This window comes from Niallia sp. Marseille-Q9988 (assembly GCF_976954375.1).
This window is the reverse complement of the sequence record NZ_CDRJSZ010000003.1, coordinates 461,370-519,040: the sequence shown is the minus strand read 5'-3', so window position 1 is coordinate 519,040 and position 57,671 is coordinate 461,370. Positions and strand designations below refer to the sequence as shown.

Genomic DNA, 57,671 nt, shown 5'->3' with positions numbered 1-57,671 from the left:
ATTTCTTTATTGATGAATTACGTGTTAACGATGTTGCTCCAAAAGATCGCGACATTGCGATGGTTTTCCAAAACTATGCACTATATCCACATATGACTGTATATGATAATATGGCATTCGGATTAAAACTTCGTAAATTCCCTAAAGCGGAAATTGAAGAAAGAGTAAATAACGCTGCAAAAATTCTTGGATTAGAAGAATACTTAAAAAGAAAACCAAAAGCATTATCCGGTGGACAACGTCAAAGGGTTGCACTAGGCCGTGCCATTGTTCGTGATGCAAAAGTATTCTTAATGGATGAGCCATTATCAAACTTAGATGCTAAATTACGTGTACAAATGCGTGCTGAAATTTCAAAGCTTCACCAAAGACTACAAACGACTACTATTTATGTAACGCATGACCAAACAGAAGCGATGACAATGGCAACAAGACTTGTTGTTATGAAAGATGGAGTTATCCAACAGGTTGGTGCTCCAAAAGAAGTATACGAAAAACCGGAAAATGTTTTTGTTGGCGGATTTATTGGTTCACCAGCAATGAACTTCTTTGAAGGAAAAGTAGTCGACAATAAAATGGTAATTGGCGATAGTTCTTTCATCATTCCAGAAGGAAAATTAAAAACATTGCGCGAACAAAATTATGTTGGTAAAGAAGTTATCTTCGGTGTTCGTCCAGAAGATATCCATGATGAATTAGTATTTATAAGCAGTTCAGAAAATACAAGCTTTGACGCAAAAGTAGATGTATTTGAATTAACAGGTGCAGAGAGCCTTGTGTACTCTACTCTATCTGGAAAAGAATTTGTTGCTCGCTTAGATTCAAGAGCCGACCTTCAAGCTGGTCAATCGGTTAAATTAGCGTTTGATATGAATAAAGGTCACTTCTTCGATAAAGAAACAGAACTTCGTATTCGTTAATTGCATACTAAAAAAAGGCTTACCTATATATGCTCGGTAAGCTTTTTTACTATTAGATACAATGGTCTCCATATCATTTTTATTCCTTTATTAATAAAATTTCTTCCTGCCCACAATGAGGACACTGTATAAAATGAGGACATAAATGTGCAGATAAATCTTGATAGCCATCTTCTAACTTCATCTGATCAATTGGCATATATGCACTATAGTCATCATAATAGTCCATCACTCTCCCCCTGTCTTCCACTTGATATCCACAGTTAGTACAAGGCTTTTCTAAGCTTTCCATCCCATTACAAATCGGACATATTGAGCCCACTTTATATTCACCTTCCTTTTTTCCACAATCCGGAGACATTAAGTAGTGCCTTAAAGAGAAAATGCACTTTATTCTGCCTTTAGTTTCTGTATTGAAATAGAAACTATCCAACTGTTGTAAAAGGAATTAATTTCCTCCATTTTTTGTTGAATAAGAACAAGAAATCCATCCATAATAATAGTACAAGCAACAACCAAGGCAACAACTAACCAGCAAAATGCCATATCTATTAATGGGTTACACCTAGTGGTAGTAAGAATTCTCTTACAACTGGTGCAATTCCAGTTAACCCAACCAAAAAAACAACTAGAAGGAGCTGGAACACAATGGCAAACAACAATTCTTCAAATCAACTATTAGTACCAGGAGTATCTCAAGCTCTAGACCAAATGAAATACGAAATTGCATCTGAATTCGGTGTAAACCTAGGTGCAGAAACTACTTCTCGCGCTAACGGATCTGTTGGTGGAGAAATTACAAAACGCTTAGTACAAATGGCTGAAAAGCAACTAGGTGGATTTCAAGGCTAATAACAATTTAATATAATGGCTAAAGCCCTCCTACATTTAGGAGGGCTTGCTTATGAAGAGAAATTATCCATTATCCTGCTAAACTCTCCCCTTGCTGCAACTGATACATATGATAATATTTTCCTTTTAATCCCATCAATTCATCATGATTGCCTTTTTCGATGATTTCTCCATGATCAAGTACGATAATTTGATCAGCATTCCGAATCGTTGATAGTCGATGGGCAATGATAAAGGTCGTTCTGCCTTCCTTTAGTACTTCCATCGCATGTTGAATGATTTGTTCTGTTTCCGTATCAATACTGCTTGTTGCTTCATCTAAAATAAGAATCGCTGGATCAAAAGCAAGCGCTCTGGCAAAGGAAATTAGCTGTCTTTGCCCACTAGAAAGCGTACTTCCCTTTTCAATTACTGGCTCATCGTATCCCTTTTCTAAATGCTTTAATACCCTATCTGCACCTACATCCTTTAATGCTTTCTCCACGGTTGCCCTTGATATGGATGGGTCATTTAACGTTACATTTGAGGCGATTGTTCCAGTAAAGAGGAACGGATCTTGAAGAACAATTCCCATATATTTACGAAGATCTTGCTTGGAAATAGACATGATATCTTTTCCATCTATCGTAATCTTCCCTGATTGAATATCATAGAACCGGAATAATAGATTCATAATAGAGCTTTTTCCAGATCCAGTATGACCTACTAATGCGACTGTTTCTCCTTGCTTTGCTTCAAAAGAGATATTTTTCAATACATAATCATTATCTTTATAGGCAAAGTTTACTTGATCAAACGTTACATTCCCTTTATAGCGTCCTAGTGTAACATCCTTCACATCAATTCCATCTTCATCTAATAATTCAAATACTCGTTCCCCTGCAACAAGAGCTTGCTCTAAATTAGCCAATTGATTGACAATCCCTTGTACCGGCTGAAAAAGACGATTAATATAATCAACAAATGCATAGAGCATCCCAAGAGAAAGAGCCGTTGTTGCTGTTAAAGATTGACCTGCAATATACCAAATAAACACGACAAATACTATGTTTCTTAATACATTCACCAAATTATGGGAGGTAAGACTATTTAAATGGAGCATCTTATTTTGAAAGCGAAAATGCTCCTTATTTAAATCCTCAAATTCTTCCCTTGTTTGCTTTTCTTTGCCAAAGGCTTGAATGATATGCATTCCTTGAATAGATTCGTTCACCATTCCATTAATATCACTAATTTTTGCACGAATCACATGATTATATCTAGACGCAAATTTGCGGTAGCCAATCATCCATATATATAAAATGGGAAGAAGAATTAAACATATCGCTGCAAGAGGCGGATTCAAAATAAACAGGGCAATATAAATTCCGATAATGTTAATTCCACTTGAAAAGAAATTCGAGAGTACTGTTACATATAGCTCCCTAATTGCCTCTGTGTCATTTGTTACTCTGGCAACTACTTTACCAGCAGGAAGATTATCAAAATATTTGATCGGCAACCGCTGAATTTGCGCAAATACGTCTTCCCGCATTTTTTGAATAATTCGGTTTGCTGACTTTTGTAATAAATAATGCTGGCCGTATTGGAATATGGCAGAAATAATAACTAATCCAAAATAAAAAGATAAAAGCTTTAAAATAGGCATAATTTCTGGCTTATAAAAATCAAATACTTCCGTTCGAGTTAAAGCAGTAGCGGGATAGGTTGCCATTTCTCCCTCTCTGCTGATTGTCAGTGTGCCATTCGCAAATTGTCGACTTCCATCAAAGGAAATAGTGCCATCTACAAAAAGAAATTGTCTTCCAACCTGAAGAATTCTAGCTTCTGCAAGCATTTCTTCATCTAAATCAAGGTATTCAGCTTTTTTGTAAAAATTCCCGTTATATTCTACTGCATCGCTAGTTGGTTCTGTTTGATACCAAAGGGATTCAATCCCTGTTATATGATCATCAATTACTTTTTTTGCAACAAACGGTCCTGCAAGGTCGGCGATAACAGCAATTGTCAGCATGAGTAGCGCAGTAAGAATTATTCCTTTAAAGCTCCATGCATATCGAAATAAACGTTGTCCAGTAGTCATGCTTGCACCTCCACTTCTTCAGATTCTGCTTTCGTCTGTTGCGTAATATATTGTTCTTTGTACCAGCCATTCAAATCCATTAGCTCATCATGTGTTCCATGCTCTATGATATAACCATCTTCCATTACGATAATATGGTCAGCATGTTGCACAGCTGTCATACGATGTGTTGTAATAATCGTTGTTTTTGCTTGGCGTTCCTGCTTTATATTCGAAATAATCTTTTGCTCCGTTTTTGCATCTACCGCTGATAAAGAATCATCTAATATTAAAATTTCCGGCTTACGGATAAGGGCTCTGGCAATCGAAATACGCTGTTTTTGCCCGCCAGACAATGCGACTCCTTTTTCCCCAACAAGTGTCATTAACCCTTCTGGAAGCATATCAATATCCTGTTTAAAAGAGGCAAGGCTAATTGCTTCCTCCAATTCTTTTTCCGTAGCATTTTCTTTTCCAAATAAGATATTCTCTTTCACTGTTTTTGAAAAAAGAACATGATCTTGGGGAACATAGCCAATCCAACCTCTTAACGTATGTAAATCGATCGAATCAATGCTATTCCCGTTAATCTCAAGCTTCCCTTCCCCTTTTGGATATTCTCTAAGGAGCTGCTTTATAATTGTCGTTTTCCCACTTCCTGTTTTACCAACAATCCCAACGGTTTCTCCTCTTCTGATGGTTAAATAAATATCACGAAGATTTTCTTGTTTAGATGATGGGTATTGAAATTGCACATCCTTTAACTGGATAATTTCTGGAACACCCAATCCATTTCCACTTCCCGAACTGATGACGTCCGCTTTGTAGCTTAATGTTTCCTGCACCCGATCTAAAGAAGCATTTCCGCGCTGCATGATATTCATTAATTCCCCCACTGCAAACATTGGCCAAACAATCATTCCTAAATACACATTAAATGTAACAAGCTGCCCAATTGTTAACTGTTGCTGGAATACTAGATAAGCTCCATAGCCAAGGCCAATTAAATAACTTAATCCAACAAGAATCCGTATAGTAGGGTCGAATAAAGAATCTATTTTAGCAACACGTAAGTTCTTTTTGAACACATCTTCTGTGAAATGATGAAATTGTTTTTCTTCTTCTTTTTCTAAAACATATGCACGAATCACGCGTACTCCTGAAACAGACTGCAAGACACTATCATTCATATCACCAAAAGCATCCTGTGCTTCCATAAACCGCTTATGGATTCTTTCCCCATATATTTTCATGATTACTGCCATAATAGGAAGTGGAAGAATCGCTGCAAGTGTTAATTTCCAGCTTACTGTTATGATCATCGTAATTAAAATTGTCAGCATAAATACTGTGGAATCGACCAATGTTAAAATACCAAACCCCGCAGTAACCGACACTGCTTTTAAATCATTCGTTGCTCTTGCCATTAAATCTCCGGTTTTATTTTTTTCAAAAAAGGTTGGCGTCATTTTTAATAGGTGATTCATAAATTTGCTTCTAAGTTTCAATTCTAAGATATTTGCTCCACCAAATAACTTATACATCCAAAAATAGGTGATGATATACGTACTGATTGTGATTCCTGATACAACAAGTATATACATCATTGTTTTATTGGTCGTTAGTGTTCCAATCGTTAGTTCATCGATAAACAATCCTAAAATTCTTGGTGGCAATACCTCAATAAAGCCAACAATAATTAACAGAATTATAGCTATCGTATAACTTTTCCAATGCTCTTTAAAAAACCATTTTAATTTAAAAAATATCGAAAACATTCACTCATCCCCTGTCTCTCTTCTTTGCTGACTAGCCACTTTCTAAATCCTTTAACTCATTTCTCGCCTCTTTTACTGATACAATCATCGACTTTTCCTCCTTTACTATTCATTAGAAAATAAACGCTTTGCCCTTTTTCGCATTCCATATTTTCCCACAAAAAAAGAGACAGACCGCAACCATGCGACCCATCTCTAGATGATAGAAAAATACACAGGTTACCTATAATGGCAACCAGCTTTTTTTTTGCAAAAAATTATCGATAAGAAAGAAGAAGGTTACCAATGTATGAAGTTTTAATGGAGTAATATCTATTTAATCTTTTCATCAGTAACCATCCTTTCTCTACATTTATTTTCCAATATAAATGAGATTAACACGTAGTTTTTATAAAGTCAATTGCAAATATTTCGAAAATCAAAAGAATTTAATAATTTAGTTGAACCTCTTTTTTCCCAGCTAACTTTTCTTTTGCTTCCTTTTCTCTTGCTAATCTTGGCAATACTAAACTGTAATAGCCACCAACAATAAGAAAACATGTGCCCACAAACCAATAAATTATCTCTATAGAAAACCATTTAGGATAGCCGATTGAAATAATCCCAAGCGTAATGGACTGTGACAGCATCATTAGCGGGGTAATCCAGCCTTGTACCCTTCCCATCATTTTCGGCTCTATAATGGTTGGCATCCATCCACCAATTGCAATATTAATCATCGGTAACCCCAATGCTAATAAGAAACAAATCGTTAAAAAGAATAGGACATTTGTGGCATATGACGCTAGAATTGTCATAACAGCAATATAAAATGCTCCGATTATAATCAGCTTAAATAATTTTACCTTTTGGGTAAGAAGAGAAGAAAGGAAGCTTCCAATCATTACTCCTGCACCAAAGACAATTCCCAAATAAATTGATACTTGTTCATAATTATCAGGAGCTAATTTATATTTCAAAATAAATACTTGCATCACACTAAATCCACCATTTACAACCCCAAATGCAATAAATCCATAAATTAATGCTAATAATAATATATTAGAGAGTATGTACTTTAGACCAATCATAAAGTCACTCCATATAAATTGAATATTTAAGTCTTTTAACGAGTGGGTGCCATTTGGTTGTCGAATTTCTTCACTCAGCTTCATTGACTTAATGAGAAGCCCACTTATCGTTAAAGTAACAACATCAACTACTATCGCTCCATAAATCCCCAATGTCCAATATACGAATATACCAATCGCATTACCGAATAGCATAAAGACACTATTAATGAATTGATTAAGTCCTGCTGCGGTTGTATAGTCCTCTTTTCTTAATACCCCTTGAAGAATGCCTTGTTCTGCAGGAAAAAAGAATTTCTGAACAGCACTTCGAATAAATAAAGTGAGAAAGATAAGTGGCATCCAGCCAGTGGAAACTGCCCCTAATAAGCATAGAGACATGGCTGCTGCTATCATCTCACAATGGTAAGCAATCTTCTGGCGATCTAGTCGATCTGCCACTACTCCAACAAGAAAAAACACGGCTAGCGTTGGCAAGGAAAACATTAATTCCGTTATCGTGGCATAAGATGGCTGCTCTGAGAAACGATCAAGAATATAAAACATGAAAGCTGTTAAACCAATAACACTCCCCATTTGTGATGTGACATTGGCTATAAATAGTCTGGTAAAGCTCGCATTTTTAAAAATTTCTGTAAATTTATTCATTTCTTATCCCTCATCCTTTAGTTGATGAGTTTATTCTATCTTTCTTCCTATAGATAATGAACATTCATGCGATGGTTTCTCTTTCCGTCTATAGACGGAAAGAAATTCCATTATTAAGTCTGATATCAGATTGTTTTCTTTATGAAAGGGAGCCAGGCTCTTTGAATGTAATGAAAATATACTTTGCCAGATGTCTCTTTTTCGTTTAATTGAGGCTTTTATGGTTACTGAGATGCTCTCTCTTTACCTTTTCCTCTTGAAAGATGCTCTTATAGACACGGATGCTAACGCTTAAACCTGTATAGCATTTCAATCTATGTTTTCCTTTGTTGTTTTTCCTCACCGCATGGACCCATTCAATCATTTCATTTTAAGATTTATAAGTGATTTTCTAATAAAGTAGCACAAAAATAGGCTGCCCTTATTAAATTATTAGTCTTTTTCAATAAAAACTAACACTCATAGGACAGCCTAATTTATGCATGATTTATTCGCCGTTAAGTTCCTTAAAACGATCTTTTGATTCTTTTTCTTCAAAGCTAGAGAAGATTCGAAAATGGTCCTCGTCAATAATTCGAAAATGCTGACTTATAATATTTTGTTGTAGAATAAATCCATTCTTTTTTTCTACTTCTCTCCACCATACTTTTCCACCAAGGGTTTTCTCTTTTCGATAATCCATTCCATCTCGAGCAACTGTTTCTAATACCTCTAATGGCTCATTACCAAATAAAAAGCGAACCGTTTCTGTCTCTCTAAAAAGTGCGCAAACTGCTACTACAGTAGACCAACCTGCGTATAGTCTGCCTTTCTCAATTTGCACTAATGTCTTTTTTGATAAACCAATAACCTCAGCCATCTTATCTTGGGTATATCCCGCTTCTGTGCGTATTAATCTCATCTTTTCCGATACACTCTCAATAATTTCTTCTCTAGTCAAAGTTTCTTCATTCCCTTATTAGTTATGTGTAATTTTACACCATCATTAATATTATAAGCTTCCTTTGCATAAATATCAATTTAAAACTATGAGATGCCCTAAATTAATTATTTTTGTTCAATGCTTCACATTTTTGTTCGCAAGCTTTCTGTAAGGAACACGCTGCACATCTTCCCTTTTTCGATTGTTGAATGTGACGGTATAACCCATAACTTGCGTAACTAAAAATCAGAAATCCGAGTAAAATGCTGATCAACATTCTATTCACTCCTTTAATTTAAACCGATCCATTTTCCGAGTTGATAAATTACAAAAGAAATAAGATATGCAAGAATAAGTGCATAACCAACAGAAAATGCAGACCATTTTTTTGATCCTGTTTCTTTATAGATAGTAGCAAGTGTTGCTAGGCAAGGAATGTATAATAGAATAAACACCATAAAACTATAGGAGGCTAGCGGCGTATAGACTTCACCCATTAAATGCTGCAAGCTTCTTGTATCAGGAACGGCATATATGATATTCATAGCAGAAATAATTGCTTCTTTTGCAAGAAATCCAGTTAATAAGGATGCTCCTGCTTCCCATGTTCCAAAACCTAGTGGGGCAAGAACTGGAGCCATCACTGAACCAATTAACGCTAAAAAGCTTTGGTCCATTTTTACATCTAATCCCCCTGGGCCTAAATAAGTTAATAACCAGATGAAAACAGAACCAGCGAAGATAAAAGTACCTGCCTTCTTTAAAAATCCTTTTCCTTTATCCCATGTACTTTTCCATAATACCTTTAGACTAGGTAATCGATATGGTGGCAGTTCGATTAGAAAGATAGATTTTTCTCCTTTTAAAATAGTGGAGGAAAATAGTTTAGCAAGTAATAAGGCCATTACGATACTTAAAATATAGAGAGATAACACTATTATCGCTCCATTTTTTCCAAAGAAAGCTCCTATGAATAATGCATAAACAGGAAATCTTGCCGAGCAACTCATTAATGGTAACAATAAAATCGTTAATAATCTCTCCTTCTTTGTTTCGATCGTTCTTGCCGCCATGACCCCAGGAACATTGCAGCCAAACCCAATAATCATTGGAATAAAAGCTTTCCCATTCAATCCTACATTTTCTAACCATTTATCCATTACGAGTGCTACTCTAGACATATAGCCCGAGTCCTCTAAAAAGGAAATACAAAAAAACAAAATAAAAATTTGCGGAACGAAAACTAAAACCCCACCTACCCCTGCAATAATTCCATCAATAACAAGGGATTCTATAAAGTCTGTAGCTTGCAAACTTGTTAAAAGACTTGTTACTCCATTCGTTAATAAATCAGAAATAAGATAATCTAGCAAATCAGATAACGGTGTTCCAAACCAATCAAAAGTCATCATAAATAATAAATACATAAAGACTATAAAAATAGGAAAACCTAAATATTTATTTGTTACAAGATAATCTAAATTATCCGAGATTTGCATACGTTTTTTATCTGCTATTACTTCGACTCTTTGTACAATTTGATCAACCACTTCTCTCCGTTTAAGATAGATTACTTGTTCTGGCTTTTTTCCTATTTTTTCACATTCTATTGTTACATCATTAATCAATGAATCTATCTCTTGTTTTGTCAAAAGATTAGTTAGAAAGGAACGAATTGCTGCATTTCCATCAAGTAATTGGATTGTAAGCCATCTTATTGAAAGGTCTGTTTTTTCTTGAAGCATGAGAGTCATTTTTTCTATTGCCTCTTCTATTATTTCTCCATAATGAATAGATAGAGTATGTTCTTCATTCTCCATCGTCTGTTTAATAGTGGACGCTCGTGATAGCTCCTCACAACCATTCCCTTTTCTTGCACTTATTGCAATAGTAGTAGCTCCTAAATAGGTTGCTAACAAAGGATAATCAATACTCTTCCCATTTCTTTTTGCAATGTCTATCATATTTAAGGCAAAAATAACTGGTTTACCGTATTCTATTAATTGGATTGATAATAACAAATTTCGCTTTAACTGAGAGGCATCAATGATATTGACAATCCGACTCATCTTTCCTTCTAATAAATACTTTGTGACTACAGCTTCTTCTTCAGAGATTGGTGTTAAAGAATAAACACCTGGCAAATCTACTAAAATTGCCTTTTTATTTTTTAAAGTACCGATCTTTTTCTCTACCGTCACTCCATTCCAGTTTCCAACATATTCATATGTTCCCGTTAGATGGTTAAATAAAGATGTCTTTCCAGTATTCGGATTTCCCAAAAGTGCTAATTCCATCTTATACCCTCTCCATTTGCAAAATTTTCATATCTCTTTTTCTCATCCCAATTACTGTACCTTCATATTCCAAAATACATGGTCCTTCAAATGGCAAAATTTGCTGGATAGTTATTACAGCACCCTCCATTAATCCGAAATCAAGTAATCTTCTTTGTAGCATAGAATTTCCTTCTTCTACTTTATTTATTTTTAATCTTTGTCCAACCCTAACTTCCACCTTACTTCACCTCTTTTCTTCAATTGAGAATGATTATCTTTCTCTTATAAGATAGTTATATCAATCACAACAACAGTATTCAATCTGATTTATACAGATAATTGTGACAATTCAATGAATTTTAGAAACTAATGTATTTGTGCACTACCCTCCCCACTGAGATGAATTGTTTTTGTGGAGGCTTTTAGTTAAAACTCTAGGACTTCTTCTAACCATAGTGAAATGGCATCTTTATCTAGGAAACTAGCTTTTGATAATTGCTTTCTTTATGTTTTCGAAACTATAAAAAAAAGCCTTTGCTCCCAAGCAAAGGCTTTTCCTTTATAATAGATTAAATTTTACCAATGAATCCTTCAATTCCTCATTACTACTCTTCATTACTTCTGCTGTTTTGGCCATATTTCCAATTGCAGATGTTTGCTCATCAGTACTAGAAGCAATTTGTTCAACTGCTGCAGCTACAGACTCTGATACTTCTGAAACCATTGCAATGGAACGGGAAATATGATTATTTTGTTCAACCACACGGTTAAGTTCACCTGTCATTTCTTTAACTGCTGCAATACTATTAATAACAGCTGCTGCAATCGCAGTAAATTCTTTTTCTGTATCCTTTACTGCTGTGTCTAATTCTGCTGTTTGGTTTGTCGTTTCATATATCGACATGACCGTACTTTCCATTTCTTTTTCAATATTTTGGATCATATCTTGAATTTGTTTGGTAGCAGAGTTTGTCTCTTCAGCTAAATTTCGAACCTCATTTGCAACAACAGAGAAGCCTTTTCCATGTTCGCCAGCTCTTGCAGCCTCAATGCTTGCATTTAAAGCGAGAAGATTTGTTTGTTCTGCAATTCTATTAATAGTGGAAGTAATTTTTGAAATATCTAGCACTTTTTGATAGAGACTGCTGATTCCAATACTTACATCGTTTGTAGACTTACTTGCATTCTCATTACATATTTTCAGAGAATTAATCGTCTTTTGTCCATTATGGGATGCTTCTTGCGCATTTTCAGTCGCTTGCTTAATGATTTGATTTTTTCCTTCCATATTATCAATCGAATTAGTAAGACTATCAATCTCTCTTTTCACTTCTTCCAATTCGGACGCTTGGCTTACAGCTCCTTCCGCAATTTCAGCCATTGCTCTACCAATTTCTTCTGAACTTGCCAATGTTTCCTCTGCGATAACCGAAACATCATTTGCTTGATTCAGCCCATTTTCATTCACCGTTTTTAAACTGGATACTAAAAAAGAATATTTCTCCTGTAACTGATCAATAGAACGGCTTAATTGACCTATTTCATCTTTCGCCTTGTAGCTATATTCGAAAGATGGCTGTCCCTGCAACACCATATTTACTTTGTCATTCAGGCGGGAGATTGCCTTAAATTTACCTTTCATTAGAACATATAAAACAAATGAGCTTAATACAGTAATGATAACTACTGCACCTATAAAGATTATTGCTGTTTCTGAATTTTCATTTTTGGCGACATAAAAACCAACAAATGCACTAATTAATGTAGTTATTAGGATAAGCACATTCATTATAATGAGCGTTTTCACTTTAAAACTATTTTTCTTTTTCATCACGAAACATCCTCTCTTCCGCCGTCCATATTAAGGGGCCATTTCTAAGCAAACACCGATATGAAATAAACGCTTTCACTAATAAACAGCGTCTCCATCAGAGAATGCCTTAGTTATGTCTCTATATCTTTAATATCGGTACATTCTACCTATTTTTTAGCCTATTTTACAATATTTTATAAAAATTACTGTCTGGTTTCAAAACGCCTAATTTCCACTTTAAATAGCGTAAGATTTCAAAGTTTACGAGCCAAATATTTTTCTTCGCATAAAATACAACGATATCTCCTTCTTAGAAAATTAGAAAGGATGAACGATGTTGTTTAATATTTTTGTAGATCAGCAGATTAGATTACGACTATTAGAAGTAAAAGATTCCAGTGAACTTTTTCAAATCGTTAATCAAAACAGAAAGTATTTACGGGAGTGGCTCCCATGGGTCGATCAAATAACTTCTCCTTATCAATATCAAACCATTATTCCCTTATGGAATAAACTCTTTACTGAACAAACGGAACTAAATGCAGGCATTTTTTTTAATGGTAAGCTAGTAGGGATGATTACGTTACAACAAATAGATTGGGGAAGCCGCAAAGCAAGCATTGGTTACTTTTTAGCAGAAGATGCACAAGGACATGGTATTATGACAAAGTCTGTAGCTGCCATGCTGAATTATGCTTTTTATTATTTAAAGTTAAACCGAATGGAAATACAATGTGGGGTAAGAAATATAAAAAGCCAAGCAATTCCTGAAAAGCTAGCCTTTACTAAAGAGGGAATTATCAGAGATGGTGAATTTCTTTATGACCATTATCACGATTTATATTCCTACAGCATGCTGGCAAGAGAATGGGCAGCAAAGCAGTAATTTTTCCCGTCCCATTCATTTAAATGAGGATAAAAAACAAAAATTGTTCAAATCCTCTCCTCTCTTTATTTTATTTTATGAAAGAAAAGGTATAAAATAAGAAAATAAAAGAATTATGATAATACTTCTTTGATAATAAATGATTGGTGATGAAAGTAATAATGATTGGAATGCAACTATTGGTAATTGTCATACTAACTGCTTTTTCTGCTTTTTTTGTGGCAACAGAATTTTCTATTGTTCGTGTAAGACCTGCAAGGATTGAACAACTTGTAGAAGAAGGACATAAAAATGCCCTTACAGTAAAAAAGATAATTGAAAATATTGATAGCTATCTATCTGCCTGCCAATTAGGGATAACTATTACCTCTTTAGGACTAGGTTGGTTAGGACAACCTACCATTTTAAAGTTGATTCAGCCTTTAATGGTAAATTGGGACGTTCCAGCTGCTCTATCCCAAGGTTTGGCGTTTGTACTCTCTTTTTCGATTATTACATATATTAATGTAGTTATTGGAGAACTTTTCCCAAAGTCTGTCGCTATTATTCTTACGGAAAAAATCTCCTTATTAGTAAGTAAACCACTTATCTGGTTTTACACCATTATGTATCCCTTTATTTGGCTCCTAAATAAATCGTCAAGACAAGTAGCAAAATTATGGGGAATCTCAGATCCAACTGCCAATAATGAGGCACTATCTGAAGAAGAACTGCAAATTGTATTAAAAGATAGCTATAAAAATGGAGAAATTAGTCTTTCAGAATATAACTATGTTAATCGCATTTTTGCATTTGATAACCGATTGGCAAACGAAATTATGGTTCCACGGACCGAAATGGTGACATTATCTGATAACTTAACAATTAAAGAAGCAGTAAATATCATTCAAACAGAACGGTATACTAGATATCCCCTTACTAAAAATGAGGATAAAGATAGCATCATTGGTTTTATCCATATAAAACAATTTCTCACTGATTGGATAAAAAATGGTAATGAAAATAAATCTTTATCGGACTATGTTCAACCAATTATTCATATAATTGAATCAACACCGATACAAGCTGTTTTTTTAAAGATGCAAAAAGAAAGAACTTCCATTGCCATTCTTTATGATGAATTTGGCGGTACTGCAGGTCTGATTACTGCTGAAGATATATTAGAGGAGATTGTTGGCGAAATTCGGGATGAATTTGACGAAGAGGAAACACCGCTTATTCAAAAAATAAGTGATCATCACTATATCCTTGATTCTAAGCTATCCTTAACAGAAGTAAATGAATTGCTATCCATCACAATCAATAGAGAGGATATTCATACGCTTGGTGGCTGGATTTTGTTTCAAAACCCCAACATTAAAAAGGGGGAGGCCATCGAATATAATGGCTATCTATTTAAAATTGACAAAATGATTCGACAGCATATTTTTACCTTTGATGTTCAAAAAATACCTTCACACCTAACTATAGAAAAATGATTTTACTTTCCATGATCGGAAACTTCCCCTTACTAGTTACGATGAAACAGCTAAACGAAAATGTTTCATCGTAATACTTATTTTTTCTTTCTTCTGTCCCTAACAGGAATCAGTGGATAGAGAACATGAAGCTTCCTTTATCTTCATACACTATACTAAAGACAGAAAATTAAAAAAGTTAACATTATCATTGTTTGACTAGATAGTTTGGCTTACCGTATAATTATTAATACAATTATCCAAATGTGAGGTGGTATAATGGGATTGTTTATGTAAATAAAGAATATAATAGCAAAGATTACTTTAAAACGATTATTATACTAACTCATCCTGCAACCCTCGTTTATTAAGAAAAATAGACAATACGTCAAAAAGTAGCTTACTTAATGTAGATTTAGTTCCTTTCAATCTGAATTAATCAGGAGGTGACTCCTTACTCGGTAAACGAGATAAGGAAATTTATTTGGACATATTTAACTTGGTTATAATAGCCATTTTAATTGCTTTGACTGCTTTTTTTGTAGCTTCAGAGTTTGCTATTATTAGAGTTCGTAGTTCAAGGATTGATCAGCTTATAGAGGAAGGCTATAAAAATGCCCTTTCAGCCAAAAAAGTTACTAGTAATCTTGATGAATATTTATCTGCATGCCAGCTCGGCATAACCGTTACTGCACTTGGAATTGGTTGGATTGGAGAAGAAACTGTACAGCATTTTTTATCACCATTGCTTCAAATCATCCATGTTCCTGAAACAGCCATAACCGTCTTATCCTTCTCTTTGGCGTTCACATTTATTACATTTTTACATGTTGTCGTTGGAGAACTGGCTCCAAAAACATTCGCTATTCATAAGGCAGAAAAAATTACATTATGGACAGCAAAGCCTTTAATCCTATTTTATAAAGTGCTATATCCATTTATATGGACTTTAAATGGTTCATCTAGAGTCATCACAAAAATGTTTGGACTAAAGCCTGCTTCCGAACACGAATTGGCACACACGGAAGAGGAACTTCGTATTATTGTATCAGAGAGTTATAAAAATGGGGAGATTAATCAATCCGAATATAAGTATGTAAATAATATTTTAGACTTTGATGATCGAATTGCTAAAGAAATTATGGTGCCGCGGACAGAAATTATTTCCCTTGAACAATCTAGTACCTTAGATGAATTACTTCATCTTATACAGAAAGAGCAATTTACTAGATATCCCATTACTGATGGGGATAAGGACCATATAATCGGCATGATAAACGTAAAAGAAATTATGACCGAATTATTAAAAAGCAGGAACTTAACAAAAAAAACGTTGGAACCTTATATAAGACCTGTCATTCGAGTCATTGAAACCTATCCCATTCAAGATTTATTAGTAAAAATGCAAAAAGATCGCATTCATATGGCGATCTTAATGGATGAATATGGCGGAACTTCAGGGTTAGTTACAGTGGAAGACATTATTGAAGAAATCGTTGGGGATATATGGGATGAATTTGACAGTGATGAAATCCCTCCAGTTCGGACGATAAAAGAAAATCACTATATATTGGATGCCAAAGTTTTAATAAATGAAGTGAATGCTCTACTCCAAATAAGCATAAATGATGAAGTAATCGATACATTAGGTGGCTGGATTCTTACTTCCAATTATGAAGCATCTGAAGGGGATATCATTAACTATGAATCCTATTCCTTTAAGATTATAGAAATGGAAGATCATCATGTTAAATATGTGGAGGTAAAAAAAATTGCCACAGTGATCGAACAACCAACAAAGCTTATTACCATGAAGCAAACTCTTTCTTCTCCTTCATCCGAAGCAGAAATTGTATCATAAGACATGTAGCCTTTACCAAATACGCGGTAAAGGCTACATTTTTCAGTTCAACTCAAAGATATTTGAATCAATAAGCAAAATTGCTTGTTGCTCTTCTCACTTAGTCACTCACCAATGATTCATCAAATTTATAGCCTACACCCCAGACAGTATGGATAAATGGCTGATCTTTCGTGCCAATTTTATTTCTTAACCGCTTAATATGCACATCTACCGTTCTTTCATCTCCATAGAACTGATAGCCCCAAACTCGATCTAATAATTGCTCTCTTGTAAACACCTGTTTAGGGTTACTGATTAGATAATAGAGAAGGTCAAATTCTTTCGGTGTTAAATTAGTAAGGACTTGATTATTGTATATAACCTCTCTCGTTTCCTTACTGATTTTAAAATGCTCTGTTGCAAGAAATTTTTCATCCACTTGATTCGTCGCATCTTTTTGATATCTTCTAGTCACGGCTTTAATCCGAGCCATCAGCGTTAAAGGACTAAATGGCTTTGTCACATAATCGTCTGCGCCCATCTCTAGCCCAAGAACTTGATCTGACTCACTGTCTTTTGCGGTGAGCATAATAATTGGAACAGAACTAATCTCTCTAATTCTTCTGCAAATCGTAACACCTTCCATGCCTGGTAACATCCAATCAATAATAATTGTATCCCAGTTCTGATTTTCCATGAAAAAGTCTAATGCTTCTTTGCCATTATGAATGAATTTCCCTTCATACCCTTCCTTTAGAAAAAACATCTCTAGCATGGAACATACACTTTCATTATCTTCGATTACGAGTATTTTCATCCTAACACTTCCTATTTACTATCGTCCTTTAATATATCTATTATAGCAGAAGTTGTTAGGAACTTTCATACCCTCTAGCTAAGAGGAAGAAAAAACAAATCCTTTTCAAACCTGCATAAAATTCTTTTCATTTGTTATAAACTAATAAAAAAAGAAACTTGCAACAATTGCCTTTCCTTCATCACTCACTGATGGTTCGTTCAACCATTCTACTTTTACAGACAATTGATCTTTTTTCGAATTCCCATAAACAAAAGATGAGCGTCTTACTTGTCCGTTAAGAGTGGATAAACTATCCTAATTAATAACACCAATTATAAAGGAGTTATTGATATGATTCATACCTTAGCTATAACGAAAAACAATCAGCTAATCTCTGATCTTACAATAGAAGAAATCTTAGACGGAGATTATAGGTGGTTTTGGGTTGATTTTGATCAACCTATCGAAATGGAAATCGAGAAATTACATCATCCTTTTGAATTCCATCCATTATCAATAGAAGATTGTCTCCATAATTTGCAGCGTCCTAAAATAGACTTTTTTGAAACATACACCTTTTTTGTCACTCATTGTTTAAATCCTAAAACAATTAAAAAAGACGAACTTAATATTTTCTTAGGGGAAAATTATATTGTTACCTTTCATCATCATACTTCTATTGAAGTTCGTGCTGTAAATAATTTGTTAGCAAATGACGATATTGGAGCATGGACACAATATACCGTTCTTTATCAGCTATTAGATCATCTAGTGGATAATTATATTCCCATTGTCTATGAGATTGAGGATACTTTAGCAGAAATTGATGAAAATCCTGATAAAAAAACAATGGAAGCATTACTTGATGAATTATTTACGACAAGGCATCAGCTTCTCTCCTTACGTCATACGGTCGTACCAATGAAAGATTTGGTATATAAAATGATTAATACCGAAAAATTATCTGCTCTCTTAATGAAAAGAGAATATTATTCTGATATTTATGATCATTTATTAAAAATCAGTGAATTGATTGAATCAAATCGCGAATTGACAACAGATATAAGAGATAGTTATCTCTCATACAATTCCCATCATTCAAACAGAATTATGCAAATCCTTACAGTCATAACAACTATTTTTATGCCACTTAGCTTTTTAGCGGGCTTATATGGGATGAATTTTGTAAATATTCCTGAACTTCACTGGAAATATGGATACTTTGGGTTATTGTTTCTTATGGCCATAATCGTTATCGGCATGTTTATATTGTTCAAAAGAAAAGGATGGTTTAAGTAAAGTTAGAGTTTTTCCTTTTACGTTACTGATTATATTAGTAACCACGAAGCTTTGATGCATCCATTTCAAAACTAGTATGATAAAATAGAATTATCTATCTATTCGTTTTTCACACGCTTTTTACATAGAATTTCTACTATTGGGGGGGATTGATGATGGAGTCATCAAATTTACACACAGAGGCTTTTCTAGAAAAACCACAGCATAAGATTATGCCAAAAAGAGTTTTAGCGAGCAGGATATTTTTCATTATTATCGGTAGTATTTTAATGGGAATTGGGATTGAGGAATTTCTTGTTCCCAATCAAATCTTGGATGGAGGAATTGTTGGAATCTCTATTATTCTCTCTCACTTATCTGGCGCAAAGCTAGGCTACTTTATCTTTTTACTTAATATACCCTTCTTCTACATTGGCTACAAGCAAATTGGTAAAACCTTTACCTTATCCACTATGCTAGGAATTAGCGTTCTTTCTGTAACTACCATTTTATTGCATGATGTACCGGTTTTCACCTCTGATTTACTTCTAGCAACTGTTTTCGGTGGAATCATTCTCGGAATCGGAGTTGGAATTGTTCTACGTTTTGGCGGCTCCCTTGATGGTACAGAAGTATTAGCTCTCCTTTTCAGTAAAAAAAGTCCCTTTTCCGTTGGTGAAATCATTATGTTTTTTAATGTATTTATCTTTATTTGTGCTGGGTTTGTTTTTTCCTGGAATCGGGCCATGTATTCATTAATTGCCTACTTTATTGCTTTTAAAGTAATTGACATTGTAATAGCTGGCTTGGATGAATCAAAATCAGTTTGGATTATTAGTGATCACTCCGAAATTATAGGAGAAACGATACTAGCAAGACTAGGACGTGGCGTAACGTATTTGAAAGGAGAAGGCGCTTACACAGGAGATACAAAGAAAGTCATTTTTTGTGTCATTAACCGTTTAGAAGAAGCAAAGCTAAAAACGATTATAGAAGAATTAGATTCGACAGCATTTCTAGCAGTAGCAAATATTTCCGAAGTTCGCGGTGGAAGATTTAAGAAAAAGGACATTCATTAAAATCCTTTTTCTGCCTTCTTGCCTAAAAAACAAATTTCCCACTCGTATTTTTTAGGCTACCTCTTTCTTGTCTGACTTGTTTCATTTATCCTTTTCTACATTTACTCTTCCTCGTTTCTATTTCGCTATTTAAAGGCGAGTAGAAAAAGATTTACAATGGATAGGTTTATTTCTCTTTGTTTTTGTGAAAAATTTCATCTGTTAGGAGGTTAAAATTTGCGAAAAAACATAACCGTTTCCATTTTAACATTATCAACCATCGTTTGTTTGCTATGGTTAATTGGCTTAGGATGGGTGCTAGTTGACTATAACAATCATCCAGATAATAATCTTCAAACAACATCCGAAGAACAGCAAAAGATAAGCAAAACAAATGGTGTACAGCTCTTAGCTTTAGGTGATTCGCTTACTCGTGGTACTGGTGATGATACTGGAAAAGGGTATATAGGGTACCTCAAGGAATCGCTAGCAGAAAAAACGGAAGAAGAAATAACGATTACTAATTATGGAATAAAAGGATTAACAACCGAGCAATTAGCCAAGCAATTAACAGAGCAGGAAATACAAAGACAAACGGCAAATGCTGACCTTCTCTTTATTACAATAGGAGGTAATGATCTTTTTCAAGGAGGACAATCCCTCACAAAAATTGATGAAGAATCAATAAGTAAATTAATGGCAACCTATTCCAAGCATTTACATACCATTCTAGCTACCATCCGTTCTGTCAACAAAGATGCACCCATTTATTTAATGGGATTATATAATCCATTTAACGATTTAGACGATAGTGCCTTAACTTCTCAAGTAGTTCGCACATGGAATAATGCTACAGCAGAGATATGCGCCAATTATGCCCAAACGATTTTTGTGCCCACCTATGACATTTTCCAGCAGAATGTACAGCAGTATTTATATTCGGATCATTTCCATCCTAATAAAAAAGGCTATCAGCTGATGGCTGAACGTGTAGCATCTCTTATTTCATGGGAGGTAAATGAAAATGAATGATATAACATTATCTGTTCAACATTTAACAAAAAGAATTGGCAAACGGGACATTATTAAAGACATTAGCTTTGAATTAAAAAGTGGAGAAGTATTTGGATTTCTTGGGCCAAATGGAGCTGGGAAGACGACTACAATACGTATGCTGGTTGGTTTAATTAAACCAACCTCTGGTCAAATATCCATTTGTGGCTACGATGTAAAAAAGGATTTTTCAAAGGCAATGGAACGTTTAGGCTGTATTGTCGAAAATCCAGAATTATATCCTTATTTAACTGGCTGGGAAAACCTCCAATATTTTGCGCGAATGTTAACAAATTCAGATGATAAACGGATTACTGAAGTTGTAAAATTAGTTGGATTAACCGATCGCATTCATGACAAGGTGAAAACATATTCCCTTGGTATGCGGCAGCGACTAGGAATTGGCCAAGCGTTATTAAGCAGACCTAAAGTATTAATTCTTGATGAGCCAACAAATGGATTAGATCCTTCTGGCATCAGAGAAATGCGGCAATTTATTCGCTTCCTTGCAAAGGAAGAAGGACTCAGTGTACTTGTATCCAGTCATTTATTAAGCGAGATTCAACTACTATGTGATCGCGTATCGATTATTTTACAAGGTAAAATCATTCATACCGAATCTGTTCATTCTTTATTAACCCAAAAGGAGAAATTAATCTGGCGTTTTACTCCTTTAGAAAAGGGAATAGAAATCTTGAAAAAGCTTGTTCCTTCTATCCATGTTCAAGAGGAGTATGTGATCACCCCCTATATAGAGGCAGAAGTAGGAAATTGGAGTCGAGTATTGATGGAGTCGAACGTGAATATTACAGAGATGAATCGACAAATCCCATCTCTTGAGCATCTTTTCTTGGAGCTTATAGGAGGTGATTCCTCTTTTGAATAAACTTATATATAACGAGATGCTAAAATTGGTCAAAAGCAAGCGTCTATTAGTTATAACAATTATTATTGGAATATTGATTATGATGTTTACATATGCACAGTATCGTGAAATGGAAAATGTCAAAAAGAGAGTGGGGGATGCTGATTGGCGAGTCACTTTACAGCAATCCATCGTAGATATGCAAAACAGAATTGGTTCTAGTGGGATTTCTGAAGAATTCCGCTCTCAATTAAAGGTTAGGATTGATCAAAGCCAGTATTATCTCGATAATAATATTAATCCGCAAGAACCAGGAGCTCCTACCTTTTTGCGTGTGTTTCTTGACAATTCCATCCAGCTCCTTCTTCCTTTAATGGTAATGATTATTTCAGCTGATCTTGTTTCATCAGAAAAAAGTATTGGTACCATTAAGCTTTTGTTGACTAGACCGGTAAGGCGTTGGAAGATCCTTTTGAGTAAATATATAACCCTAATTCTGTCTGTTTCCTTTATATTATTTATCTTTGGATTATTTTCTTATCTTATTTCTGGTCTATTCTTTGGATATGTTGGTTGGACTGCTCCCATATTAACTGGTTTTACGGTAGAAGCTGGTGAATTAAATACTGCTAATGTCCATTTAGTACCTCAATGGCAATATATTTTAATGGTTTTTGGGCTTGGTTGGTTTGTGTCTGTTGTAGTAGGTACACTTTCCTTTATGTTTTCCGTGCTTATTAAAAGTACAGCTGCAGGAATGGGTGCCATGCTTGCATTCTTGATCTCTGGTTCGATTATTAGTTCGATTGCTTCTTCTTGGGAGTCAGCCAAATACTTTTTCATGGTAAACCTAAGATTAACAGATTATCTCCAAGGAAATATTCCGCCCATTGAAGGAATGTCCCTCCCATTCTCCCTAATTGTTCTTACTATTTGGGGAGTAGCTGGAGTTATTATCTCATTTCTTGTGTTTACGAAGAAAGATATTTATTAATAGAAGTCATAAAAAAAGACCTTTCTGGTCTTTTTTTACGACTTCGCTTCTTCTACAACTAAAGAAATAAATTTATCATCTTGTGTTCTGTGATTAACAGTGACAACCACTGTTTTTTCTTTCCCATCCTCTTTTACAATAAATTGAAAGGAATCTTGCTCTTCTTGTGCGGAGATTTTCTTTCTCCCTAAATATTTATAATCTGTGACAGACTCCTCTGGATAATCCGCTTTTACTACGGCAATCGCAATTGAACCGAATTTTTTATAATCTAACTCCTGTACAGCAACATTATGGGATGGAAACATAAATGCCATTATTAATACTGTGACGCTAACAATAAGAATCGATAAGGATCGCGTTTTCATAAATACCTCCAATAATTTTTATTAGTATTATTTATCCCCCAGCATTTTTTTATGTATCGCATCGATTTTTTTTGCTTCTTCGATTAAAGTTCTTGGAATCGTTTTATTTCTTTCCCATGCTTCTGGAAAGTTAGTTAAGGATGGATTCTTCTCATCCACTAATGGACATATTTCAATTGTAAACGCAGGTAAATGATACGTATTGATAAACCAATCCGTATATCCTCCGCCAACTGCATCTTTTGGTGGAGTGCCAAGTTTATATCCAGTCTCTTGTGCAAGCACTTCTGCAATCATGCGATCTCTTTCTTCATTCACACCATTATTATATTGCCAAAAAATCTCCTGGCCAGAAGAATGATAAGCTACTGCAATGATTGGCTTTATTTTTTCTGTCAATTCAACGATTGCTTTTACTTCCTTTGCTTCAAATGGTGCTTTCCCCTTATAATTTTTATAAGATGGCTCTTTTTTAGAGTCCTGTAAATTTTCCCATCCAGCAGGATATTGTCGATTAAGATCCACACCTAGTCCGTTACTCTTCCACCGTGTAAAGTCATCTAGCCCGTCATTCATTTTCTTTATTTTTCTTTTTGAAAAAAACGGGAATTTATTAATTTTTCCTTGCTGGATCGTCACTCCGTCCGGATTAATCATCGGGACAATCCAGATGGAATAAGAACCGAGATAATTTGCGCCATTTTTCATGTTAACTGCAATGTCTTCTGCCATTTTCATTGTTAATAAAGAAGTTATCCATTCTCTTCCGTGATGTGCTCCAGAAAGGAGGACGCTTTTCTCTCCTGTTCCTATTTGAATCGCATAGATTTTCCTGCCGAACTCTGATTTTCCAATCGTATGCACCTGTAATTGCTTTTTATATTTACTTTTCAAAATCCAAATGTCTTCCTGATAGTCCTCATATGTATATTCATTGCTTGCATCAATAATTGATTCTGCACTATATTGCTTAGGGTAAGCATAAAGAAATAAGCATACTGTCAATAAAATAATGAGTCGCCTTTTCATAATAACTCCTTTTTTCTTTATATTGTGGATGTATGTTATTACTTATTCACTTTAAAGAAAATTTCTCCCTTTTCTACCACGAGAAATTATACAGGTAAAAATAGATAACCCTTATAAATCAAGATAGCCAACTTTTAGTGGGTAACATTCTAACCTTTTTTCATATAATATAATCATCTCCTTCCCACAAAGGAGGCAATAAAATGAACAATACAGATTATGATCGAGCCCTTTACTATACACATCGATCAGAATGGGATAATCTTCTCCTATTAATGGTAAGAACCCAGGATAACTTTCTCTCAAAAAAAATCGAACAATTTTTACATGCCTATAACTTTGAACATGATTATTCTGTCATAGAAAAACATTTATATTCATTATTGCGCTATATTGACCACGCCAACGATTTAGCGGAAGATGACTGGATTCACACAACCACTATGTAAGAAAAAAGAATTCCACCAAAAAACCACGGTTTACGCCGTGGTTTTAATTTGTACAATATCCCTTTTTTCACTTCTTATACTCAATTCGATATACGTCAAATCTTCTATCTTTTAATTGGCGAACTGTTCCTCCTTGACGTTGTCGTCTAAGGATTTCTAAGTCAACATCCCCAATCATGACCATTTCGATGTTCGCATTTGTTTCGCCAACGATTCCGTCTCTTGCAAATTCAAAATCGGACGGGGCAAAAATCGCCGATTGCGCATATTGAATATCCATATTTTCGGTTTGCGGCAAATTCCCAACAGTCCCTGCAATAACGGTATAGATTTGATTTTCTACCGCTCTTGCTTGTGCACAATAGCGTACTCGTAAGTATCCTTGGCGATCTTCCGTACAGAATGGTGTAAAGATAATTTTTGCTCCCATATCTGTCGCAATTCGAGCAAGCTCTGGAAATTCGATATCATAACAGATTTGAATGGCAATTTTCCCGCAATCTGTATCAAAAACCCTTATAGCATCTCCTCGTCTTATTCCCCACCATTTTCGCTCATTCGGTGTTATATGTAGTTTATATTGTTTTTCGATGGTCCCATCTCGTCTAAAAAGATAAGCAATATTATAAATCTCATCATCATCTTCCTTCACAAAATGAGAGCCGCCAATGATGTTGATATTATATCGAATCGCCAAATTTGTAAAAAGCTCAATATACTGCTCTGTATACTCCGTCACTCTTCTAATGGCTGTACTTGGAACACGCTCATCCATAAACGACATTAATTGAGAGGTAAGCAGCTCTGGAAATACAACAAAATCTGATTCAGCATTAGATGCGACGTCTGTATAATACTCTACTTGATTGGCGAAATCCTCAAAGCTATATATTTGTCTCATCATATATTGCACAACACAAATTCGCACCGGATAGCTGCTCGTGAAAAAGCGTTTTGATTTTGGCATATATTCTACATTATTCCATTCCATTATCGTCGCATAGCTCTTTGATTGTGCATCATCTGGCAAATAGTTTGTATTGATGCGCATTAACGTAAAGCCATTAATGAGCTGAAAGGACAACACAGGATCATATATTTTATGATGCAGCACTTCCTGCACATATTCTCTAGCTGTCATTTGATCTTCATATTTATAATAATTCGGGATTCTGCCACCAATAATAATGCTTTGTAAATTTAATTGCCGAACTAGCTCTTTTCTTGCTTCATAAAGACGGTGGCCAATTTTCATTCTCCGAAAAGCTGGGTCGACCATTACCTCAATCCCATACAGATTATAGCCATCTGGATTATGATTTGTTATATAACCACCATCTGTCACTTCATCCCAAGTATGTCTTGCATCATATTCGTCGAAGTTAATAATCAAGCTCGAGCAAGAACCAATGATTTCCCCATCGTATTCCGCTACAAATTGACCTTCTGGAAAGATATCGAGATGACTGTTTAATTGATCTTTCTTCCAAGGATCCATACCGGGAAAACATTCAGCTTGTAACTTCATAATTTTATCAATATCCTGGTATTCCGTATTTCGTATGATTAATTTCTTTTCAAATTTTGACAAGTCCAATTTCGTCATAATCTTTGACTCCCTTATGTATGTTTCTTTTTTTCTCAAATAATGTTACTTTCTATTTACTATTTCTACATTTCCCCATTTTTTTCAGATATAATCTCTGTCTTTCATTAAAACTAGTTTGTTTACATCATTTCCAAATAGCTTTATACTTTTTCTATATTGAAAATGTTTTTAAGTGGTTGAATAAAGACAATAAAGGAGAATCGTATGGAAGAAAAAACAAAGAATGATTCCCGAGAGCATCTTTTATACTTAGCTTGGATTGCATCTGTTCTCAGTATGTTCGGCAGCCTATACTTTTCAGAAATTAGAGAGTTCGTGCCTTGTACATTATGTTGGTATCAACGGATATTAATGTACCCCTTTGTGATTATTTTAGGAATTGCTGTAATCCGAAAAGATTATAAAATCACTTTTTACACAATGTTTCTTTCAGGTTTCGGTGCATGCATTTCCATTTACCATTACTCGAAACAAAAATTAGCTAGCATCTTTGAAAGCTCTGCCGCTTGTGGACCAGTCCCTTGCACAGGCGAATACATAAATTGGCTAGGCTTTATCACAATCCCCTTCATGGCACTTGTTGGATTTATTATTATCTTTACTTGTAGCATCATCATTTGGAAAAAAACAAAGGAGATGAATAAATGAAAAAGGTAATTTTTTTCTTAGTTTTTATTATTATATTATTTGCAGGAGTAGCCTTTTTATCTAATATGCAAAAAGAAAAAGCAGTAGAAGGAAATTTATATGAAAAAGAGGATTTGGAACCTGAAACAATGGAAATATTAGATGATCCAAATTACCAAAATATTATTGTTCCTGATGCACTCGAGGAAAAATTAAAAACAGAAGAAGATGTTACCGTATACTTCTTTAGTTCAAATTGTGTGTATTGTAAACAGACGACACCAGAATTAATGCCACTTGCAGAGGAATTAGATGTATCGATTGATCAATATAACCTATGGGAATTCGAAGAAGGATGGGATAAGTACAATATTGATTCAACCCCAACAATCGTTCAGTACAAAAATGGAGAAGAAGTAGGTAGAATTAACGGCTATAAAGAACCTGAAGTATTTAGACAGTGGCTAGAAGAATATAGTGTTTCGAAATAGAATTCTTTAAAAATAAGCCGTCGCGGTATAAGCGACGGCTTATTTTAATTCCAGATAGGAATAATAAGTGCAAGCAATAAAAGGTTTATACTAAATACTGATTAGTTGCCTCTGCATACATACTAAAATTTGATTGATTAAAGGAACTTCCATCCTCATTGCGTTTAAAATTGTCTAAATCAAATGGGAAGAAGATATCCAAGTCCTCTAAAATTCGAACATTTTTAGCAAATAGATGTTTATATTTATGTTTATCTTCTGGAGCTTCTAAAATATTCACAAGGGTTTGAAGACTTGCAATTACTTGATAAGATGTTTTTAATGTACTTAATTGCTGTGCTTTGTCGGGAGTGATCGTAAGCACCTTTAACCGTTCAAACTTATTTATTTCCTTATCTGAAAAATAGAAAGGAAATATCTTCGAGTAAAAGGTCTGAATCAGTTCATCAATTCTTTCCTCTTGTGTTGGTGTTGATGCAAAAACTACTTTCATGAAATGAGACACCCTCTTTGTTTCTATTATTACCACTAGTCTACCATATCCCACAAAACCATTTCTGTGGTAATTAAAACCATGATATGATGACTATGTCAAATTTAAACCTATTTTTTTATGTATACTTATAGAGAAGTAAAGGAGATTTTATATGATATTTGAAAAAAAGGGAGATTGGCTTCTGCTCAAAATCCCTCTACAATGGGAAGGATTATTAATTGAAGCATTCTTTTCAGAGGTATTGTTGGCATCAAAAAAACAAATTCATCTGTTTAAAATGGAGAAAAAGGTCCAGTTAAATAACCAAAATGTTCCTTGGAATACGATGCTCAAGAAGGAAGATATTTTAAAAATAAAACTATTTCAGCCACAACCAAATGATATCATTCCGACCTATATGGATTTATCAATCCTTTATGAAGATGATTTTCTGCTCGTTGTTAATAAGCCAGCTTCTATTGATACACATCCACATTCTTCAGTAGATGCGTCTTCATTATTGAATGGAGTTGCCTACCATTTACTTATGAATGGGGAAGAAAGACCGTTAAAGCATATACATCGCTTAGATCGAGATACAACTGGCTGTGTTTTGTTTGCTAAACACGATTTAATCGCAAACATGCTCGATTATATGTTACGGGAACGAAAAATTAAAAGAACCTATATCGCTCTTGTTCAAGGATTCTTATCACAAAAAAAAGGAACGATTAATAAACCAATAGGGAAGGATAGGCACCACGGAAGCCGAAGAAGAATATCAGAAACAGGACAAACGGCAATCACCCATTTTAAACGAATAAAACAATTGCCAAATGAAGGACTGACACTTATCTCGTGTTCATTGGATACAGGCAGAACCCATCAGATAAGAGTTCATTTAAGCTCCATTCATCATCCTCTTGCTGGCGATATACTATATGGCGGAAAACCGATTTTTAATCGACAAGCTCTACATGCGGTAAAACTACAATTCATCCATCCTATCTCTAAGGAGGAAATAACTGTCTTTGCACCTCCATTAGACAAACAGCCAATTTTTCCTAATGCAAACTGGGAAGAAATATTAAAGGAAACAAAGTAAAAAGGAAATGGGCCAAAAAAGCTCATTTCCTTTCCTTTTATACCTTTTATGTTGTTTTACGCATGCCGCGCATAATTAGACTTAAAATAAAGACTAAAATAACTGCACCAATAATACTTGGAATTATTGCAAAATCTGCAATTGATGGACCCCAATCTCCAAGAATTAATGATCCTAACCATGCACCAACAAAACCAGCTATAATATTTCCAATTACTCCACCAGGAATATCTTTACCAACGATTAATCCCGCTAACCATCCAATAATACCACCTATAATTAATGACCATAGAAATCCCATATATAACACTCCTTTTATTATAGTGTTTAATTTTTTAACATGAGATAGTGAGGAATCATGCTGCAGCTTATTATTTACCCGTACGGTTTTTTTCACTATCTGCTTGTACTTATATTTACCACCCTTTGATTCTTTTAAACCTACTAAAAACATTCATTTTGTTAGGAAGATTTTGATAATATGTTTCAAAAAAAGATCTACACCATTTTATAATTTGGCATAGATCTTTTGTTCCTATTAAAATAAATAAAAGTGCAAGAAATTAAAAAATCACTTCATCTGGATTACTTCCAAGTCGTTCGTTCATATTTAATCGATCTATTTGATCCATTTCTACCAAGCTAAGTTGAAAATCAAATATCTCCGCATTTTCTTTTATTCTTTCAGGATGAATCGATTTTGGAATAATGATGTTTCCATTTTGGAGATGCCAACGTAAAATAACTTGAACTGGTGTCTTGCCATGTTTTTTTGCAATATAGTTAAGGGTTGGTTCATTTACTAATCGACCTTTAGCTATCGGTGACCAGGCTTCAATTTTTATCTCTTTTTGCTGACAGTACTCCCTTAATTTCTCTTGCGAAAGTCTTGGATGGAGTTCAATCTGATTAACGGTTGGAACCTCATTCGCATTTGCTAGCAAATGCTCTAAATGATGTTCCTGAAAATTACTTACTCCAATTGCCTTAACGACTCCTTCGTCATACAGTCTTTCAAGTGCTTTCCATGTTTCGACGTATTTATCTTTTCCTGGCCAATGAATTAAATATAGATCAAGATAGTCCAAATCCAATTTCTTTAAACTCGCTTCAAATGCACGTAGTGTAGAATCATACCCTTGGTCTTCATTCCAAACTTTTGTGGTGATAAATAGAGAATTCCTCAAGACAGCGCTTTCTTTTATCGCTTTACCTACCCCTTCTTCATTCTTATAAATGGCGGCAGTATCGATAGAACGATAGCCAAGTTCCAAAGCTGCTTTTACCGTTTGGATTACTGTCTCTCCTTCTTCTACTTTAAAGACGCCGATACCTAATTGAGGTATCTCTACTCCGTTATGTAGTTTCACTTTATGTTCGATGCTTTTGACCAAACAAAACACCCCCAAAATCAGAATTATCCATATAATAACACTTATTTGAATACTTCTCTATAATTTTGATTTAACTTTTTCATATAAATACTCGTTCAATAACCTCTTCTTGCTTCTAACAACAAAAAGACTACTTCTTAATATATTTTGAATTTAAGATAAATAGAACGATTTTCTCCCACCATTTCCAAGGAAGCATGTTCTTTAACAGGATTGTACTTCTCGTTCCTTTCCCAATGACATAGCGCAATCTTGGATGCTTTGTTTGAGCGATCGCAACTACTTTTTTCGCTACTTCCATTGGATCTCCATCCTTTATTCTATTTCTTTGTAAATATGTATCCAATTGTTTCATGTATGAAAAATACGGAGAAGAAGACAAGGTGGATTTTACGGTTACCTTCTTTCCTGTAGTCCAAATATTAGTTTGAAAAGATCCAGGTTCTACAAGAATTACCGGAATAGAAAAAGGAGCCAATTCTAATCTTAAGCTCTCACTCCATCCTTCTAATGCAAACTTAGAAGAGACATATGGTGATAAACCCGGAAATCCAATTTTTCCACTTATACTACTCATATTAATAATCATTCCACTCCCTTTCTCTCTCATGAAAGGAAGTACACTTTGCGTTACACGAATTGCCCCCAAAAAATTTGTTTCCATCTGAAGCTGATATTCATCAATCGGAATTTCCTCCGAAAAACCACCTCCAGCATAGCCAGCATTATTTATCAATAAATCGACTTGTCCAATATCCTGCAACATTAACGTTAAGTTCTCTACCGATTGGGCAGAAGTAATATCCAAAGAGGTGATCTTAATATTGGATATTACCCCTAATTTTGTTGCCGTATCGATTAATTGTTTTCCTTTGTTCCTATCTCTCATTGATGCTATAACGATATATTCTGATTTTGCAAATTCTAGTGCCATTAATTGACCAAATCCACTGTTTGCTCCTGTTATTAAGACTACTTGCTTCTCCACTTTTTCACCTTTTTCTTCCTTTATATTACATCCATTATTCGCTTAATAATCATTTATTTTCTTGATATTCCTTCCTTAATATGGACATCATATAAATTGATTGGTAATTATTATTTATTTTTATTGCTTCTCGTTGTAATCCCTCTATCTTAAATCCCTCTGATTCATATAGAGATTTTGCACGGAAGTTGTGATCTACTACCTCGAGCCATAATCGATTTGCATGCATGTCAGTAAAAGCCCATTGTTTTATTAAGTGCAACATTTTTCTTCCATATCCTTTTCCTTTTTCCGAAAAAGCAATTCTTTTTATTTCCATGCTATCATTTTCATCTTCCAATCCATTTATTAGGACATAGCCAACTGGTTTATTCGATAATCTTTCGATAACAAGTAAATGTAATATATTAGGATTATCTGTAAGCGCCCTTTTATGTTCCTGTAAGGACCATTGTAATATATAAGGACTATTAGTAGGATCTTTTTCTGTTTTTCGCACATAAGTTAATTCTGTCTCTTGTGTTTTTCGAATAAGAATCGTGTCATCGATTAACACGGTACCTCCTCCTCCCTAGGAATTATGTTATTACTATATTCTAGAATAACAAATTGGACACGGTTGTTAGGAAAGGAGAAATCGAAGGGAATATCACTAAAAATGTTAAATTAGTGCAAACTTTGTAAATATGTAAGGCTATTTTCTTAAAATTTCGTAAATCAAATATTAAGATTTTGTAAATTTATTAAAAAAACACTAGGCTATTCGACAAGTTTCCTATAAAATATGTAAGGCTTAGTCATAATTTGTTATATATTAATGGAGGTAACCGCAATGGTTTTTAAAAAACAAGATAAGTTTGCTGTTATGTTAAAAAATATCGCTTCAAATTTAAAAGAAGGAGCAGACTTTTTTGCTGACTATAAATTGACAAATGTTAGCGATTTAAAAACTTTTTCTGAAACAATGAAAGAAATCGAAACAAAAGGTGATACATATGTTCATGAAGTAATCACTGAATTAAATAAAGCATTTATTACACCGATTGAAAGAGAAGACATACTAGCTCTTACGATGAGTATGGATGATGTATTAGATGGTTTAGAGCATACTGCAGCACTATTTGAAATGTACAATATTATTAGTGCAGATGAATATATGCTTCGCTTTGTGGAAGAAATAAAGAATTGTGCAGTTGAAATTGACAAAGCAGTAGACCTACTTACAACAAAGAAATTACCTAAAATTAGAGAGTATGCTATTAGAATTAAAGATCATGAATCAAAATGTGATGGCATTTTACGACAATCTATTAAAAATCTGTTCTCTGTAGAAAAAGATCCAATTCGCATTATCCAATATAAAGAAGTTTATGAAAATCTTGAGGATATTGCAGACTACTGTCAAAGTGTCGCAAACACACTTGAAAGTATTATTATGAAGAACGCGTAAGGAGTCTTTTTCCAATGAATACATTATTAATACTTACTATATTAATCGTTGTCTTTGCATTAGCATTTGACTTTATCAATGGCTTCCATGATACAGCCAACTCCATTGCGACTGCAGTGTCAACAAAAGCATTAAAACCAAAGCATGCGATTATTATGGCAGCATGTATGAACTTTGTTGGTGCAATGACATTTACAGGCGTTGCAAAAACAATTACAAAGGGGATTGTAGACCCATTTGCTTTAACAAATGGTTCACTCGTTATCCTTGCTGCATTGATTTCTGCAATTATATGGAATTTGGTTACATGGTATTTCGGAATACCAAGTAGCTCATCCCATGCAATTATTGGGTCAATCGCTGGAGCTGCTATTGCTTCATCTGGATTCTCATCGCTTAATTATACTGGTTTTATTAAAATTATTGAGGCATTGATTCTCTCACCAATCATCGCCTTTGTTGTTGGATTTATCATATACTCCATTTTTAAATTCTTCTTTAGGGATTTAAATTTAACAAAAACAAATAGACGGTTCCGTTATTTTCAAATATTCACAGCAGCATTGCAATCTTATACACATGGAACTAATGACGCTCAAAAAGCAATGGGAATTATCACAATGGCATTATTAGCTAATAATTATGTTTCAACTGGTGATGTGCCATTTTGGGTGCAATTAGCATGTGCTACTGCAATGGGACTCGGAACTTCTGTCGGTGGATGGAGAATTATTAAAACAGTTGGTGGAAATATTATGAAAATCCGACCAGTAAATGGCGTTGCAGCTGATTTATCAGGGGCAATGATTATTTTCGGATCAACTTTAATTCATCTTCCAGTTAGTACAACCCATGTTATTTCTTCTTCTATTCTTGGTGTTGGATCAGCACACCGCTTAAAAGGGGTTAAATGGGGAACAGCACAACGAATGATTATTACATGGGTAATTACATTGCCAATTTCAGCAAGCATCGCTGCAATTTGTTACTACATTCTTCATTTCTTTTTTTAATAAAAAAATTTAGTACTATAACTAAAGCAAAAAAGCATCTTTACCCTTCGCGTAAAGATGCTTTTTTTATTTTAAAGTGTAAGTAATCTCTCTGTAACCTTTCTAATAAGTAAAGGCAAAGTTTGAAAAGTATAGGGTTTATATACTCTTTCCGTCCATTTATGTCCCCCTTTTCCATATACACCAATGTTAAGAGCAGGAATATTTAGACTCTGCATTTTTCCCAAATCTAATGGAAATAATTCATTCATTCCTGGAAAATTTGCGACCACTGTTTCAATCTCTGTTTGATTCCCATTAAATGCTAAGAAGCTACCGTCACATAAATAAGGGAAATACCCTCTTAACGGAAATACTTCCTTGTACTCCTCTTCCGCCTCTTGTAACACTTCTTCCAATACTTCTTTTAAATAAACGGACTGTTCATCCATTTGTAACGTATTAGATGGTAAGAATGGTGTAGCAAAAAACAGAATAACCCGAGGCTTCTTTTCTGGATCTAATTGCTGTAAGCCTTCTACTAGTTCAAAAGCTTTTAATCGATCATCTAAATCTTCCGGCAAGCTTTTTAGTAAGCTATTCAAGTGCTTTTCTGGTTCTTCTCCATGCTCCTTTAAATACTCTATATATTCTTGAATTGTCATCACATCTGTTTTCCAGTTAATCGACCGTTCTGGGAGATTATTCGCTTTACAAAATGCAGTGTAGTTATTCGCTAATTTGTTCTCTATCTTTACACATGCAGTTTGGGCGATCCTTTTTAAGGAGACTAATACATCACTTGGTGTTTTTTTATAAATAAAATAATTAAAATACATTCTGATACTAACAGGTGTTTGAACATTATAGCTTTGCTTACTCTCTTTCATAAACAAACAGCTAGGCGGTAGGACTAATTCATTATCCAGCTTTTCTGCTAGAGAAAAATTTTGATTAATGCTTCTATTAATCTCTGAAGCAATTAATGTCGGGTCAATCCCAAGCAAGCTTTCGCCAACATGTGCCTCTCTTCCTAAAATAGAAAAACAGGGCAATAACTTTCCTGCTCCCCCACAATATACATATTTTGTTTGATCTCCATTGTATAAAGGCGAAATGAAATCATTATTAATAGCAGCTACATAGGATAATCCTCTTTCTTGTTGAAGACGAACGAGTTCACCTAAAGCTCCTCTAATGCCAACATGCTGATTCTCCTCATCGGCATTGAATAAGATTAGAATATTTCCATCAAGCTTTTCTCGATGATTCATGTAATAGAGAATATTTGCTAGATGAATACTTATTCCACTTTGCATATCAAGAGAACCTCTCCCAAACATCCAATCTCCGCTTCGGGCATCGTGTCTAGCCTCTTCATCCCCATCATAGCTTTTAAAAAATGCTGCTAGTTTATCCGGATCATGAGCAATGTCCTTTAGCTTTCCATAATCTTCTATCCCTACAGTATCTACATGTGCATGGTAAATCACCGTTTCTTTTTTATTTGAATTGCCTTGTAAAAAAGCCCATACATTTATCCGTTCATCCCCTTCTATGTCCTGCTTCCATACATAATCTGGATATGCCTGAAAATAAGGAAAGGAGGCAATTATTTCATATAAATAGTTAGCCTTGTCTAATTCTCCTGCTGTTCCACTATAGCTTTCCATTTCAATAAGTCTTTTTGTCAAAAATTCTACTTGTTGTGCTAATGTTAAAGATGCCAATTGATTATACATACCTTCATCCCCTGGTTTTTCTTTAGTTTTAAGTTTATTGCTATTCTATCTATCTGACAACCTATTTTTCTGTCTATTCAAATTATTATATATAATAGTAGACTCTCTTATTAAAATATTTTTCCCTTCCACATACCCCCTTCTATTTTTCTTCTTTTTCACATAGATATGAATAAAATGGACAAGAAAAGTTAGGATGATGTTTAGTGATGGAAAAAATCGCTGCCATTTTTGTCGGGAGCTTACTAATAGGCATTGGGGTTAATGGGTTTTTAGTGCCTCATCATCTTCTAGATGGAGGTATTATTGGAATTGGGCTTATCCTTCATTATCACTATGACATTCCAACAGGTCTTTCGATGATGATTTTAAGTTTACCCTTGTATATACTTGTTTGGTTTTATAATAAGGATTATTTCATTTATGGAATTTTCGGATTTCTTACTTCTTCTTTTTCTATTGACGTACTTTCTTTTTTACGAGAAATCTTCTCGCTAAATCTTGTATTAAGTGCTATTCTCGGTGGAGTAATTATTGGAGTTGGGATTGGGGTTATGCTTCGATTTGAGACAAGCACCGGGGGAACAGACCTTCTTGCCCAAGTGCTTGCAAATATCCTATCCATTCATGTGGGAATCATCATCTTTTTAATAGACGGTATAGTTTTATTAAGTGGCTATAAAATTGTCGGTATTCCTACACTTATAGCCTCTTTTATGACTATTTTCTGTGTCGCTATCTTTACGACATTATTGTCAAAAAAGAAGATTTCCATCTAGTTTTGAATGGATATAAAAAAAATTAGTAGGAGAATCACCGTTCCCTATTCCTACTAATTTTTCAGATAAATTCCATAGCTATTTTTGCATGTTTTTATTTTTCAGGTCACAGCTTTCCATTGCCGCTAAAATTGTCCCTCTAAATTGATGCTGTTCTAACGTAGTGATTGCTTCAATCGTTGCTCCACCAGGTGTGCATACTTCATCTTTTAATACCCCAGGATGCTTGCCTGTTTCTAAAACCATCTTCGCAGCACCTAAAACAGATTGGGCAGCCAATTTATAAGCTTTATCTCTTGGAATCCCACTACGGACACCGCCATCTGCCAATGCTTCAATAAACATATACACATATGCTGGAGAAGAGCCGCTAATGGCTGGAATAGAATCCATTAAACTTTCTTCTACCAGTTCTACTTTTCCAAATGATGCAAACATATCTTTTATAAAAGCAATGTCCTTTTCGTTCATCCGATCATTTGCACAAAATACAGTCATCCCTTCTCCTACAAGGGAAGGAGTATTTGGCATAGAGCGAATAACCTTTATTTGCTTGGACATTTGAGATTCTATGTATGCTATATCAATTCCAGCAGCAACTGTAACAATGATTGTTTCTTCCTTCACATAAGAGGAGATTTCTTGTAACACCTCTCCATATAAATGTGGTTTAACCGCAACAATTAGAACATCCGCATAACTTGCTACTTGTTTATTATCCAAGGTAGTTTCTATTTGAAAAGCTTCCTTAACATTTTGTGCGCTCTCTGCCGACTTTGTGCTTGCCAAAATTTCTTCTCTCTTCGCAAAAGAAGATTGAAGCATTCCATTTACCATCGCCTGGGCCATTTTTCCACACCCAATAAAACCAACATTTCTTTTTTTCACTCTGATCTTCCTCTCTCGTTAGTCTCTTTACTTTTACATAGTACGAGAAGAAAATCAACCAATCCTTCTAATCGATTGAGTAAATAGAATAATTAACACATAATTTTTGGACCATTTTTCCTTTGATACCCCGGCTTGATCTGTTCCATTCTAATTGCTTCTTTCATACATAAATTTCCCTTCTCTGAATGAAATGATAGTAAACTAATCCCAAATTCAATCAATGATACAAGAATAATTTCCATTTCCATTCCATCTAGCTTTAATGTACAATCGTTGCTTGTTGTTACTTTCTCGCTTACCATTTCTAAAATGAATAGAATTCCTTTGGATGCATTTCTTATACTAAAATCCAACGCCTCTTTTATTAATAAAAGATTTTCCTCGGTTACGTATATTTGCTCCTTCACTATAAACCTCCTTCATACCTATTAAATTCTATTCTTATTGCGAAAATCATTTAACTATATAATCTGGAAGAAAAACTTCGTCTGGTGTTTTGGAAAAAATACTAGATATCTGTACTGCTTGTTCATAAGATAATCCTCGTTTGCCATTCTCAATTTGCCAATAATATGACTTTGTAATGCCTAGCTTATCAGCCATCATTTGATAGGTATAGCCGTATTGCTTTCTTATGATACGCAGTGTATTCCAATGCATTTTTTACACCCCATCTACCAATCATCTTTTTTCCTTTTATTAAAATTATACGTAAACCAGTAGTTTACTTCAATATAAAATTCCGTATTTGTTAACAAATATTCATCATTTACTGTTAGCTATTTGTTAACATATAATAGAAGTATCGAAATGAGGAGCTGATTCAGATGAATTTTCCAGAAAGATTGAGGTATTTACGTAAGTCAGCAAACATTTCTCAACAAACGCTTGGGGATGCAATGAATGTGACAAAGGTATCTATCTCAGGGTATGAAACAGGTAATCGAAAACCTGATACAGACACATTACAAAAACTTGCTGATTATTTTGATGTAAGCATTGATTATCTCCTTGGCCGCTCAGAGACAAAGGAAGCAAGAGCATCCTATCAAACGGCAGAAAAGGAAATTACGATAGAAGAAGCTTTACTCCTTTCTCAATTACAGAAATATCCATCTATGTATAATCATTTAATAACCGACCCAGAAAAAACGGTTCTTCAGCTGTATAGACTATGGAGTTTTTTAGAAGAAGAGAAGCAGAATAAAAACTTGTAAGAATATTGACCTTACAAGTTTTTATTTAATTCTTAACAAATTTCTTATAAGAGCGTATAATATACATAATTCTTATAAGAAAGGTTGGTTTTTTGTGACTACTCTAGCGAAAACAATTCCACAGCCATTAGTTCGTACTAACCAATGGATTATTTTTCTTTCTGTTTTACTTAGTTTATTTACGCAGCAATACTGGATTTTGCTTATTCCTCTTTTAGCAGGATTAGGCGGTTTATTGTTTCACTGGAATCCCATTATGAAATTAGCCAGCTTGTTTCTCCAAAAACCAAGGAAGGAATACCGTCAGGAAGACTGGGATCAACAACAGTTTAACCAAATTATTGCTGTAGTTTGTTTGGCTGCTGGCTCTATTTCCTTTTTCCTTAACTGGAATATTGCCGGCTACATCTTTACGATTATGGTTGGGGTCGCTTCTATCGTTGCCATCCTCGGATTTTGCATCGGTTGTTTTATCCGATTTCAATGGAAAAGATATCAATATAACCGTAGCCTGTAAATAGAAAATGCATAGGGATTCCATATAACTTATATAGAATCCCTTCCTATTTTACAGACTTCTTTCTTTTATTTGCTTTTCTATCATATGTTTGAATGTTTCTATAGATAGTCCTTCAGAATCCGCTTCTCCATACTTTCTTACATTTACTTTATTTTGTTCTTTTTCTTTATCCCCGAGTACTAATATATATGGTATCTTTTGCATTTGTGCTGCTCTGATTTTATACCCTAATTTTTCGTTGCTGTCCTCAATCTTCACTCTTATCCCCGCTTCCTTTAAAGCAGATTGAACTTCTAGGCAATAATCTAAGTGAACAGTTGAGACTGGAATAATTTCAACCTGTGTGGGGGCAAGCCAAACAGGAAAGGCACCTGCAAAATGTTCAATGAGTATTCCAAAGAATCGATCAATTGACCCATATATAGCACGGTGAATAACAACGGGACAGACTTTTTCATTGTTCTCATTAATATAAGCTAGGTTAAAAAGCTTTGGCATTTGAAAATCAAGCTGAATTGTTGCACATTGATGACTTCTTTTTAAAGCATCCTTTATATGAAAATCAATTTTCGGACCGTAGAATGCTCCATCTCCTTCATTAAGAATATATTCTATTTCAAGATGTTCTAAAACATTTTTTAATGCACCTTCTGCCAATTCCCAGATGTCATCCCCTTCCAACGAATCTTCTGGTCTAGTAGAGAGTTCCACAGTATAGGCAAATCCAAAAGTACGATAGACTTTATCAATTAATTGAAAGATGTTTTTTATCTCCTCTTCGATTTGATCTTCTCTTACAAACAGATGGGCATCGTCTTGGCAAAATGTACGAACACGAAGCATCCCGTTTAGTGCACCACTGTATTCATGACGGTGTACCTGACCAAATTCAGCTAATCGAATGGGCAAATCACGATAAGAATAGAGACTATTTTTGAATATAAGCATATGCCCCGGACAATTCATCGGCTTTAATGCAAATTTTTGTTCATCTACTTCGGAAAAATACATATTTTCATGGTAATGATCCCAATGACCTGATTGCTTCCACATTCGCTCATTCATCATCAACGGAGTCCTCACTTCTTCATAACTAGCCTCTCCTTGAAGATCTCTTGAAAATTGCTCTAATTCATTGCGAATAATTTGTCCTTTCGGTAAGTAAAACGGCATGCCAGGTGACTCTTCTGAAAACATAAACAGCTCCAATTGTTTTCCTAGCTTGCGATGATCCCTTTTAGCAGCTTCTTCTATCATCTCTAGGTATTCCGCTAATTCCTGCCGACTCGAAAATGCAACTCCATATACTCGCTGCAATACTTCGTTCTCACTATCCCCTCTCCAGTAAGCACCAGATACACGCATTAATTTAAATGCTTTAATAAAACCTGTAGAGGGAAGATGAGTGCCACGGCATAAATCAATAAACTCTCCTTGTTGATAGAGGGAAATCGGTTCATTTTTTGGTATTGCCTCTAAAAGCTCCAGTTTAAACTTCTCCTCCTTTTCTTGAAAAAGCTCGTTTGCTTTCTCATATGATACCTCTTTTCGAATAAAGGGAAGATTTTCCTTGATAATTTTTTTCATCTCTGTTTCAATAGCTTCTAAATCATTGACCGTTAAACGATGGTCAAGCTTCATATCATAATAAAAGCCGTCCTCTACAACTGGTCCGATTGCAAGCTGAACATTCGGATACAATCTTTTCACCGCTTGTGCCATTACATGGGCGCTGGAATGGCGCATAATAGAAACACCCTCTCGGGAATCTATTGTTATAATAGACAAATGTACATCTTCCTCTATGCGATGACTTCTATCTACAATCCATTCGTCATTTATCTTTGCACCAACTGCTTTCTTCTTCAAACTTACACTTATAGACTCAGCAATTTCAGCGACCGTACTCCCCTTCGGAAAATCCTTGCTATTTCCATCTGCTAATACTACCTTAATCATTTTGTTCACTCCTCTTTTTGTTTTTGGGTATAAAAAAAACACTCATCCCTAAAGAAAGGGACGAGTGTCTTTACCCGTGGTTCCACCCAAATTCCCATGAAAAAACACAGTGGTTTTCTTATGGCTTGGTGCAGTAACGTTGCATAAACGATATTGACTACTTCTAGTTCACCAATATAGCTCAAAGGTGGTAAATTATTTCCCTTTGCTAGGAAGCTCTCACCTGTTCTTCCCTCTCTGATAACAGTAAAAATAATTCATGTCCTTTTCATTGCTTTATTATAAAATTGAAAACAAAAAACGCACTCATCCCGAAAGAAGGGACGAGTGCATTTACCCGTGGTTCCACCCAATTTCCCATAAAAAAAACATATAAAGGTTTTCTCATGGCTTGGAGCAATAACGCTTGCATCTACGGCATTGGATACTAATAGGTTCCCCAATGCTGCTCAAAGGTGGTAAGTTACTTATTCTGCGTTAGGAAGTTTTCAGCAATTCTTCCCTCTCTGGAAACCGAAATAGTAGCCCATGTCCTTATCAAAGCTTCTAATAATCAATTTTTTAACATTCTATTATAGAATGGAAATATTTGCAACCATTATTTCATTAAAATTATTCACCTAAGAAAATATTTAGTATGTTTTTCCTTTATTAACAGAACCTTTTCAGCGAAAAAAACTATATGACAAATGTCATATAGTGAACATGACATGTATGTCTGCCAATATGTTTGGCTTATATTTATACTATAGATATCCATTAAGAGAAGGGAAGTTAAAAATGAATATAAAAAATTTAAAACAATTGAGAACTGCTGTTGCACCTTTTGAGAAATCCACTGTAAAGATAAGTGTCTGGCAGCTCGTAAATACTATTCTGCCCTTTGTCATACTATGGTTTGCAGCATACAAAAGCTTAAGTATTTCTTATATTTTAACCTTTGTAATCGCGATAGCAGCAGCAGGATTTTTAGTTAGGATTTTTATTATTTTTCATGATTGCTGTCACTTTTCTTTCTTTAAGAACCGTAAAGCAAATAAGATTTTAGGGACTATTACGGGAATCTTAACATTATTCCCTTATAGTAAATGGCAGCATAGCCACTCTATTCATCATGCAACAAGCAGTAACCTGGATAAACGAGGAGTCGGCGATTTATGGATGATGACAATAGAAGAGTATGAAAATGCCTCTTTGTTGCTAAAAATCAAATATCGCTTGTACCGCAATCCGTTCATTATGTTTATATTAGGACCTATTTATGAATTTCTTTTAGCAAATCGATTCAACCGTAAAGGGGCTAGAACGAAGGAAAGACTAAATACGTATATAACGAATATTTCGATTGTGTTGTTAGCTGTGCTTCTTGGAAGTACGCTTGGCTGGTCTTCTTTCTTGCTTGTACAGCTACCAATCTTTCTAATATCCGGTTCAGTTGGAGTTTGGCTGTTTTATGTGCAGCATACTTTTGAAGACACTTACTTTGAGGAAGATAAAAATTGGGACTATGTAAAGGCAGCCGTAGAAGGAAGCTCTTTCTACCATCTTCCAAAATGGATGCAATGGCTGACTGGCAATATTGGCTACCACCATGTGCATCATTTAAGTCCAAGAGTTCCTAATTACAACTTAGAACAGGTCCATAAACAGACAGAGCCTCTACAGAATGTTCCAACCATAACACTAGCAAGCAGTCTTCGCTCTTTAAAATTCCGTCTGTGGGACGAAAAAGACAAAAAGTTTATCAGCTTTTATGAATGGAAAAAGCAGAAGAAACCCCTTTCCATATCTGCAAGATCTGAAATGCCCTAAAAGAAAGTTCATCAGTCGGGTCTGAAGAATAAAACAGAAATATTTCGTTTGCTTTATGAACTATCTGAGCAGCAATTAGAAGGGATTAATACCATTAATTGCTGCTTTGTTTATGTTAAAATGGATAAATAACAGTTAATAAAACGAGGTCAGAATCTGATGATAAAAAGATTAGAAGTGTTAAAAAAAAGCACCGGCATATCTCCTTATATTTGGACATTGCTTACCATTTTGCCATTTTACTTTATATTCCATGCTTCTTCAGCAGTTGATGTGATTTCTGGCATCATCCTGACCATCTTATTTTTTCTTTTTTATAGAATCGCTTATCTTTCAAAAGGCTGGACAATCTATTTATGGCCTTCCTTATTAATTGGGATATCCACCTTTGCCATTTATACATACAGCTATGTATATTTTTCCTTTTTTCTTTCCTATTTTATTGGCAATATAAAAAAACGGATTCCCTTTTTCATCCTTTACTTTATCCACTTGGCAGTTACTACATTTGCCATTTACTTCAAAATTATACTAGGTGATCCTTTGCTGATAAAACAGCTTCCCTTTGTGCTGATTATCTGGTTTGGCGTAATTTTATTGCCCTTGAATATTCAGAACCGTAAAGAGAAAGATCAGCTGCAGGAACAATTGGAAGATGCGAATAAGCGTATTTCTCATTTAGTTAAACTGGAGGAAAGACAGCGAATTGCCAGAGATCTTCATGATACACTTGGCCAAAAGCTTTCCCTGATCGGTTTAAAAAGTGATTTAGCCAGAAAACTAGTGTATAAGGATCCGGAACAAGCTCGCTTAGAACTGAAAGATATTCAGCATACTTCAAGATCAGCGCTAAACGAAGTCCGAAAAATGGTCTCTGAAATGCGTGGCATAAAATTAAAAGACGAGCTCCTTCTTGTAAAAAAAATAGTAGAAGCAGCTGAAATTAACCTGACTTGCGATATAGCTTCCAATCTAAGAATATCATCCATTGCCGAAAATATTATAAGCATGTGCTTAAAAGAAGCTGTTACAAATGTTGTTCGACATAGCCATGCAACAGCTTGCTCTATAAGCATCCACCAAAATAATAAAGAAACAATTATGGAAATCAAGGATAATGGAACCACTCCTTTTAAGGAAGAAGATGCTCACAATGGTAACGGACTAGCAGGCATGAGAGAAAGATTGGATTTTATCAACGGTACGATAGAGATTACCTCGAAAGCGGGAACGATAGTAACAATAGCCGTTCCGCGGGATGGAAAAATAATAGAAAGGGAGGAGTTATTATGATCCGGATTGTTATTGCCGAAGATCAACGCCTTCTTTTAGGTGCACTGGGATCATTGCTTGATTTAGAAGAGGATATCACGGTTGTTGGCAAAGCAAACAATGGGGAAGAAGCCATTCAGCTAGTCAAAGAAAAAAATCCTGATATTTGTATAATGGATATAGAGATGCCTGCTAAAACTGGATTAGAAGCAGCTGAAGAACTTATGAGCCACCCATGCAAAGTCATTATATTAACTACCTTTGCTAGAACTGGTTATTTTCAGCGTGCATTAAAAGCTGGTGTATCAGCTTATTTGCTCAAGGACAGTCCAAGCGACGATTTAGCAAATAGCATCCGCAGTGTGATGGAGGGAAGAAGAATTTACGCTCCAGAATTAGTCGATGATGTTTACAAAGAAGAAAATCCCCTTACCGAACGGGAAAAAGAGGTTCTTATGCTAGTTGCGAATGGCAAAAATACAAAAGAAATCGCTCAAGAACTATCTATTAAAACAGGAACCGTGCGAAACTATATCAGTATGATATTAGACAAACTTGAAGTAAAAAACCGAATAGAAGCCATCACCAGATTTAAGGAAAAAGGATGGTTTAAATAGAATAGGACTGGGAACTAAGTCGTTTCATTGCGCTACAGACGCACGATGCGCCGGGGAGGAAGCTGAGCCTCCCTCGTCACTACGTTTAGGCCACTGAAAAAGTCTAGTTCCCCAGATTAAATGAGGTTTTATTTATTTGAAAGCAAATAATAAGTTGGTTTGGAGAGGCGTCCGCTCCATTTCACTTCGTTTTCAAACCTTTTTCTAAAAAACACGAATATTTTTGTAAATTAATCGCATAATAGTTCATGTTTATTTCAGTTGAAATGCTGATATCCCAGCCTCTTTTTCGTTCATGTTTTTCGCAATCTTAAATAATGGTAAAGATAGCGAACTCTAAATTTAATTGATTAAAAACTTAGACAGTTCATTTTCACGCTTATCAAGCATAATCTGTTCAGGCGTTATTCCCTGCTCACGTAGTACTTCAATATTCTGTACAATGAAGTCATCACTTCCAACAATATAGAAGTGTCCATCCTTGTCTGCAGCAAGATTTTTCACTTCTTCATAATAGTCCTTACGATTATCGACGAACTGAGCGCTGAAGTTCTTTTCAGGTGCAGATTTAAAAATATCAGTGAATAAGAAAGCTTTTGATGAATCGATGTTCAAGGAATGAATTTGATTGATGTTGTCAGCACGCTTGAGATATTCAAGTACAAGTGATCTGAAAGTAGCCAGACCTACACCTGATGATAACAAGTAGACATTTTTGCTTTCTCTTTTAAGCGGTATATTTGATTGCGTTTTAAATATTGCCACTTCATTGCCAACTTCAAGATTTCTTAAAATCGATTTGAACTCAGAGCACTGCTCTTTAATACGCGTTGTAATACCAATTGCATCTTCATCCGGTAAAGAAGAGATTGACATATGGCGAACAAGGCTGCGGTTTGGTTTGTCTCCGGCATTAAAACCTTTTAGTGCAAAATGAGTATAGGACCCTTCCTCCCATGTAAAGTCTTTTGGACAGTCGAGCAAGTAAGTTTTTACCTCAGGTGTTTCCTCAATAATCTTATTTATTTTCGTCCAGTATATTTGCATTATATATTCTCCTTGCTCCATTATTAGTATTGTATTATCTACTATACAACAAATGATAATTATTCTCAATTAAAAAGATTAATAATTTCAGAAAACTTTATAAAGTAATTTATTTCTCTAGATGCAAAAATCCTTACCTGTATTTAATAAATCTTAACAGGTAAGGATTGGAACAATTAGGAATAATATTAATTCTTCACTGCATGTACATAGTGAACGGTTTCGAATGCTTGTAGATTATCATTTCGATTAGAAAAATACTGATTTTGAATATCTTGTGGTGATAAATGCTCATAAATTAATAATTGTTCATTAGCAAGTAATTTTTCTAATTCTGAAAGGGAGGATGCAAATTTCATTGGTTCTCCAGCAGCTCGAGCCATCTGCACCATATTTTGTACACGATTGAAAATGCCAGGTTCCGTAAATAAACTTTTATCGGCAAAATCAAAAATAATAGAGCTCCCTCTTGGAAGGTCTTTAAAGAAGGCATGCATCAATTCCTGAAGCATCTCTTTTGTTAAATAGTAAGACACCCCAAGCAAACTAAAAACTGTTTTCTTAGAAAAGTCAAATCCTGCAGCGACTAGTTTTTCTAACGAAAGCTCCTTCGTGAAGTCCATCGCTACAAATTTTAAACGGGAAGGTATTTCATAGCCTGCTTGATCTAAGCGCTCTTTTTTAAAATTTTGAGTTGATTGGTGGTCAATTTCATATACAGTAACATTTGGTAATGAATCGTAACGCCAAGCAAAAGTATCTAAACCTGCACCCAGAATGACGTATTGCTCAACCCCAAGTTGGCATTCGTTCAATACAACATTTTCTGCGTATGCAGCTCTCGCAAGTGGTGTTGGTGCTAGTTGAATTTGTGTTACCCACTTTAATATTGCTTCATGATTCCCTTTTAATTTTTCAGCCATTTCTGCACTAAAATAAGGAATGCCGTTGGACATATTTTCTGAAATGGATTGATATTCTGCTGATGATAAGAAATCTTGTGCTATATAATCATGGAATATAATCGGATTATCCTCTTTCACATGATATGCTCGACTAAATGCAGAAACTAAAGAAGTTAAACTGAATTCATCATTCTTCATTGTTACCACTCCAATAAAAAAAAGATTCCCCTGGCCAGGAGAATCTTATTATATCAGCAATATTTATTATTGTGAATTATAGCACAAATTGATTTTTTTGTCAAATATTTCAACTCTTTTTTTCTGCTAATTTTCTACTAAACTACCTTTAAAGCTACCCAAGCAAAGAACTAGTAAAATAAGCGTTAGCTCTTAAATCGAACCCCAGCTCTCCTCAGATGACTTTCTCTTTAAACAAACGACTGAAAGCCTTATCAGTAGTATTGATTTTTTCCACCATTGTTTCCATCCAATAATTTTATTAAAGTGCAATCAGTGAGGCAATGGTCATTATGATGAATACAAAAGAAGCGGTAAACCATATTGTATTTTTGGTTATATTATCTTCCTCCTGTATTTTCTTTAGTAGTGAAACAAGATTTAAACAGAAAATAATGCAATAAACTGGTAATAAATAAAATCCAAAAATAGCAAAAAACTCTATCATTCATTCACATCCTTAACCTTCTATTCAATAATACTATTCATTATTAAACCACATGATAAGTTTAAATTTGGTAAAACAAATGTTTTTCATATTATCTAATCACTTTTCACTCTACTTAATATTACCAAATATTTACTTTTCCAAAAATGAACAATAATATTTGCTCTTCCAATTAGGTAAATCTTAACAGACAGAATCCATATCCCTCGCTTAATTAATAACCACTCTTTATAATAAAACCAAAAGGAGGAGTAGTAAATGGATTATATTAAATTAGGTTCTACTGGTTTAGAAGTCTCCCGTCTTTGTCTTGGTTGTATGAGTTATGGAGAACCCAATCGTGGTGGTCATGCTTGGACATTAACAGAAAACGAAAGTCGTCCATTTATCAAAAAAGCATTGGAGCTTGGCATTAATTTTTTTGATACTGCAAACGTCTACTCTGATGGGTCAAGTGAAGAAATTGTTGGACGTGCATTGCGTGATTTTACGAATCGTGATGATGTCGTTCTTGCTACAAAGGTACATGGCAGAATGCGTCAAGGCGCTAATGGTGCTGGCCTTTCCCGAAAAGCAATTATGAGTGAGATCGACAATAGTTTAAAAAGGCTTGGTACCGATTATGTCGATCTCTATCAAATACATAGATGGGATTATGAAACTCCAATTGAAGAAACAATGGAAGCATTGCATGATGTAGTCAAAGCTGGGAAGGCCCGCTATATTGGTGCTTCCTCTATGTATGCATGGCAATTTTTAAAAGCAAATCATATAGCGGAAAAGAATGGATGGACTCGTTTCGTATCGATGCAAAATTATTTAAACCTGCTCTATCGCGAGGAAGAACGAGAAATGCTGCCCCTTTGTAAAGAAGAAGGGATTGGGGTCATTCCTTGGAGTCCAATGGCACGCGGCCGTTTAACTAGAGATTGGGAAGAAACAAGTACTCGTAAAGAAACCGATGAATTCGGAAAAACGTTATACTCCCACACTGAAGAAGCGGACCGTCAAGTAGTAGAACGAGTAAAAGCAATAGCAGAAAAACGCGGCGTACCTCGCGCGCAAGTTGCACTAGCTTGGGTATTACAAAAGGAGACTGTTACTGCACCTATTATTGGCGCAACTAAGCTCCACCATCTTGAAGATGCAGTTGCTGCTCTTTCATTAGAATTGACACAAGAAGAGATTGCTAACTTAGAAGAGCCATATATTCCCCATCCAGTGCTGGGATTTAAGTAATTAATAATAATAACCGGGCGTAAACAATTATGGACCGTCCGGTTATTTTATATTCAGCTACTCATGTTTTCATCCAATAAATCCATAACGATTCATTCTCATGACAAAGCCAGAGCTAAACTGATTTTCCCTTCTTGATAAAGACTCTTATCCTTCTTGTCTATACTGTAAGCAAGCAAGGAAATTATCGTAAATATTGCTTTAAATTGAGCGAGTTTTAACATATCCTCATCAACTTCCCCATAAATAGAGAAAAATTGCTTTCTACCTTCAATAGGAAACAGACTGTAAGCAATCGATAGATCAACAGCAGGATGACCAATATGTGTATCTCCCCAATCAATAATTCCCACAAGTTCTTTATCTTCATTAACAAGCATATTACGAATATGCAGATCACCGTGTGTAAGGACATGAACAGTCGGAACGGCTATATGTGTTATATTTTTTGCATAGTCCTCAGCTAATTGGAATAAAGGTATATTTTCATGTATCAGCAACTTCTTCATTGAATCGATTAAGTGGGATTTTCTTTTATCGATATGAAGTCGATCGAACTCATCATATGGGACATTCTTGAATTGCTCTGTTGAAAAAGAATGTAATTTATTTAAGAAAAGTGCTAATGGTTTTACCATTTGCATTCTTTCTTCATTCGTTACATCTTGTGGAGTATTTCCTGGTAAATGCTCATACCCTATGAAAACTAGTGAAAAATCCTGAGTTTCTGTACCTAAATAAATCGGCTTTGGAATTGGAAGTGGTAGTTTACCAGCAATTATTCGTAACAATGCCCATTCGCTTCGTAATAGCTTAACCGCAATTTCTCTTCTTGGAAATCGAAACGTATAACGATTATTGACGAGAAATATAGTATTATCAAATCCCTCTCCTATTTCTATAATAGAATGAACACTAATTGAAAACTGAGTCTCAATTAAATGAGAAGCTAGTTCCCTTGTTATCGTATATTCTGGATCCCATATATTTGGCATTAGACCACCTCCTCTCTAATCATTTTTTTACTACTAAAAAGCACATTTTAAAAAGATAAAAAAAGGATCTACCAAAAAGGTCTATCCACTGGGTTATGCTTATTTTTTTATGGTGATTTCTGGATTCTCTCTTTTTGTCTTTATAATAAACATCGATATTGCTTGGGCAACCGCAATACATCCCAAGATAATCCTAGTAAATGGATGATCAACAAGGACAGCACTAATGGCTAAGCAAATATAACAAGTAATGATGATTTTTATCTTTTGCTTTTTCGTTAACTCTCCTTTGCGAAATCCTTTGACATACTCATGATAGAAAGTTGTCGAACGAAACCATTTATTGATACGCTCAGAACCTCTTGTGTAAAAAAAGGAGGTTAATAATAAAAAAGGGGTAGTTGGCAACAAAGGTAAAAACACGCCAATAATCCCTAAAACTAAAAAGAGTGTCCCTAAAAATATATAGATCCATCGATAAATAGGCTTCATCTTTCGCTCCCCTTTCTACCGTTTTTAAGAAGAGTTACATATCCACTATCGTCTTTTTCTTTTCGCACCTCTAACAACAACATCTCTTAGACCAAAAAGAAGCATAATAACACCAGAGGATAAAAACTCCACCCTGAAAATATCCGTATTAAGGATTCCAGCTGCATATAGAACTATTCCGATAACATTAAGTAAAAGAATGATATTTACGATTTTCGTCATTTGCTTTCCTTTCTTGGATCAACATTCTATCCTATTCACGTCAATAAGTATTTACTATTTATGAATGAAACAATCTGTGTTACACTATTCTACTTCGCTATTTTACAATAAAAAAAAGGAAATAACTATGTATTCTTTTAAATTAGGGCAGAAAGAATGAATATACATCACCATTTTCCCCCTGTGATTAGGTTCATAAACATATTAAGAAGGAAACTGAATTATTTAGTTAAAAAATTCAGTTTCCTTAGAGTCTCTATAACTAATCTAGTTAATAAAGATTTCAGGATAATACTTAAAAAGCTATAGTACCATCTCCACCCTTTTTTCCATTCAATTAGCTTTGTTTTTCTTTCAGCCCATAATTCAATAAAATAAAAGGGAATGGTAAATAAAATCAATTTATAGAAAACAGCAAAAGGTTTATCTCTCTTCGTTAATTGGTTGTAGAAAACGGTAAATGTAGGATAAATTAAGAAGTCAAATAATATATGTATTCTAAATTTCTTGGGCAGAAAACGAACTGGATATCTAATTACTTTATGAGATGTTAAGATCATATCAACTATCCCATTTGTAATACCATTATACACAAAAACAATAATCCAATCCCTAATAGGGGGTTTTCTATATAAAATTGGCAGCAGGATCAGTAAATTTAGGATTAATAATCCCTTTAAAAATCGCTTCTCCATTTTATTTTTCTCCATTAAATAACCGCCTCTGCATTAATATGTGCTTCCTTAAGCAGTTTATTCCTTGCTATTGATTATCTGTATTAGTTACATAAGAATATGGCACACTAAGTTTTAAAAGGTGGTAAATTTAGATTTTGTTTATTTACCCTTATTTAACAGGGACAGAGAATACTACTTGTCCCTTCCCACAAAAAACACAACCCATATAATGAGTTGTGCTACATTTTCTTTATGCATACATCTGTCCTTCTTCCTCTTTTCGGAAGAAACTTGTCATCGCATTAAATACATCTGCTTTTTGTCTTAATAAGTAGTAACGGAACTTTTCATCTTGAATGTTTTTGTAAGCGGACATAAGCGTACTGTGCCGGTTGTATTGATTGACTTCCCCATATCCAAACATATTGGAAACTTCCATCAGCTCTTCTACTAATTTTACACATCTAGCATTATCTGACGTTAAATTGTCTCCATCTGAGAAATGAAATGGATAAATATTGAATCGACCTGGATCGTATTTATCATCAATCAACTCTAATGCCTTTCTATATACAGAGGAACAAATGGTGCCTCCACTTTCTCCTTTTGAAAAGAAATCCTCTTCCGAAACGACTTTTGCTTCTGTATGATGGGCAATGAATTCAATTTCTACTGTTTCATATTTGGTACGAAGAAATCTTGTCATCCAGAAGAAAAAGCTTCTAGCCATATACTTTTCCCATAAGCCCATCGAACCGCTTGTATCCATCATCGCAAGAACGACTGCCTTTGATTCTGGCTTTTGCACATCATTCCAGGTTTTAAATTTTAAATCCTCTGGATAAATGGGGTGAAAGGCTGGTGCTCCAGACATCGCGTTACGCTTAAATGCAGATATCATTGTTTTTTTCTTATCAATATTACCCATTAATCCTACTTTTCTAATATCATTAAATTCAATATTCTCCACGACAATTTGATCTTGCTCTTTTCGTTTTAAATTCGGCAATTCTAATTGCTTGAATAAGGCTTCCTCTAATTCCATTAAAGATACTTCTGCCTCAAAGTAATCTTCTCCTGCCTGATCTCCTGCTCCTTGCCCTTTTCCTGGGCCCTTTTGATTTCCAGATCCATCGCGTGCGACCACATCGCCAACCTGACTATCTCCATTTCCTTGCCCTACATGTTTGTTTTTGTCATAATTATATCGAATTTTGTATTCGTCCAACGAACGAATCGGAATTTTCACAACTTCTCTACCATTTGACATGACGATGTTTTCTTCTGTAATTAAATCAGGTAGGTTATTTTTAATGGCCTCCTGCACTTTTTCCTGATGACGTTGCTGATCATCATGGCCTTTGCGATGGAGGGACCAATTTTCTTGGGATATTACAAACTGATGTTTATTTGGTTTTTCCGTCATCTTACCCCTCCTAAAAATTTTTTATACTTTTTTTGCACGAATCAAGTGATTTTCGCATACACTAATTTGGGTATCACTATATCTTAATAAAGTGGTTACTCTATCATATGCAGATGGACGAAATAATTTACTAATAATTTCGATAATTTTACTTTTTTTAGAAATAGCGTCGTTTCATGTGTTCCTATTTCATGGCACATTATTCTCCCCAAACTTTCCTATTAGGCAAAAGAGGAACAGACGCCATTTAGCCTGTTCCTCCCTTTGACCAATTTATTTAACGATTCAATAAGCTGCCTACATAACGTAATAACTCGTTGGCAGATGTGGAATTATAGCCATGTTCATCAATTAAACGTGCAACCACCTCATTGACTTTCTTCAATTGCTGCTCATCTGGAGTTTTCGTTGAAGTAGTGATTTTAACAACATCTTTTAAATCTGCAAATAACTTCTTCTGGATTGCTTCACGTAAGCGATCGTGAGAGTTATAATCAAATCGTTTTCCTTTTCTTGCATATGCAGAAATACGAATTAAAATTTCTTCACGGAATGACTTCTTCGCATTTTCTGAAATACCAATTTGTTCTTCAATAGAACGCATTAGTTTTTCATCTGGATTAATCGCATCACCAGTTAATGGATCACGCAGCTTGTTTTTATTGCAGTACGCTTCTACATTGTCTAAATAATTATCCATTAACGTTTTAGCAGACTCTTCATAAGAATAAACAAATGCCTTTTGTACTTCTTTTTTGGCAATTTCATCGTATTCTTTACGCGCTAAGGAAATGCAATTTAAGTATTTTTCTTTTAATTCATTCGTAATAGAAGAATGCTGATCCAATCCTTCTTTTATAGATAAAAGCACATCAAGTGCGTTGATACTTGTTACATCCTTGCGAATAATCGTAGAGGATATCCGGTTGATTACATAACGCGGATCAATACCACTCATTCCTTCATCGCCATATTCGTTTTGTAATTCTTTTAGGTCAGCTGAACCGAAGCCTTCCACATTCTCACCATCGTATAAGCGCATTTTCTTTACTAAATCAATATCCCCTTTTTTCGGTTCTTTCAATCTAGTTAGAATGGTAAAAATAGCGGCAATTTTCAACGTGTGTGGCGCAATATGCACATTCGCTACATCGCTTTCTCGTATCATTTTTTCATAGATTCTTTCCTCTTCTGACGCTTTTAAATTATATGGAACAGGCATAACAATAATACGGGAATGCAATGCTTCGTTCTTTTTATTGGAAATAAAGGAGCGATACTCTGTTTCATTCGTATGAGCGACAATTAACTCATCTGCAGAGATAAGAGCAAATCGACCTGCCTTAAAGTTTCCTTCTTGTGTTAATGATAATAAATGCCATAAGAACTTCTCATCACATTTTAGCATTTCTTGAAACTCCATCATGCCTCGGTTCGCTTTATTTAGCTCTCCATCAAAACGATAGGCACGTGGATCAGACTCTGATCCATATTCCGCAATGGTAGAGAAATCAATGCTTCCTGTTAAATCTGCAATATCCTGTGATTTCGGATCAGATGGACTAAAGGTTCCAATCCCAGTTCGTTTATCTTCTGAGAAAAATACTCTTTCCACCATCACATCTTCAATTCTTCCATTATATTCTTCTTGCAGTCTCATCATATTAAGTGGAGATAAATTGCCTTCAATACGAATCCCATATTCATCAAAGAAATCGTTTCTTAGACTATGTGGAATCATATGAAGCGGATCCTCATGCATTGGGCAACCTTTGATCGCATATACAGCTCCACGGTCTGTGTAGGTATATGCTTCTAATCCTCTTTTCAGCATCGTTACCAAAGTGGATTTACCACCGCTGACTGGACCCATTAATAATAAAATACGTTTTCTTACATCTAAACGTTTGGCAGCTGGATGGAAATATTCCTCTACTAGCTTTTCTAATGGCTCTTCTAATCCAAAGAGCTGATCAGAGAAAAATTTGTATTGCTTTTTCCCATTTACTTCATCAATGCCAGCATCTTTAATCATGTTATATACTCTAGAATGCGCGGACTGACCTACCCATGGCTTTTCCTTCAAGATTTCTAAGTACTCTCCAAAAGTCCCTTCCCACTTCAACAACTCTTCTTCTTGTCTATACATCTCGATTTTCTTTAATATATTCATATGGACCTCCCCTGTCACATTATCAGAGACGATTAATATAATCTATGCACCAGCGAATGCGAACATGCTTAAAAGAAAGAATAGTTTTTTAAAAGACCCTAAACCATAAAGGGAAAACTGTATCTTTAACACGGAGTACCGCTATAGAATAACAATTATTATTTAATAGGAAATATTTTCTTTTTTATTTGCATAAAAAAACAGCATCTATTTCACTTAGATACTGTTTTTTTAAATATATTACTTAATCTGTCTTTCATTATTTCAAATCAAGTTTCTTTTCGTGAACAAACTCTTTCATATACATACGTGATTTTTGCTCAAAATTAGCAGCCATCTGAGCTGTCCATGTATCTGTTCTCTTCCCATTTGTTCTTTCCTGATAATAAGCAGTGATTTCGTTATTATATTCCTGTAGCTCTTGTTTATATTTTTCTACATCTTGCTCATATTCATTTTCGTGATATATATGCTGAAAAGGAGCTCGTGGTTTTTTCTCTGTTTGTTGGTCTGGATAACCTACGACTAAAGCAAACACTGGTAAAACATGATCTGGAGTTTTTAATAATTGACTCACACCAACTAAATTATTGCGAATTCCGCCTATGTAACAAATACCCAGTCCTAATGACTCAGCAGCAATTGCCATGTTTTGCGATGCTAAAGCTACATCAATCAGACTAACCATAAATTTTTCCGTGCTCTCAATAGAATCCTGTGCTGATTCCTTTTTCCCTTCCATTTCTGAAGCAACAGTGTGCCGATATAAATCTGCACAGAAAACAAACAGATGTCCATTGTTTTCCACATATTGCTGATTCCCTGCTAATTCTGCTAATTTTTTCTTTTTTTCCTTATCTTTTACGCCAATAATACTATATGCTTGTACAAAGCTAGAAGTAGAAGCACTTTGGGCCGCTTCCACAAGAAGACGAATTTGTTCTTGCGTTAACTCCTTATCTGTAAATTTTCTTACAGATCGATGATTTAGGATTGTTTCGATTGTTTGATTCATGGAATTCTCTCCTTAATTTTCTTATTGTCTCCAACCATTACTGATAATGACTATAGCCTAATAATATACCAATATTAGTCATGATAAAAAGAATTAGCCCATTTGCTAAATAGATAATAGCTTCTTTTGACTTTTTATTACCCCTCCACTCCATAAAGGATTGAAGAAAGCTATGACAAATTAATATATACCTACTTACTATTGGACCATCAAATACAAACAATAATAGGATAGCACTGGGTATCACCGTAAAATCTAACCATTTTTGTAGCCGATGAACCTTTTTTCCATTTTATTTAATAGTTTTAGCTTTTTTCTCAAATATCCTTCTGTTCCAAAAAGCAGGAGAAAAAAACTTAATAAATAGATGAGATCTTTTGATACGGTGAATGCCATGTTATGTTCATTCTCCTTTATTCCAATTATAGTAAAAAGAGTATAAATCTATTACGATTTACACTCCGATATTGTTTCTGTACTATTTTTTTAAATGCCCAAAATTTTGTTGCCTTAATGCCTCATAAATGAGAATTGCCGCAGTATTCGAAAGGTTAAAAGCACGAATATTATCTGTCATTGGAATTCGAACCGTTCTATCTACATTATTCTGGATAAGTTCTGGCGGAAGACCTGTTGTCTCACTTCCAAATATAAAGTAATGATCTTTGTTTATATCACTGTAATTAAAAGAGGCATAAGGGGTTTCCCCAGACTTCGTAATATAGTAAAATGCTCCGCCTTCATTTTTTTCATAAAATTCATCTAAAGAGTCATAATAATGGATCTCTACAAATTCCCAATAATCTAGCCCAGCTCGCTTTAACGCTTTATCATCAGTGGAGAATCCAAACGGACGGATTAGATGCAAAATAGTGTCTGTTCCTGCACAGGTTCTAGCTATATTGCCAGTATTGGAAGGTATTTGTGGTTGGTATAAGACGATATGTATTGCCAAGTTTGTCACCTCTAACTATTACTTTCCGTTCCATTATACACTTACTCTAAATGAAATGCGAAAGGGATATTTCCTGTTTTTTAGCCATCTATAATCGTAAAAAATTTATATTTAATATTTGGAGTATAAGCAGTTGAATCTTCGTATTTCCAGTAGCGCATTCGACTATTATACGTATGAGCATTTACTAACGGTTCTCCATTCGCATCCTTCCCTGTAACAATCGTCGTATGATTATATTTCCCATCACCTTCGAAATCATAGCAAATGACATCCCCAAGTTTTAGCTCGATAGCATTATTTACTTGTTTGGCACGTAAACCCGTTGTAGAGGTTTCTAAATACCTTGGAAAGGCATTGGCCACTGACCAACTATAGCTCCAATTATTGTTTTGCATCCACCAGCCCTTATTGCGATTAGGATAACCTCGCATCGGAGCACCCCCTTCATGGACACATTGAGAAATATAATTGGTGCAATCTACTTCGAATTGATGATATTTCGGATTATAGCTATTCCACCATTTTTCCGCATATTGAACCGCTTTTAACCGATCATATGAATATCGGCTCCACCCTTCTGTATTGTTCCCAAATTCTTCAGACAAAGGATTTTCTCGATAATCCGGATAGACAGGAGCAATCTCTTTATCTTCAATTAATACCCCTTTATAGAAAATCCCCTTTCTATTTTCCACTTCTTCTTCTACGAAAAATAGTTCTCCTTGCTTAATGAAATATTGAAGATGAACGGTATAAACCAATTCCTCAGTCTCATCCGCCTTTTTCTGAATATCTTCCACTTTCCCCTTTGCCTTCACATGTACAATTTCAGCATTCCTTCTATGGAAACAATCTCTTTTCCGCGCAAATTTTTCGTCTTCTATACTTGTTCTTTCTTTCGCCACGCACTGCTGCATTCTTTTTTCGATAAGCTCCATTAGTTGTTGTTTCATTGTATCTACTCCCTTCCTTAATAAATATGTTTAAAGGAAGGAGAACTGTACAAAAAAAAGAAGGAGATGGATTCCTTCTTTTTGTCTCGTTTTTATTATATCTGTATAATTTAGAAGACAACCGTTTTTATATACTGATCGAAAGACGTTCATCCACCTGATGAAAACCACTTTCCCTCTTCCCACACATAAAAGTGGCGTTCATCCACCACAATCTTATAACGAATGCGATAATCGTTGTAACGCATCTTCAATTTCTTGTAATACTTCTTGATCTTCTTCTTGTTGATTTGCTGTTTGTAGGGCAGTCATTGACTCACCGCCACCAATTTTTCCTAATGCCCAAGCAGCCGTTCCTCTAATGACTGGTCTTGGGTCTTTTTTCATCACCGTAATTAAATCACCAATTGCTCCTTCTTCTTTAAAATGAGCTAGTGCAATGATGGCATTACGCTGAATTGGTTTCTTTCCACGCCAGGAACCAGAAACATGACCATATTTTTCTTTAAATTCCTTATTAC

Annotated in this window: 59 protein-coding genes and 2 other annotated features (2 of these 61 cut by a window edge); of the genes, 23 read left to right on the top strand and 36 right to left on the bottom strand. The window is 34.8% G+C overall.

Annotated features, from left to right (window positions below; translation table 11 throughout):
* On the top strand, positions 1-920 hold the 3' portion of the coding sequence (locus tag ACWNMZ_RS06670; RefSeq protein ID WP_031535670.1) for an ABC transporter ATP-binding protein. It extends 178 nt beyond the left edge of the window; the window shows 920 of its 1,098 coding nt (coding positions 179-1,098); its start codon lies off the left edge, out of view; its stop codon occupies positions 918-920.
* Positions 921-999: 79 nt separating this feature from the next.
* Here the strand turns inward: ACWNMZ_RS06670 and ACWNMZ_RS06665 are convergent, their stop codons facing one another.
* On the bottom strand, positions 1,000-1,242 hold the full coding sequence (locus ACWNMZ_RS06665) for a hypothetical protein (protein WP_231512503.1): 243 nt from the start codon (positions 1,240-1,242) through the stop codon (positions 1,000-1,002).
* A 68-nt stretch (positions 1,243-1,310) separates the two neighbouring features.
* Positions 1,311-1,466: a hypothetical protein gene (locus ACWNMZ_RS06660; RefSeq protein ID WP_449598426.1), complete on the bottom strand. Its 156-nt coding sequence runs from the start codon at positions 1,464-1,466 to the stop codon at positions 1,311-1,313.
* Between the two features lie 102 nt (positions 1,467-1,568).
* On the opposite strand from ACWNMZ_RS06660, the gene ACWNMZ_RS06655 reads away from it, so the two are divergent.
* A complete protein-coding gene (locus ACWNMZ_RS06655) occupies positions 1,569-1,772 on the top strand; it encodes an alpha/beta-type small acid-soluble spore protein (RefSeq protein ID WP_031535675.1) in 204 nt (67 codons plus the stop codon).
* A gap of 70 nt (positions 1,773-1,842) precedes the next feature.
* Here ACWNMZ_RS06655 and ACWNMZ_RS06650 read toward each other — a convergent pair whose 3' ends face one another.
* The 8 genes from ACWNMZ_RS06650 to ACWNMZ_RS06615 all read right to left on the bottom strand — a co-directional run bounded on the left by ACWNMZ_RS06650 (position 1,843) and on the right by ACWNMZ_RS06615 (position 12,362).
* Positions 1,843-3,855, bottom strand: coding sequence for an ABC transporter ATP-binding protein (locus ACWNMZ_RS06650; protein ID WP_031535677.1), 2,013 nt, complete (start codon positions 3,853-3,855; stop codon positions 1,843-1,845).
* A complete protein-coding gene (locus ACWNMZ_RS06645) occupies positions 3,852-5,612 on the bottom strand; it encodes an ABC transporter ATP-binding protein (protein ID WP_235251752.1) in 1,761 nt (586 codons plus the stop codon). The genes ACWNMZ_RS06650 and ACWNMZ_RS06645 overlap by 4 nt, the downstream gene beginning before the upstream one ends.
* 428 nt (positions 5,613-6,040) lie before the next feature.
* On the bottom strand, positions 6,041-7,330 hold the full coding sequence (locus tag ACWNMZ_RS06640; protein WP_031535681.1) for an MFS transporter: 1,290 nt from the start codon (positions 7,328-7,330) through the stop codon (positions 6,041-6,043).
* Positions 7,331-7,817: 487 nt separating this feature from the next.
* Complete coding sequence (locus ACWNMZ_RS06635; RefSeq protein WP_031535683.1) at positions 7,818-8,270, bottom strand: helix-turn-helix transcriptional regulator; 453 nt, start codon at positions 8,268-8,270, stop codon at positions 7,818-7,820.
* Between the two features lie 103 nt (positions 8,271-8,373).
* Positions 8,374-8,529: a FeoB-associated Cys-rich membrane protein gene (locus ACWNMZ_RS06630; RefSeq protein WP_081836553.1), complete on the bottom strand. Its 156-nt coding sequence runs from the start codon at positions 8,527-8,529 to the stop codon at positions 8,374-8,376.
* A gap of 13 nt (positions 8,530-8,542) precedes the next feature.
* Entirely contained in the window at positions 8,543-10,549 is a 2,007-nt protein-coding gene (gene feoB, locus ACWNMZ_RS06625) for a ferrous iron transport protein B (protein WP_449598421.1), read from the bottom strand.
* A gap of 1 nt (position 10,550) precedes the next feature.
* A complete protein-coding gene (locus ACWNMZ_RS06620; protein ID WP_031535687.1) occupies positions 10,551-10,769 on the bottom strand; it encodes a FeoA family protein in 219 nt (72 codons plus the stop codon).
* 321 nt (positions 10,770-11,090) lie between these two features.
* Positions 11,091-12,362, bottom strand: a complete 1,272-nt coding sequence (locus tag ACWNMZ_RS06615; RefSeq protein WP_048718710.1) for a methyl-accepting chemotaxis protein — start codon at positions 12,360-12,362, stop codon at positions 11,091-11,093.
* Positions 12,363-12,681: 319 nt separating this feature from the next.
* Here ACWNMZ_RS06615 and ACWNMZ_RS06610 point away from each other — a divergent pair, with 319 nt between their 5' ends.
* From ACWNMZ_RS06610 to ACWNMZ_RS06600, 3 genes are all read left to right on the top strand, one after another.
* The gene (locus ACWNMZ_RS06610; RefSeq protein WP_048718708.1) at positions 12,682-13,230 is read left to right on the top strand and encodes a GNAT family N-acetyltransferase; all 549 of its coding nucleotides are present in this window, start codon (positions 12,682-12,684) and stop codon (positions 13,228-13,230) included.
* 161 nt (positions 13,231-13,391) lie between these two features.
* The gene (locus ACWNMZ_RS06605; protein WP_031535693.1) at positions 13,392-14,708 is read left to right on the top strand and encodes a hemolysin family protein; all 1,317 of its coding nucleotides are present in this window, start codon (positions 13,392-13,394) and stop codon (positions 14,706-14,708) included.
* A 463-nt stretch (positions 14,709-15,171) separates the two neighbouring features.
* Positions 15,172-16,548 (top strand): hemolysin family protein, encoded by a 1,377-nt coding sequence (locus ACWNMZ_RS06600; protein WP_035416048.1) that lies wholly within the window; start codon positions 15,172-15,174, stop codon positions 16,546-16,548.
* Between the two features lie 100 nt (positions 16,549-16,648).
* Here the strand turns inward: ACWNMZ_RS06600 and ACWNMZ_RS06595 are convergent, their stop codons facing one another.
* Positions 16,649-17,347 carry a response regulator transcription factor gene (locus tag ACWNMZ_RS06595; protein ID WP_031535696.1) on the bottom strand — a complete coding sequence of 233 codons (699 nt, stop codon included), beginning with the start codon at positions 17,345-17,347 and terminating at the stop codon, positions 16,649-16,651.
* Positions 17,348-17,680: 333 nt separating this feature from the next.
* On the opposite strand from ACWNMZ_RS06595, the gene corA reads away from it, so the two are divergent.
* The 5 genes from corA to ACWNMZ_RS06570 all read left to right on the top strand — a co-directional run bounded on the left by corA (position 17,681) and on the right by ACWNMZ_RS06570 (position 22,577).
* Positions 17,681-18,628 (top strand): magnesium/cobalt transporter CorA, encoded by a 948-nt coding sequence (gene corA, locus ACWNMZ_RS06590; protein WP_031535698.1) that lies wholly within the window; start codon positions 17,681-17,683, stop codon positions 18,626-18,628.
* 212 nt (positions 18,629-18,840) lie between these two features.
* Positions 18,841-19,686: a YitT family protein gene (locus ACWNMZ_RS06585; protein ID WP_414630348.1), complete on the top strand. Its 846-nt coding sequence runs from the start codon at positions 18,841-18,843 to the stop codon at positions 19,684-19,686.
* 216 nt (positions 19,687-19,902) lie between these two features.
* Entirely contained in the window at positions 19,903-20,697 is a 795-nt protein-coding gene (locus ACWNMZ_RS06580; protein ID WP_031535703.1) for an SGNH/GDSL hydrolase family protein, read from the top strand.
* The gene (locus ACWNMZ_RS06575; protein WP_031535705.1) at positions 20,690-21,604 is read left to right on the top strand and encodes an ABC transporter ATP-binding protein; all 915 of its coding nucleotides are present in this window, start codon (positions 20,690-20,692) and stop codon (positions 21,602-21,604) included. The genes ACWNMZ_RS06580 and ACWNMZ_RS06575 overlap by 8 nt, the downstream gene beginning before the upstream one ends.
* A complete protein-coding gene (locus ACWNMZ_RS06570) occupies positions 21,597-22,577 on the top strand; it encodes an ABC transporter permease (RefSeq protein ID WP_031535707.1) in 981 nt (326 codons plus the stop codon). The genes ACWNMZ_RS06575 and ACWNMZ_RS06570 overlap by 8 nt, the downstream gene beginning before the upstream one ends.
* Before the next feature lie 35 nt (positions 22,578-22,612).
* Here ACWNMZ_RS06570 and ACWNMZ_RS06565 read toward each other — a convergent pair whose 3' ends face one another.
* Positions 22,613-22,945 carry a DUF3889 domain-containing protein gene (locus ACWNMZ_RS06565; protein ID WP_031535709.1) on the bottom strand — a complete coding sequence of 111 codons (333 nt, stop codon included), beginning with the start codon at positions 22,943-22,945 and terminating at the stop codon, positions 22,613-22,615.
* A 27-nt stretch (positions 22,946-22,972) separates the two neighbouring features.
* Positions 22,973-23,974 carry a M14 family zinc carboxypeptidase gene (locus tag ACWNMZ_RS06560; RefSeq protein ID WP_035416050.1) on the bottom strand — a complete coding sequence of 334 codons (1,002 nt, stop codon included), beginning with the start codon at positions 23,972-23,974 and terminating at the stop codon, positions 22,973-22,975.
* A gap of 203 nt (positions 23,975-24,177) precedes the next feature.
* Between ACWNMZ_RS06560 and ACWNMZ_RS06555 the strand changes: the two genes are divergently transcribed.
* Positions 24,178-24,423 (top strand): YhdB family protein, encoded by a 246-nt coding sequence (locus ACWNMZ_RS06555; protein WP_031535713.1) that lies wholly within the window; start codon positions 24,178-24,180, stop codon positions 24,421-24,423.
* 67 nt (positions 24,424-24,490) lie between these two features.
* On the opposite strand, the gene ACWNMZ_RS06550 is transcribed toward ACWNMZ_RS06555, so the two are convergent.
* Positions 24,491-26,032, bottom strand: coding sequence for a bifunctional GNAT family N-acetyltransferase/carbon-nitrogen hydrolase family protein (locus tag ACWNMZ_RS06550; RefSeq protein WP_109768306.1), 1,542 nt, complete (start codon positions 26,030-26,032; stop codon positions 24,491-24,493).
* 204 nt (positions 26,033-26,236) lie between these two features.
* Here ACWNMZ_RS06550 and ACWNMZ_RS06545 point away from each other — a divergent pair, with 204 nt between their 5' ends.
* Positions 26,237-26,680, top strand: a complete 444-nt coding sequence (locus ACWNMZ_RS06545) for a disulfide oxidoreductase (protein ID WP_031535717.1) — start codon at positions 26,237-26,239, stop codon at positions 26,678-26,680.
* The gene (locus ACWNMZ_RS06540; protein WP_031535719.1) at positions 26,677-27,150 is read left to right on the top strand and encodes a thioredoxin family protein; all 474 of its coding nucleotides are present in this window, start codon (positions 26,677-26,679) and stop codon (positions 27,148-27,150) included. Before ACWNMZ_RS06545 ends, ACWNMZ_RS06540 begins: the two co-directional genes overlap by 4 nt.
* A gap of 85 nt (positions 27,151-27,235) precedes the next feature.
* Here the strand turns inward: ACWNMZ_RS06540 and ACWNMZ_RS06535 are convergent, their stop codons facing one another.
* Positions 27,236-27,643, bottom strand: a complete 408-nt coding sequence (locus ACWNMZ_RS06535; RefSeq protein ID WP_031535721.1) for a DUF5365 family protein — start codon at positions 27,641-27,643, stop codon at positions 27,236-27,238.
* Between the two features lie 154 nt (positions 27,644-27,797).
* On the opposite strand from ACWNMZ_RS06535, the gene ACWNMZ_RS06530 reads away from it, so the two are divergent.
* Positions 27,798-28,730 (top strand): RluA family pseudouridine synthase, encoded by a 933-nt coding sequence (locus tag ACWNMZ_RS06530; protein ID WP_031535723.1) that lies wholly within the window; start codon positions 27,798-27,800, stop codon positions 28,728-28,730.
* A 46-nt stretch (positions 28,731-28,776) separates the two neighbouring features.
* Here ACWNMZ_RS06530 and ACWNMZ_RS06525 read toward each other — a convergent pair whose 3' ends face one another.
* From ACWNMZ_RS06525 to ACWNMZ_RS06510, 4 genes are all read right to left on the bottom strand, one after another.
* A complete protein-coding gene (locus tag ACWNMZ_RS06525; RefSeq protein ID WP_031535725.1) occupies positions 28,777-29,031 on the bottom strand; it encodes a GlsB/YeaQ/YmgE family stress response membrane protein in 255 nt (84 codons plus the stop codon).
* Between the two features lie 262 nt (positions 29,032-29,293).
* The gene (locus tag ACWNMZ_RS06520; protein ID WP_031535727.1) at positions 29,294-30,124 is read right to left on the bottom strand and encodes an aldo/keto reductase; all 831 of its coding nucleotides are present in this window, start codon (positions 30,122-30,124) and stop codon (positions 29,294-29,296) included.
* A gap of 130 nt (positions 30,125-30,254) precedes the next feature.
* Entirely contained in the window at positions 30,255-31,112 is an 858-nt protein-coding gene (locus ACWNMZ_RS06515) for an SDR family oxidoreductase (RefSeq protein WP_031535729.1), read from the bottom strand.
* 49 nt (positions 31,113-31,161) lie between these two features.
* Positions 31,162-31,668, bottom strand: coding sequence for a GNAT family N-acetyltransferase (locus ACWNMZ_RS06510; protein WP_031535731.1), 507 nt, complete (start codon positions 31,666-31,668; stop codon positions 31,162-31,164).
* 276 nt (positions 31,669-31,944) lie between these two features.
* Between ACWNMZ_RS06510 and ACWNMZ_RS06505 the strand changes: the two genes are divergently transcribed.
* Complete coding sequence (locus ACWNMZ_RS06505; RefSeq protein WP_016201885.1) at positions 31,945-32,562, top strand: DUF47 domain-containing protein; 618 nt, start codon at positions 31,945-31,947, stop codon at positions 32,560-32,562.
* 14 nt (positions 32,563-32,576) lie between these two features.
* Positions 32,577-33,575, top strand: a complete 999-nt coding sequence (locus tag ACWNMZ_RS06500) for an inorganic phosphate transporter (RefSeq protein ID WP_031535733.1) — start codon at positions 32,577-32,579, stop codon at positions 33,573-33,575.
* Positions 33,576-33,646: 71 nt separating this feature from the next.
* Here ACWNMZ_RS06500 and ACWNMZ_RS06495 read toward each other — a convergent pair whose 3' ends face one another.
* Positions 33,647-35,296 (bottom strand): M20/M25/M40 family metallo-hydrolase, encoded by a 1,650-nt coding sequence (locus ACWNMZ_RS06495; protein WP_031535735.1) that lies wholly within the window; start codon positions 35,294-35,296, stop codon positions 33,647-33,649.
* 209 nt (positions 35,297-35,505) lie between these two features.
* Here ACWNMZ_RS06495 and ACWNMZ_RS06490 point away from each other — a divergent pair, with 209 nt between their 5' ends.
* Positions 35,506-36,075, top strand: a complete 570-nt coding sequence (locus tag ACWNMZ_RS06490) for a YitT family protein (RefSeq protein ID WP_231512507.1) — start codon at positions 35,506-35,508, stop codon at positions 36,073-36,075.
* A 78-nt stretch (positions 36,076-36,153) separates the two neighbouring features.
* Here the strand turns inward: ACWNMZ_RS06490 and proC are convergent, their stop codons facing one another.
* From proC to ACWNMZ_RS06475, 3 genes are all read right to left on the bottom strand, one after another.
* Complete coding sequence (proC, locus tag ACWNMZ_RS06485; protein WP_031535740.1) at positions 36,154-36,963, bottom strand: pyrroline-5-carboxylate reductase; 810 nt, start codon at positions 36,961-36,963, stop codon at positions 36,154-36,156.
* Between the two features lie 92 nt (positions 36,964-37,055).
* Positions 37,056-37,373 (bottom strand): hypothetical protein, encoded by a 318-nt coding sequence (locus ACWNMZ_RS06480; RefSeq protein WP_031535744.1) that lies wholly within the window; start codon positions 37,371-37,373, stop codon positions 37,056-37,058.
* Between the two features lie 46 nt (positions 37,374-37,419).
* Positions 37,420-37,626, bottom strand: a complete 207-nt coding sequence (locus ACWNMZ_RS06475) for a helix-turn-helix transcriptional regulator (protein WP_031535746.1) — start codon at positions 37,624-37,626, stop codon at positions 37,420-37,422.
* 167 nt (positions 37,627-37,793) lie between these two features.
* On the opposite strand from ACWNMZ_RS06475, the gene ACWNMZ_RS06470 reads away from it, so the two are divergent.
* Positions 37,794-38,183 carry a helix-turn-helix domain-containing protein gene (locus ACWNMZ_RS06470; RefSeq protein ID WP_031535748.1) on the top strand — a complete coding sequence of 130 codons (390 nt, stop codon included), beginning with the start codon at positions 37,794-37,796 and terminating at the stop codon, positions 38,181-38,183.
* A gap of 94 nt (positions 38,184-38,277) precedes the next feature.
* A complete protein-coding gene (locus ACWNMZ_RS06465) occupies positions 38,278-38,700 on the top strand; it encodes a DUF4395 domain-containing protein (protein ID WP_031535750.1) in 423 nt (140 codons plus the stop codon).
* Between the two features lie 51 nt (positions 38,701-38,751).
* Here ACWNMZ_RS06465 and thrS read toward each other — a convergent pair whose 3' ends face one another.
* Entirely contained in the window at positions 38,752-40,671 is a 1,920-nt protein-coding gene (gene thrS / locus ACWNMZ_RS06460; RefSeq protein WP_031535751.1) for a threonine--tRNA ligase, read from the bottom strand.
* 44 nt (positions 40,672-40,715) lie between these two features.
* Positions 40,716-40,943 (bottom strand) — a binding site (T-box leader).
* A 35-nt stretch (positions 40,944-40,978) separates the two neighbouring features.
* Positions 40,979-41,212 (bottom strand) — a binding site (T-box leader).
* 230 nt (positions 41,213-41,442) lie between these two features.
* On the opposite strand from thrS, the gene ACWNMZ_RS06455 reads away from it, so the two are divergent.
* The 3 genes from ACWNMZ_RS06455 (at position 41,443) to ACWNMZ_RS06445 (ending at position 44,363) form a co-directional block, all read left to right on the top strand.
* On the top strand, positions 41,443-42,474 hold the full coding sequence (locus ACWNMZ_RS06455) for a fatty acid desaturase (RefSeq protein ID WP_031535752.1): 1,032 nt from the start codon (positions 41,443-41,445) through the stop codon (positions 42,472-42,474).
* A gap of 159 nt (positions 42,475-42,633) precedes the next feature.
* On the top strand, positions 42,634-43,767 hold the full coding sequence (locus ACWNMZ_RS06450; RefSeq protein ID WP_031535753.1) for a sensor histidine kinase: 1,134 nt from the start codon (positions 42,634-42,636) through the stop codon (positions 43,765-43,767).
* Positions 43,764-44,363 carry a response regulator transcription factor gene (locus ACWNMZ_RS06445; protein ID WP_031535755.1) on the top strand — a complete coding sequence of 200 codons (600 nt, stop codon included), beginning with the start codon at positions 43,764-43,766 and terminating at the stop codon, positions 44,361-44,363. Before ACWNMZ_RS06450 ends, ACWNMZ_RS06445 begins: the two co-directional genes overlap by 4 nt.
* A gap of 342 nt (positions 44,364-44,705) precedes the next feature.
* Here ACWNMZ_RS06445 and ACWNMZ_RS06440 read toward each other — a convergent pair whose 3' ends face one another.
* Positions 44,706-45,410, bottom strand: coding sequence for an FAD-dependent oxidoreductase (locus ACWNMZ_RS06440; RefSeq protein WP_031535757.1), 705 nt, complete (start codon positions 45,408-45,410; stop codon positions 44,706-44,708).
* A 188-nt stretch (positions 45,411-45,598) separates the two neighbouring features.
* Positions 45,599-46,513, bottom strand: coding sequence for a class I SAM-dependent methyltransferase (locus ACWNMZ_RS06435; protein ID WP_031535759.1), 915 nt, complete (start codon positions 46,511-46,513; stop codon positions 45,599-45,601).
* 745 nt (positions 46,514-47,258) lie between these two features.
* On the opposite strand from ACWNMZ_RS06435, the gene ACWNMZ_RS06430 reads away from it, so the two are divergent.
* Positions 47,259-48,239: an aldo/keto reductase gene (locus ACWNMZ_RS06430; protein WP_031535761.1), complete on the top strand. Its 981-nt coding sequence runs from the start codon at positions 47,259-47,261 to the stop codon at positions 48,237-48,239.
* Between the two features lie 98 nt (positions 48,240-48,337).
* Here ACWNMZ_RS06430 and ACWNMZ_RS06425 read toward each other — a convergent pair whose 3' ends face one another.
* From ACWNMZ_RS06425 to queG, 10 genes are all read right to left on the bottom strand, one after another.
* Positions 48,338-49,234, bottom strand: a complete 897-nt coding sequence (locus tag ACWNMZ_RS06425) for a phosphotransferase (RefSeq protein WP_031535763.1) — start codon at positions 49,232-49,234, stop codon at positions 48,338-48,340.
* A gap of 99 nt (positions 49,235-49,333) precedes the next feature.
* Positions 49,334-49,726: a DUF454 family protein gene (locus ACWNMZ_RS06420; protein WP_031535765.1), complete on the bottom strand. Its 393-nt coding sequence runs from the start codon at positions 49,724-49,726 to the stop codon at positions 49,334-49,336.
* Positions 49,727-49,771: 45 nt separating this feature from the next.
* The gene (locus ACWNMZ_RS06415) at positions 49,772-49,948 is read right to left on the bottom strand and encodes a hypothetical protein (RefSeq protein WP_155986735.1); all 177 of its coding nucleotides are present in this window, start codon (positions 49,946-49,948) and stop codon (positions 49,772-49,774) included.
* Between the two features lie 221 nt (positions 49,949-50,169).
* Positions 50,170-50,658 carry a CBO0543 family protein gene (locus ACWNMZ_RS06410; RefSeq protein WP_031535767.1) on the bottom strand — a complete coding sequence of 163 codons (489 nt, stop codon included), beginning with the start codon at positions 50,656-50,658 and terminating at the stop codon, positions 50,170-50,172.
* Positions 50,659-50,875: 217 nt separating this feature from the next.
* A complete protein-coding gene (gene yhbH, locus ACWNMZ_RS06405; protein ID WP_031535768.1) occupies positions 50,876-52,051 on the bottom strand; it encodes a sporulation protein YhbH in 1,176 nt (391 codons plus the stop codon).
* A gap of 277 nt (positions 52,052-52,328) precedes the next feature.
* Entirely contained in the window at positions 52,329-54,224 is a 1,896-nt protein-coding gene (locus ACWNMZ_RS06400; protein WP_031535769.1) for a PrkA family serine protein kinase, read from the bottom strand.
* Positions 54,225-54,483: 259 nt separating this feature from the next.
* On the bottom strand, positions 54,484-55,239 hold the full coding sequence (gene nfsA, locus ACWNMZ_RS06395; RefSeq protein ID WP_031535770.1) for an oxygen-insensitive NADPH nitroreductase: 756 nt from the start codon (positions 55,237-55,239) through the stop codon (positions 54,484-54,486).
* A 478-nt stretch (positions 55,240-55,717) separates the two neighbouring features.
* Positions 55,718-56,194, bottom strand: coding sequence for a tRNA (uridine(34)/cytosine(34)/5-carboxymethylaminomethyluridine(34)-2'-O)-methyltransferase TrmL (gene trmL, locus ACWNMZ_RS06390; protein ID WP_031535776.1), 477 nt, complete (start codon positions 56,192-56,194; stop codon positions 55,718-55,720).
* Positions 56,195-56,274: 80 nt separating this feature from the next.
* Positions 56,275-57,150 (bottom strand): amidase domain-containing protein, encoded by an 876-nt coding sequence (locus ACWNMZ_RS06385; protein WP_031535778.1) that lies wholly within the window; start codon positions 57,148-57,150, stop codon positions 56,275-56,277.
* A 216-nt stretch (positions 57,151-57,366) separates the two neighbouring features.
* Positions 57,367-57,671, bottom strand: partial view of a tRNA epoxyqueuosine(34) reductase QueG gene (gene queG / locus ACWNMZ_RS06380; RefSeq protein WP_031535780.1) — the end only. Its footprint extends 835 nt past the window's final position; 305 of the gene's 1,140 nt are visible here — the last part of the coding sequence; its start codon lies off the right edge, out of view; its stop codon occupies positions 57,367-57,369.

Excerpts from the sequence above, each read along its gene's own strand:
- ACWNMZ_RS06660 (WP_449598426.1), bottom strand. The coding sequence starts at position 1,466 with ATGGCATTTTGCTGGTTAGTTGTTGCCTTGGTTGTTGCTTGTACTATT.
- ACWNMZ_RS06655 (WP_031535675.1), top strand. The coding sequence starts at position 1,569 with ATGGCAAACAACAATTCTTCAAATCAACTATTAGTACCAGGAGTATCT.
- ACWNMZ_RS06650 (WP_031535677.1), bottom strand. The coding sequence starts at position 3,855 with ATGACTACTGGACAACGTTTATTTCGATATGCATGGAGCTTTAAAGGA.
- ACWNMZ_RS06645 (WP_235251752.1), bottom strand. The coding sequence starts at position 5,612 with ATGTTTTCGATATTTTTTAAATTAAAATGGTTTTTTAAAGAGCATTGG.
- ACWNMZ_RS06640 (WP_031535681.1), bottom strand. The coding sequence starts at position 7,330 with ATGAATAAATTTACAGAAATTTTTAAAAATGCGAGCTTTACCAGACTA.
- ACWNMZ_RS06630 (WP_081836553.1), bottom strand. The coding sequence starts at position 8,529 with ATGTTGATCAGCATTTTACTCGGATTTCTGATTTTTAGTTACGCAAGT.
- feoB (WP_449598421.1), bottom strand. The coding sequence starts at position 10,549 with ATGGAATTAGCACTTTTGGGAAATCCGAATACTGGAAAGACATCTTTA.
- ACWNMZ_RS06615 (WP_048718710.1), bottom strand. The coding sequence starts at position 12,362 with ATGAAAAAGAAAAATAGTTTTAAAGTGAAAACGCTCATTATAATGAAT.
- ACWNMZ_RS06605 (WP_031535693.1), top strand. The coding sequence starts at position 13,392 with ATGATTGGAATGCAACTATTGGTAATTGTCATACTAACTGCTTTTTCT.
- ACWNMZ_RS06595 (WP_031535696.1), bottom strand. The coding sequence starts at position 17,347 with ATGAAAATACTCGTAATCGAAGATAATGAAAGTGTATGTTCCATGCTA.
- corA (WP_031535698.1), top strand. The coding sequence starts at position 17,681 with ATGATTCATACCTTAGCTATAACGAAAAACAATCAGCTAATCTCTGAT.
- ACWNMZ_RS06585 (WP_414630348.1), top strand. The coding sequence starts at position 18,841 with ATGCCAAAAAGAGTTTTAGCGAGCAGGATATTTTTCATTATTATCGGT.
- ACWNMZ_RS06575 (WP_031535705.1), top strand. The coding sequence starts at position 20,690 with ATGAATGATATAACATTATCTGTTCAACATTTAACAAAAAGAATTGGC.
- ACWNMZ_RS06565 (WP_031535709.1), bottom strand. The coding sequence starts at position 22,945 with ATGAAAACGCGATCCTTATCGATTCTTATTGTTAGCGTCACAGTATTA.
- ACWNMZ_RS06560 (WP_035416050.1), bottom strand. The coding sequence starts at position 23,974 with ATGAAAAGGCGACTCATTATTTTATTGACAGTATGCTTATTTCTTTAT.
- ACWNMZ_RS06555 (WP_031535713.1), top strand. The coding sequence starts at position 24,178 with ATGAACAATACAGATTATGATCGAGCCCTTTACTATACACATCGATCA.
- ACWNMZ_RS06545 (WP_031535717.1), top strand. The coding sequence starts at position 26,237 with ATGGAAGAAAAAACAAAGAATGATTCCCGAGAGCATCTTTTATACTTA.
- ACWNMZ_RS06540 (WP_031535719.1), top strand. The coding sequence starts at position 26,677 with ATGAAAAAGGTAATTTTTTTCTTAGTTTTTATTATTATATTATTTGCA.
- ACWNMZ_RS06535 (WP_031535721.1), bottom strand. The coding sequence starts at position 27,643 with ATGAAAGTAGTTTTTGCATCAACACCAACACAAGAGGAAAGAATTGAT.
- ACWNMZ_RS06530 (WP_031535723.1), top strand. The coding sequence starts at position 27,798 with ATGATATTTGAAAAAAAGGGAGATTGGCTTCTGCTCAAAATCCCTCTA.
- ACWNMZ_RS06525 (WP_031535725.1), bottom strand. The coding sequence starts at position 29,031 with ATGGGATTTCTATGGTCATTAATTATAGGTGGTATTATTGGATGGTTA.
- ACWNMZ_RS06505 (WP_016201885.1), top strand. The coding sequence starts at position 31,945 with ATGGTTTTTAAAAAACAAGATAAGTTTGCTGTTATGTTAAAAAATATC.
- ACWNMZ_RS06500 (WP_031535733.1), top strand. The coding sequence starts at position 32,577 with ATGAATACATTATTAATACTTACTATATTAATCGTTGTCTTTGCATTA.
- ACWNMZ_RS06495 (WP_031535735.1), bottom strand. The coding sequence starts at position 35,296 with ATGTATAATCAATTGGCATCTTTAACATTAGCACAACAAGTAGAATTT.
- ACWNMZ_RS06490 (WP_231512507.1), top strand. The coding sequence starts at position 35,506 with ATGGAAAAAATCGCTGCCATTTTTGTCGGGAGCTTACTAATAGGCATT.
- ACWNMZ_RS06475 (WP_031535746.1), bottom strand. The coding sequence starts at position 37,626 with ATGCATTGGAATACACTGCGTATCATAAGAAAGCAATACGGCTATACC.
- ACWNMZ_RS06470 (WP_031535748.1), top strand. The coding sequence starts at position 37,794 with ATGAATTTTCCAGAAAGATTGAGGTATTTACGTAAGTCAGCAAACATT.
- ACWNMZ_RS06455 (WP_031535752.1), top strand. The coding sequence starts at position 41,443 with ATGAATATAAAAAATTTAAAACAATTGAGAACTGCTGTTGCACCTTTT.
- ACWNMZ_RS06450 (WP_031535753.1), top strand. The coding sequence starts at position 42,634 with ATGATAAAAAGATTAGAAGTGTTAAAAAAAAGCACCGGCATATCTCCT.
- ACWNMZ_RS06445 (WP_031535755.1), top strand. The coding sequence starts at position 43,764 with ATGATCCGGATTGTTATTGCCGAAGATCAACGCCTTCTTTTAGGTGCA.
- ACWNMZ_RS06440 (WP_031535757.1), bottom strand. The coding sequence starts at position 45,410 with ATGCAAATATACTGGACGAAAATAAATAAGATTATTGAGGAAACACCT.
- ACWNMZ_RS06435 (WP_031535759.1), bottom strand. The coding sequence starts at position 46,513 with ATGAAGAATGATGAATTCAGTTTAACTTCTTTAGTTTCTGCATTTAGT.
- ACWNMZ_RS06430 (WP_031535761.1), top strand. The coding sequence starts at position 47,259 with ATGGATTATATTAAATTAGGTTCTACTGGTTTAGAAGTCTCCCGTCTT.
- ACWNMZ_RS06425 (WP_031535763.1), bottom strand. The coding sequence starts at position 49,234 with ATGCCAAATATATGGGATCCAGAATATACGATAACAAGGGAACTAGCT.
- ACWNMZ_RS06420 (WP_031535765.1), bottom strand. The coding sequence starts at position 49,726 with ATGAAGCCTATTTATCGATGGATCTATATATTTTTAGGGACACTCTTT.
- ACWNMZ_RS06415 (WP_155986735.1), bottom strand. The coding sequence starts at position 49,948 with ATGACGAAAATCGTAAATATCATTCTTTTACTTAATGTTATCGGAATA.
- ACWNMZ_RS06410 (WP_031535767.1), bottom strand. The coding sequence starts at position 50,658 with ATGGAGAAAAATAAAATGGAGAAGCGATTTTTAAAGGGATTATTAATC.
- yhbH (WP_031535768.1), bottom strand. The coding sequence starts at position 52,051 with ATGACGGAAAAACCAAATAAACATCAGTTTGTAATATCCCAAGAAAAT.
- ACWNMZ_RS06400 (WP_031535769.1), bottom strand. The coding sequence starts at position 54,224 with ATGAATATATTAAAGAAAATCGAGATGTATAGACAAGAAGAAGAGTTG.
- nfsA (WP_031535770.1), bottom strand. The coding sequence starts at position 55,239 with ATGAATCAAACAATCGAAACAATCCTAAATCATCGATCTGTAAGAAAA.
- ACWNMZ_RS06385 (WP_031535778.1), bottom strand. The coding sequence starts at position 57,150 with ATGAAACAACAACTAATGGAGCTTATCGAAAAAAGAATGCAGCAGTGC.